Annotated in this window: 50 protein-coding genes and 1 pseudogene (1 of these 51 running past the window's edge); 16 read left to right on the forward strand and 35 right to left on the reverse strand. The window is 71.4% G+C overall.

The window, feature by feature from the left end:
• The first annotated feature begins 110 nt into the window (after positions 1-110).
• Positions 111-1,103 (forward strand): phospholipase D-like domain-containing protein, encoded by a 993-nt coding sequence (locus ACZ48Z_RS34700; RefSeq protein ID WP_468739876.1) that lies wholly within the window; start codon positions 111-113, stop codon positions 1,101-1,103.
• 24 nt (positions 1,104-1,127) lie between these two features.
• Here ACZ48Z_RS34700 and ACZ48Z_RS34705 read toward each other — a convergent pair whose 3' ends face one another.
• The 3 genes from ACZ48Z_RS34705 to ACZ48Z_RS34715 are packed head-to-tail and all read right to left on the reverse strand — an operon-like array spanning position 1,128 to position 3,773.
• Positions 1,128-1,952, reverse strand: a complete 825-nt coding sequence (locus ACZ48Z_RS34705) for a class I SAM-dependent methyltransferase (RefSeq protein ID WP_468739877.1) — start codon at positions 1,950-1,952, stop codon at positions 1,128-1,130.
• A gap of 43 nt (positions 1,953-1,995) precedes the next feature.
• Positions 1,996-2,658: a response regulator gene (locus ACZ48Z_RS34710; RefSeq protein ID WP_468739878.1), complete on the reverse strand. Its 663-nt coding sequence runs from the start codon at positions 2,656-2,658 to the stop codon at positions 1,996-1,998.
• Positions 2,655-3,773 carry a sensor histidine kinase gene (locus ACZ48Z_RS34715; protein ID WP_468739879.1) on the reverse strand — a complete coding sequence of 373 codons (1,119 nt, stop codon included), beginning with the start codon at positions 3,771-3,773 and terminating at the stop codon, positions 2,655-2,657. Before ACZ48Z_RS34715 ends, ACZ48Z_RS34710 begins: the two co-directional genes overlap by 4 nt.
• 167 nt (positions 3,774-3,940) lie before the next feature.
• Here ACZ48Z_RS34715 and ACZ48Z_RS34720 point away from each other — a divergent pair, with 167 nt between their 5' ends.
• Both ACZ48Z_RS34720 and ACZ48Z_RS34725 read left to right on the forward strand, forming a co-directional pair.
• Entirely contained in the window at positions 3,941-4,945 is a 1,005-nt protein-coding gene (locus ACZ48Z_RS34720; protein WP_468739880.1) for a carboxymuconolactone decarboxylase family protein, read from the forward strand.
• A 161-nt stretch (positions 4,946-5,106) separates the two neighbouring features.
• Entirely contained in the window at positions 5,107-5,772 is a 666-nt protein-coding gene (locus tag ACZ48Z_RS34725) for a hypothetical protein (RefSeq protein WP_468739881.1), read from the forward strand.
• 55 nt (positions 5,773-5,827) lie between these two features.
• Here ACZ48Z_RS34725 and ACZ48Z_RS34730 read toward each other — a convergent pair whose 3' ends face one another.
• From ACZ48Z_RS34730 to ACZ48Z_RS34770, 9 genes are all read right to left on the reverse strand, one after another.
• The gene (locus tag ACZ48Z_RS34730) at positions 5,828-7,378 is read right to left on the reverse strand and encodes an NCS1 family nucleobase:cation symporter-1 (protein ID WP_468739882.1); all 1,551 of its coding nucleotides are present in this window, start codon (positions 7,376-7,378) and stop codon (positions 5,828-5,830) included.
• 163 nt (positions 7,379-7,541) lie between these two features.
• Positions 7,542-8,561, reverse strand: coding sequence for a TIGR03842 family LLM class F420-dependent oxidoreductase (locus tag ACZ48Z_RS34735; protein WP_468739883.1), 1,020 nt, complete (start codon positions 8,559-8,561; stop codon positions 7,542-7,544).
• A gap of 11 nt (positions 8,562-8,572) precedes the next feature.
• Positions 8,573-9,967 (reverse strand): dihydropyrimidinase, encoded by a 1,395-nt coding sequence (hydA, locus tag ACZ48Z_RS34740; protein WP_468739884.1) that lies wholly within the window; start codon positions 9,965-9,967, stop codon positions 8,573-8,575.
• 31 nt (positions 9,968-9,998) lie between these two features.
• A complete protein-coding gene (locus ACZ48Z_RS34745; RefSeq protein WP_059195362.1) occupies positions 9,999-10,841 on the reverse strand; it encodes a nitrilase-related carbon-nitrogen hydrolase in 843 nt (280 codons plus the stop codon).
• 155 nt (positions 10,842-10,996) lie between these two features.
• Positions 10,997-12,544 carry a PucR family transcriptional regulator gene (locus ACZ48Z_RS34750; RefSeq protein WP_468739885.1) on the reverse strand — a complete coding sequence of 516 codons (1,548 nt, stop codon included), beginning with the start codon at positions 12,542-12,544 and terminating at the stop codon, positions 10,997-10,999.
• Between the two features lie 23 nt (positions 12,545-12,567).
• Complete coding sequence (locus ACZ48Z_RS34755; RefSeq protein ID WP_468739886.1) at positions 12,568-13,857, reverse strand: aspartate aminotransferase family protein; 1,290 nt, start codon at positions 13,855-13,857, stop codon at positions 12,568-12,570.
• The gene (locus ACZ48Z_RS34760) at positions 13,854-14,696 is read right to left on the reverse strand and encodes a nitrilase-related carbon-nitrogen hydrolase (protein ID WP_468739887.1); all 843 of its coding nucleotides are present in this window, start codon (positions 14,694-14,696) and stop codon (positions 13,854-13,856) included. The genes ACZ48Z_RS34755 and ACZ48Z_RS34760 overlap by 4 nt, the downstream gene beginning before the upstream one ends.
• 180 nt (positions 14,697-14,876) lie before the next feature.
• Positions 14,877-16,487, reverse strand: a complete 1,611-nt coding sequence (locus tag ACZ48Z_RS34765) for a hypothetical protein (protein WP_468739888.1) — start codon at positions 16,485-16,487, stop codon at positions 14,877-14,879.
• A gap of 134 nt (positions 16,488-16,621) precedes the next feature.
• Positions 16,622-16,873, reverse strand: a complete 252-nt coding sequence (locus ACZ48Z_RS34770) for a helix-turn-helix domain-containing protein (RefSeq protein ID WP_468739889.1) — start codon at positions 16,871-16,873, stop codon at positions 16,622-16,624.
• Between the two features lie 32 nt (positions 16,874-16,905).
• Here ACZ48Z_RS34770 and map point away from each other — a divergent pair, with 32 nt between their 5' ends.
• The gene (gene map / locus ACZ48Z_RS34775) at positions 16,906-17,673 is read left to right on the forward strand and encodes a type I methionyl aminopeptidase (protein ID WP_468739890.1); all 768 of its coding nucleotides are present in this window, start codon (positions 16,906-16,908) and stop codon (positions 17,671-17,673) included.
• Positions 17,674-17,951: 278 nt separating this feature from the next.
• Positions 17,952-19,124: pseudogene (locus ACZ48Z_RS34780) on the forward strand (AAA family ATPase); the annotation flags it as partial.
• 35 nt (positions 19,125-19,159) lie between these two features.
• On the opposite strand, the gene ggt reads toward ACZ48Z_RS34780, so the two are convergent.
• Positions 19,160-20,956 carry a gamma-glutamyltransferase gene (gene ggt, locus ACZ48Z_RS34785; RefSeq protein WP_468739891.1) on the reverse strand — a complete coding sequence of 599 codons (1,797 nt, stop codon included), beginning with the start codon at positions 20,954-20,956 and terminating at the stop codon, positions 19,160-19,162.
• 144 nt (positions 20,957-21,100) lie between these two features.
• On the opposite strand from ggt, the gene ACZ48Z_RS34790 reads away from it, so the two are divergent.
• Together ACZ48Z_RS34790 and ACZ48Z_RS34795 are read left to right on the forward strand one after the other, a co-directional pair.
• Entirely contained in the window at positions 21,101-21,862 is a 762-nt protein-coding gene (locus ACZ48Z_RS34790) for a hypothetical protein (RefSeq protein WP_468739892.1), read from the forward strand.
• A 116-nt stretch (positions 21,863-21,978) separates the two neighbouring features.
• Positions 21,979-23,544, forward strand: coding sequence for a CocE/NonD family hydrolase (locus ACZ48Z_RS34795; RefSeq protein WP_468739893.1), 1,566 nt, complete (start codon positions 21,979-21,981; stop codon positions 23,542-23,544).
• Between the two features lie 169 nt (positions 23,545-23,713).
• Here ACZ48Z_RS34795 and ACZ48Z_RS34800 read toward each other — a convergent pair whose 3' ends face one another.
• The 10 genes from ACZ48Z_RS34800 to ACZ48Z_RS34845 all read right to left on the reverse strand — a co-directional run bounded on the left by ACZ48Z_RS34800 (position 23,714) and on the right by ACZ48Z_RS34845 (position 36,717).
• Complete coding sequence (locus ACZ48Z_RS34800; RefSeq protein WP_468739894.1) at positions 23,714-24,460, reverse strand: amino acid ABC transporter ATP-binding protein; 747 nt, start codon at positions 24,458-24,460, stop codon at positions 23,714-23,716.
• Between the two features lie 124 nt (positions 24,461-24,584).
• Positions 24,585-24,992, reverse strand: coding sequence for a DUF6278 family protein (locus ACZ48Z_RS34805; protein ID WP_468739895.1), 408 nt, complete (start codon positions 24,990-24,992; stop codon positions 24,585-24,587).
• A gap of 697 nt (positions 24,993-25,689) precedes the next feature.
• On the reverse strand, positions 25,690-26,469 hold the full coding sequence (locus tag ACZ48Z_RS34810) for an exodeoxyribonuclease III (protein ID WP_468739896.1): 780 nt from the start codon (positions 26,467-26,469) through the stop codon (positions 25,690-25,692).
• A gap of 30 nt (positions 26,470-26,499) precedes the next feature.
• Positions 26,500-27,135, reverse strand: a complete 636-nt coding sequence (locus ACZ48Z_RS34815; protein WP_468739897.1) for an MBL fold metallo-hydrolase — start codon at positions 27,133-27,135, stop codon at positions 26,500-26,502.
• Positions 27,136-27,168: 33 nt separating this feature from the next.
• Positions 27,169-28,461, reverse strand: a complete 1,293-nt coding sequence (gene pcaDC, locus ACZ48Z_RS34820; RefSeq protein ID WP_468739929.1) for a bifunctional 3-oxoadipate enol-lactonase/4-carboxymuconolactone decarboxylase PcaDC — start codon at positions 28,459-28,461, stop codon at positions 27,169-27,171.
• A gap of 165 nt (positions 28,462-28,626) precedes the next feature.
• Positions 28,627-31,182: an SWIM zinc finger family protein gene (locus tag ACZ48Z_RS34825; protein WP_468739898.1), complete on the reverse strand. Its 2,556-nt coding sequence runs from the start codon at positions 31,180-31,182 to the stop codon at positions 28,627-28,629.
• Positions 31,179-34,025 carry a DEAD/DEAH box helicase gene (locus ACZ48Z_RS34830; RefSeq protein WP_468739899.1) on the reverse strand — a complete coding sequence of 949 codons (2,847 nt, stop codon included), beginning with the start codon at positions 34,023-34,025 and terminating at the stop codon, positions 31,179-31,181. Before ACZ48Z_RS34830 ends, ACZ48Z_RS34825 begins: the two co-directional genes overlap by 4 nt.
• 111 nt (positions 34,026-34,136) lie before the next feature.
• A complete protein-coding gene (locus tag ACZ48Z_RS34835) occupies positions 34,137-34,721 on the reverse strand; it encodes a sugar kinase (protein ID WP_468739900.1) in 585 nt (194 codons plus the stop codon).
• Entirely contained in the window at positions 34,718-35,863 is a 1,146-nt protein-coding gene (locus ACZ48Z_RS34840; protein ID WP_468739901.1) for an ROK family glucokinase, read from the reverse strand. The genes ACZ48Z_RS34835 and ACZ48Z_RS34840 overlap by 4 nt, the downstream gene beginning before the upstream one ends.
• 116 nt (positions 35,864-35,979) lie before the next feature.
• The gene (locus tag ACZ48Z_RS34845; protein ID WP_468739902.1) at positions 35,980-36,717 is read right to left on the reverse strand and encodes a GntR family transcriptional regulator; all 738 of its coding nucleotides are present in this window, start codon (positions 36,715-36,717) and stop codon (positions 35,980-35,982) included.
• A 130-nt stretch (positions 36,718-36,847) separates the two neighbouring features.
• Here ACZ48Z_RS34845 and ACZ48Z_RS34850 point away from each other — a divergent pair, with 130 nt between their 5' ends.
• Positions 36,848-37,870 carry a Gfo/Idh/MocA family protein gene (locus tag ACZ48Z_RS34850; RefSeq protein ID WP_468739903.1) on the forward strand — a complete coding sequence of 341 codons (1,023 nt, stop codon included), beginning with the start codon at positions 36,848-36,850 and terminating at the stop codon, positions 37,868-37,870.
• A gap of 68 nt (positions 37,871-37,938) precedes the next feature.
• Here ACZ48Z_RS34850 and ACZ48Z_RS34855 read toward each other — a convergent pair whose 3' ends face one another.
• The 3 genes from ACZ48Z_RS34855 to ACZ48Z_RS34865 all read right to left on the reverse strand — a co-directional run bounded on the left by ACZ48Z_RS34855 (position 37,939) and on the right by ACZ48Z_RS34865 (position 41,221).
• Entirely contained in the window at positions 37,939-39,126 is a 1,188-nt protein-coding gene (locus ACZ48Z_RS34855) for a cytochrome P450 family protein (protein WP_468739904.1), read from the reverse strand.
• Positions 39,127-39,168: 42 nt separating this feature from the next.
• Positions 39,169-39,858, reverse strand: a complete 690-nt coding sequence (locus ACZ48Z_RS34860) for a response regulator transcription factor (RefSeq protein WP_468739905.1) — start codon at positions 39,856-39,858, stop codon at positions 39,169-39,171.
• Between the two features lie 103 nt (positions 39,859-39,961).
• Entirely contained in the window at positions 39,962-41,221 is a 1,260-nt protein-coding gene (locus tag ACZ48Z_RS34865) for a sensor histidine kinase (RefSeq protein WP_468739906.1), read from the reverse strand.
• Between the two features lie 170 nt (positions 41,222-41,391).
• Here ACZ48Z_RS34865 and ACZ48Z_RS34870 point away from each other — a divergent pair, with 170 nt between their 5' ends.
• Positions 41,392-41,595 (forward strand): hypothetical protein, encoded by a 204-nt coding sequence (locus ACZ48Z_RS34870; RefSeq protein WP_468739907.1) that lies wholly within the window; start codon positions 41,392-41,394, stop codon positions 41,593-41,595.
• Here the strand turns inward: ACZ48Z_RS34870 and ACZ48Z_RS34875 are convergent.
• Both ACZ48Z_RS34875 and ACZ48Z_RS34880 read right to left on the reverse strand, forming a co-directional pair.
• On the reverse strand, positions 41,579-41,965 hold the full coding sequence (locus tag ACZ48Z_RS34875) for a ribonuclease domain-containing protein (protein ID WP_468739908.1): 387 nt from the start codon (positions 41,963-41,965) through the stop codon (positions 41,579-41,581). The genes ACZ48Z_RS34870 and ACZ48Z_RS34875 overlap by 17 nt on opposite strands.
• A 121-nt stretch (positions 41,966-42,086) precedes the next feature.
• Complete coding sequence (locus ACZ48Z_RS34880) at positions 42,087-42,548, reverse strand: hypothetical protein (RefSeq protein WP_468739909.1); 462 nt, start codon at positions 42,546-42,548, stop codon at positions 42,087-42,089.
• A 225-nt stretch (positions 42,549-42,773) separates the two neighbouring features.
• On the opposite strand from ACZ48Z_RS34880, the gene ACZ48Z_RS34885 reads away from it, so the two are divergent.
• Positions 42,774-43,529 carry a 3-oxoacyl-ACP reductase family protein gene (locus tag ACZ48Z_RS34885; protein ID WP_468739910.1) on the forward strand — a complete coding sequence of 252 codons (756 nt, stop codon included), beginning with the start codon at positions 42,774-42,776 and terminating at the stop codon, positions 43,527-43,529.
• 143 nt (positions 43,530-43,672) lie between these two features.
• Here the strand turns inward: ACZ48Z_RS34885 and alc are convergent, their stop codons facing one another.
• Together alc and allB are read right to left on the reverse strand one after the other, a co-directional pair.
• Complete coding sequence (gene alc / locus ACZ48Z_RS34890) at positions 43,673-44,788, reverse strand: allantoicase (RefSeq protein ID WP_468739911.1); 1,116 nt, start codon at positions 44,786-44,788, stop codon at positions 43,673-43,675.
• Positions 44,789-44,826: 38 nt separating this feature from the next.
• A complete protein-coding gene (gene allB, locus ACZ48Z_RS34895; RefSeq protein WP_468739912.1) occupies positions 44,827-46,167 on the reverse strand; it encodes an allantoinase AllB in 1,341 nt (446 codons plus the stop codon).
• A gap of 249 nt (positions 46,168-46,416) precedes the next feature.
• Here allB and ACZ48Z_RS34900 point away from each other — a divergent pair, with 249 nt between their 5' ends.
• On the forward strand, positions 46,417-47,211 hold the full coding sequence (locus ACZ48Z_RS34900) for an IclR family transcriptional regulator (RefSeq protein ID WP_468739913.1): 795 nt from the start codon (positions 46,417-46,419) through the stop codon (positions 47,209-47,211).
• Positions 47,208-47,357 (forward strand): DUF6304 family protein, encoded by a 150-nt coding sequence (locus ACZ48Z_RS34905; protein ID WP_468739914.1) that lies wholly within the window; start codon positions 47,208-47,210, stop codon positions 47,355-47,357. The genes ACZ48Z_RS34900 and ACZ48Z_RS34905 overlap by 4 nt, the downstream gene beginning before the upstream one ends.
• Before the next feature lie 146 nt (positions 47,358-47,503).
• On the opposite strand, the gene ACZ48Z_RS34910 is transcribed toward ACZ48Z_RS34905, so the two are convergent.
• Positions 47,504-47,788 carry a DUF5955 family protein gene (locus ACZ48Z_RS34910; RefSeq protein WP_468739915.1) on the reverse strand — a complete coding sequence of 95 codons (285 nt, stop codon included), beginning with the start codon at positions 47,786-47,788 and terminating at the stop codon, positions 47,504-47,506.
• 205 nt (positions 47,789-47,993) lie between these two features.
• Between ACZ48Z_RS34910 and ACZ48Z_RS34915 the strand changes: the two genes are divergently transcribed.
• Positions 47,994-48,593 (forward strand): nucleotidyltransferase family protein, encoded by a 600-nt coding sequence (locus ACZ48Z_RS34915; protein WP_468739916.1) that lies wholly within the window; start codon positions 47,994-47,996, stop codon positions 48,591-48,593.
• Positions 48,594-48,787: 194 nt separating this feature from the next.
• Positions 48,788-50,413, forward strand: coding sequence for a malate synthase A (gene aceB, locus ACZ48Z_RS34920; RefSeq protein ID WP_468739917.1), 1,626 nt, complete (start codon positions 48,788-48,790; stop codon positions 50,411-50,413).
• Here the strand turns inward: aceB and ACZ48Z_RS34925 are convergent.
• On the reverse strand, positions 50,403-50,693 hold the full coding sequence (locus ACZ48Z_RS34925; protein ID WP_389108199.1) for an Rdx family protein: 291 nt from the start codon (positions 50,691-50,693) through the stop codon (positions 50,403-50,405). The two genes, aceB and ACZ48Z_RS34925, sit on opposite strands and share 11 nt — an antisense overlap.
• Positions 50,690-51,595, reverse strand: coding sequence for a HipA family kinase (locus ACZ48Z_RS34930; protein WP_468739918.1), 906 nt, complete (start codon positions 51,593-51,595; stop codon positions 50,690-50,692). The genes ACZ48Z_RS34925 and ACZ48Z_RS34930 overlap by 4 nt, the downstream gene beginning before the upstream one ends.
• A gap of 147 nt (positions 51,596-51,742) precedes the next feature.
• Here ACZ48Z_RS34930 and ACZ48Z_RS34935 point away from each other — a divergent pair, with 147 nt between their 5' ends.
• On the forward strand, positions 51,743-52,504 hold the full coding sequence (locus ACZ48Z_RS34935) for an FHA domain-containing protein (RefSeq protein ID WP_468739930.1): 762 nt from the start codon (positions 51,743-51,745) through the stop codon (positions 52,502-52,504).
• Positions 52,501-53,907 (forward strand): serine/threonine-protein kinase, encoded by a 1,407-nt coding sequence (locus ACZ48Z_RS34940; RefSeq protein WP_468739919.1) that lies wholly within the window; start codon positions 52,501-52,503, stop codon positions 53,905-53,907. Before ACZ48Z_RS34935 ends, ACZ48Z_RS34940 begins: the two co-directional genes overlap by 4 nt.
• 49 nt (positions 53,908-53,956) lie before the next feature.
• Here ACZ48Z_RS34940 and ACZ48Z_RS34945 read toward each other — a convergent pair whose 3' ends face one another.
• Complete coding sequence (locus ACZ48Z_RS34945) at positions 53,957-54,847, reverse strand: M23 family metallopeptidase (protein ID WP_468739920.1); 891 nt, start codon at positions 54,845-54,847, stop codon at positions 53,957-53,959.
• Between the two features lie 101 nt (positions 54,848-54,948).
• Positions 54,949-56,061, reverse strand: the 3' portion of a protein-coding gene (locus tag ACZ48Z_RS34950; protein WP_468739921.1) for an SH3 domain-containing protein. The gene runs 177 nt beyond the window's last position; 1,113 of the gene's 1,290 nt are visible here — the last part of the coding sequence; its start codon lies off the right edge, out of view; the stop codon is at positions 54,949-54,951.

The following is a 56,061-nucleotide window of genomic DNA, read 5'->3' on the forward strand; positions in this document are numbered from 1 at the left end:
CATCGGTAACCCCGAGTTCACCGGCCTCCTCTTCCGGTCCGTTCTACGCGCGTGGTGCCATGCGGATGCCCGCCCCCCCCTGCGGGCACCAACTCGACCAGGAGTCACGCATGTTGTGGAAGGTCCTCACCCGTACCGGGGTCGCTCTCGCCGCCGGTGCCGGCGTACTCGCCGCCTCCGTCCCCGCCAGTGCCGCGAGCTACACCGCCTTCGCCTTCTCGCAGAGCGCCGGCCAGCCCACGATCTACGACTTCATCAACTCGGCCACCACGTCCCTCGACATGACCATGTACGAGCTTGAGGACACGACAGCCGTCAACGACCTCATAGCCCTGAAGAGCAAGGGCGTCACCGTCCGGGTCGTCCTGGACCGTCAGCACCAGAGCGCCAACGGCTCGGCGTACACGGCGTTGACGAACGCGGGTGTGGGTGTGGTGTGGTCGCCGTCGAGCTTCGTCTACACGCACCAGAAGACGATCACCGTGAACGGCACCAAGTCGCTTGTCCTCACCGGCAATCTCACCTCCCAGTACTACGCGACCGGTCGTGACTACGGGGTGTTCACCGACGACACCCGCGATGTCGCCGCGATCGAGAAGGTGTTCAACGCGGACTACGCCGGCACCTCGGTCACGCCCACCGACGGTGACCACCTGCTCTGGTCCCCCACGGACTCCCGCAGCCGTCTGCTGTCCGTGATCAACGCCGCCACCAAGACGCTCGACGTCGAGGAACTGGAGTTCAGCGACAGCACGGTGGTGGACGCCGTGGCGGCACGCGCGAAAGCGGGCGTGAAGGTACGGGTGGTCCTGGAGACGCCGGGCGACTACGCCGCCGAGGTCTCCGAGATCAAGGCGGCCGGCGGCACCGTCGTCGGGTACTCCGATCCCAACGGCTTCTACATCCACGGCAAGGCCATGGTCGCCGACTACGGCCTCGCCACCCAGGAGGTGGAGGCGGGCTCCATGAACATCAGCAGCAACTCGCTGTCCAACAACCGGGAGTTGGGCATCATCCTGACCGGCACCGGGGTCGCGCAGTCCGTGGCCACCACCGTCGAGACCACGTTCAGCAGCGACTACGCGGGCGGCACGGCCGCGTAGTCCCTGCCGGGCGGACGGCCGGTTTCAGCGCCCCGGCCGTCCGCCCACCGTGAGCAGGTGCCCGCTCGCCCCCAGCAGCGTCGGCTCCGACTCGATGTGCCGACATGCCGCCAGGACCGCTGCGCGGCGCTCCGGGTCGTCCAGCCAGTCCTCGACTCCACTCATGAACCAGGCGACCCCCTCGACGCCGTACTGGCCCTCGACGGTCAGCCGTGCGTCGGTGAACTCCGCCGTCACCGCTCGCGGTTGGGCGAAGTGGGCGACGGTGAAGAAGCCGTCGTCGTGGTGGGGGTGCCGGCCGTCGTCCGCGAGAACGGCGTCGGTGCGTTCACGGTGCTCCGTGGTGAAGTAGCACTCCTTGCGCAGCAGGTCGTGCAGTTGCGCGTATCGGTTGATGGTGGCCGCGACGACCGGGCCGCCCGGCCTGACCACCCGGCGCGCCTCGGCCAACGCCCGTACGCGGTCGGCCCGTTCGGGCAGGTGGTACAGGGGACCCAGCATCAGCACCACGTCGTACGCGCAGTCGTCGGCGGGCAGTGAGCGGGCGTCCCCGGACCGTGCGCGCACACCCGGCAGCCGGGCCGCCTGTTCCACGTGGAGCGGAACGGGATCGACGAGTTCGACCTCGTACCCGTCCTGCGCGAGCCACTGCGCGTGCACTCCGCTGCCGCCACCGACGTCCAGCACCCGGGCGGGCGCGGCGGGCAGCAACCGCCGCAGCACGTCCTGGGTGCGCCAGTACTCCAGCCGTCCGGCGAGTGCGCCGCCCGGTCTGAGGCGGGCGTCCTCCTCGCCCCGGGCGTAGTAGGCGAGGATCTCTTCGCGGACCTGCGGTGTCGTCTCGGTCATCGCCCCAGAGTGCTGATCGCCCACGGCGGCGGGCAACGGGATTTCAGCCGCCGCGTGCCGTCACCAGACCCGACTCGTAGGCGAACACGACCAGTTGGGCGCGGTCCCGGGCGCCCAGCTTGGTCATCGCGCGGCTGATGTGGGTCTTGGCCGTGAGGGGGCTGATCACCATGTGCCGGGCGATCTCCTCGTTGGTCAGGCCACGGGCGGCGAGCCCCGTCACCTCGCGTTCGCGGCGGGTGAGGCATTCCAGGCCGGGAGCGGTGGACCGGTCCGGCGGGCGGGCGACGAACTCGCCGATCAGGGTGCGGGTGACCGCAGGTGACAGCAGGGCCTCACCCCGGGCCACCACCTCGATGGCCTGGAGGAGGTCGGCCGGTTCGGTGTCCTTCAGCAGGAAGCCGCTCGCGCCCGCCCGCAGTGCCTCGAAGACGTACTCGTCCAGGCCGTAGTTGGTGAGGATCACCACGCGGACCCCCGCCAGGTCCGGTTCAGCGGCGATCCGCCGGGTTGCTTGGATGCCCGTCATCACCGGCATCTGTACGTCGATCAGCGCGATGTCGGGCACCTGCGCGCGCACCAGCTCCACGCCCTGCTCGCCGTCCGCCGCCTCGCCGACCACCTCGATGCCGTCCTCGGCTTCGAGCAGGGCCCGGAACCCGGCCCGCATCAACGCCTGGTCGTCCACGAGCGCCACCCTGATCACGCCGACTCCCCCACCCGTAGGGGCAGGTGCGCCCGCACCGAGAACCCGCCCTCCGCGCGCGGCCCGGCCGCCAGCGTCCCGCCCAGCGCCGTGACGCGTTCGCGCATGCCGGTGAGGCCGTGGCCGGGTTCGGGCGGGCGGCCCGGGTCCGCGGCCCCGTCGTCCTCGACGCGGATCGTCAAGTCGTGCTCGCCGTAGGCCAGTTCGACGCGTACCTTCGCCGGGCCCGCGTGCCGGGCCGCGTTGGTCAGGGACTCCTGGACGATCCGGTACGTGGCCCGGTCAAGGGTGGCGGGCAGTGGGCGCTCCTCGCCGGCCACGGTCAGTTCGACGGCGAGCCCCGCCGCCCGCGCCCGCTCCACGAGCAGCGCGGGTGTGCCGGTCGGCTCGTCGGTGCGCAGGATCTCCAGCGTGGCACGGAGTTCGCGCATCGCCTCGCCGCTCGCCTCCTGGATGGCGAGCAGGGCGGGCGGCACGTCCTCGCCGCGCTTGCGGGCCAGATGGACGGCCACGCCCGCCTGGAGCTTGACGATGGAGATGCTGTGGGTGAGCGAGTCGTGCAACTCCCTTGCTATGCGCAGGCGTTCCTCCCCTGCGCGGCGCAGGGCCGCCTCCTCCCGGGTCCGCTCGGCCTCCAGGGCCCGCTGTTCGGTCTGGCGGAGATACGCCTGCCAGTTCCGGTCGGCGAGGCCTCCCACCACCATGCAGAGGAACCAGCCCGCGAGCAGCCCGGCCTTCCCGACCGCCTCCTGGGTGGTGGACCCCGTGGCGATGTACGCCGTCAGGTACACCCCGCTCGCCACGGCAGCCCAGCCCCGGTGCCCCAGTTGCGCCGCGGTGAGCACGGCGGCGAGGACGGGCAGGGCGGCGAGCGCCCCGGGATGGGCGTGCAGCACGTACACGGCGCCGCCCGCCGTGGCGGCTGCCAGCACCACCAGCGGAGCGGCACGGTAGAACGCGAGAACGGCCGAACTCAGCGCCACCAGCGCGTAGTCGACGGTCGCGGTGTCCGCGTCGAAGGCCGCCGCGGTCACGGCGAGCGCGCCGACCACGACCGCGAGGGCCGCGTCGGCCAGCCGCCTGCGTGTGGCCGTGTCGGCCGGTAGCCCGCTCATGCCCACACGCTAGACCGCCGCGCCGACACCGGCGTCAGCCCTGTGGACAACTCCCGCACTACTCCCGGCGCAGTAGTGCCCGGCGCGGGCCGCCCTCACCGACGCAGCGCCGACTGACTCCGGCCGCACGACGACCCGGGGCACCCCCGGGGCGCACGCTGCTGCCCATGCCCACACCCTTCCGATACACCCGGCCCCTGCCGCCCAAGGCGGCCACCGGCCGTGCCGCCGAGGTCTACGCGCAGATGTCCCGCGACTTCGGCATCGCCGAGCCCGCCACCTTCGTGGTCCTGTCCTCCGCACCCGAACTCCTCGCCCCCGCCTGGGCGTTGATGCGCGAGTCGTTGATCGCGGGACCCGGCAGCCGCACCGGCAAGGAGCTCGCGGCACTCGGCGTCTCGCTCGCCAACCGGTGCCCGTTCTGTGTGGACGCGCACACCATGCTGCTGCACGCCACCGGCGACCACGCCCTCGCCGAACGTCTCGCCCGGGGGGAGCGGCCGCGGAACGAGGAGCACGCACGCGTGCTGGACTGGGGCAGGCACACACGCGTGCCGGGTGGCCTGGGCGCCGGGCCCTACCCGTTCCCGCGCGAGCACGCCCCCGGCTACCTGGGCACGGCGTTCGCCTTCCACTTCATCAACCGGATCGTGTCCGCCCTGCTCACCGAGAACCTGCTGCCCGGCAACGCCCAGCGGTTCCGGGCGGTCCGCAGTCTCGCGGGCCGCACACTCGCCCGGACCGTGCGCCGACAAGCCGGGCCCGGTGCGGCCCTCCCCCTGCTCGATCTGCCCGATGCCGGCGAGGCCCCCGCGTGGGCGGACGGCACACCCGTCGGACTCGCGTACGCGGCGCTCCTCCGGGCGGCCATGTTGGGCGCGGGCCTGCTGGACACCGACGAGCAGGATCTCGTGGAGGAGGCACTGCTGGACTGGGACGGTTCGCATCCGCCGCCGGCCCTGAGCGGGTTCCCGGACCGGGAGGAGCGTCCCGGTGCGCGTCTGGCGCTGCTGGCGGCCCTCGCGCCGTACCGGATCACCGACGCGGACGTGGCGGCCTGGCGGTGGCCGGGGCACACCGACCACCGTCTGGTACAGCTCGTGGCCTATGGGGCGTTCCTCGCCGTGGACCGGATCGAATCGGCCCTGTACCGCCCCATCACCCGGACATAAACGGACACATGACGCATCGAAGGCAATCGACAACAGGGGACAGTGACGACACAAGTACGGAGCGAGTTCACACTTTCGCCCCACAGGGAGTCGTGTGAAACTGGCGTCCCGTCCGCAGTGCGGACCCGTCCGCACCGTCCGTCCCCCACGAAAAGTGCGCCGTGCGAACTCTTTCCCTGCCGCTCGCCCTCACCGCACGCATCTCGCCCGTCGTCGTGCTCGCCGCGGCGGGCTGGGCGCTCACGTCGGGCCCGGCCGCGACACCCGCCGCCCAGAAGGAACCGACGCCGCAGTCCGCCTCCGAGTCCCCCTCGGGCACGTCCACGGCGGCCGTGTCGAAGCAGTACTCCGCCGCGCCCGCGCCCTGCGCCAGCATGAGCGCGGCCACCATCAAGACGCTCGTGCCGGGCGCCAAGGCGGCCGGCAAGGAGATCCCCTCGACGGACACGGCGCTGCGCCGGACCTGCTCCTGGAACGCGCTCAAGGGGTACGACTACCGCTGGCTCGACGTCTCCTTCGAGATCACGGAGTCCGCCGAGGCGGCCGCCAAGTCGTACAAGGAGAACATCTCCGAGAAGAGCGGCGGCGGGAGCGTGCCCGGTGTCGGTGACGCCGGGTACTCGGTGGTGAATCTGACCACGGAGGACAAGCAGCAGACCCGTGAGGGCGTGGTCATGATCCAGGCGTCCAACGCGCTGGTGACGGTGACGTACAACGGCAGCGACTTCGAGTCGAAGAAGGCGCCGAGCACGGACGAGATCAACAAGGGCGCCATCAAGGCCGCCAAGGAAGCGGTCGCGGCACTGGAGAGCGGCCGGAAGGCCTGAGCCGACAGGCCCGAGGCGATCCCGACCGCTCTCCACACGCGCGTCACCCCGACCGTCAGACCTTGATGCCCTCCTGCTTCCTGCCCGTGGACAGCATCAGCACGACGTACAGCACCAGCGAGGTGCCGAGTCCCACCGCCCAGCCGTAGTCGGCCAGCGGCTTGAGGAACGGGATCAGACCGTCGGTCGGGAACGGCCCGGTCTTCTTGCCGTCCGCGCCCACGCCCGAGTACGAGCCGCCGACCGCGAGCAGACCGCCGACCACGAAGGCGGCGATGGCCCGCCAGTTCCAGCCGTTGGTGTACCAGTAGCGGCCGCCGGGCGTGTAGAGGTCCACGAGGTGCAGGACCGTACGCCGGATGACCCAGTAGTCGGCGATGAGGATGCCCGCGACCGTGCCGAGCAGACCGCCGACCACGCCGAGCCAGGTGAAGATGTAGAACTCCGGCGTGGAGATCAGCTTCCACGGGAAGATCAGGATGCCGACGACACCCGTGATCAGCGCGCCCGTACGGAAGTTGATGAACTTCGGAGCCAGGTTGGACAGGTCGTACGCCGGTGAGACCACGTTCGCCGCGATGTTCACGGAGATCGTGGCGACCAGCACGATGATCAGCGCGAAGAGCAGACCGAAGGCGTTGTCCGCCTTGGCGGCAAGCGCGACGGGGTCCCAGATGGCCTCGCCGTAGACGACCTCGGAGCCGGAGGTGACCAGCACGGCGAGAACGGCGAACAGCGTCATGGTCGTGGGCAGCCCCAGGGCCTGCCCCCAGGTCTGTGCCTTCTGGCTGGCGCCGAAGCGGGTGAAGTCGGGGATGTTCAGCGACAGGGTCGCCCAGAAGCCGATCATGCCCATCAGGGACGGGAAGAAGACCGGCCAGAAGTCGGGGCCCCAGCCGAGCTTGGAGGGCTGGTCGAGCAGCGCGCCGAAGCCGTCCGCCTTGACGGCGATCCAGATCAGCAGGACGAGGGCGCCGGCGATCACGAACGGCGCGGCCCAGTTCTCGAAGTGCCGCAGGAAGTCCATGCCGCGGTAGATGATCGCGATCTGCAGTGCCCAGAACAGGATGAAGCAGAGCCACAGGGGCCACGGGTTGCCCGCGATCTGGCTCGCGTTCTCCCAGTGGCCGCCGGTGAGCTTGGAGCCCAGCGCGAAGATGCCGCTGCCGCCGATCCAGGTCTGGATGCCGAACCAGCCGCAGGCCACGGCCGCCCGGATCAGCGCCGGGACGTTGGCGCCGCGCAGCCCGAAGGAGGCACGGGCGAGCACCGGGAAGGGGATGCCGTACTTGGGTCCGGCGTGCCCGGTGGCCAGCATCGGCAGCAGCACGATGATGTTGGCCAGGGCGATGGTGAACACGGCCTGCTTCCAGTCCATGCCGAGTGCGACCAGGCCGGAGGCCAGGGTCCAGCTGGGGATGCAGTGCGCCATGGAGATCCACAGGGCCGCGAAGTTGTACGTCGTCCACTTGCGCTCGGAGACGGGTACGGGACGCAGGTCCTCGTTGGCGAAGGGGCTGTCGGCGGGGAAGGCCTCGGGGGCGAGCTCGACGCGGCCACCGGGGGACTGCTGTATCGGCGACCCCGTGGGGACTGTTTCGGTCATGGGCAGGCCAATCGATCAGAACGGGACGGGATAGGCCGTGCGGGGGCCTCGGGCGGGGCCGGGACGGGCGGGGAGGCCCTGCCCGGCCCCGCCACCCCTCCCCGGGACGGCGGGAAGGGGGGACAAGGAGTGGGGGGTCGGTCGAGCGGTACCGCGAGGGGGGTCAGGAGTTGACGGCGGGGATGATCTTGGAGCCGTACGCGTCGATGGTCGCTTCCTGGGCGTCGTGCATGTCGTAGACGGCGAACTGGTCGACGCCCAGCTCGCGCAGCGCGTTCAGCTTCTCGATGTGCTTCTCGGCCGTGCCGATGAGGCAGAACCGGTCGACGATCTCGTCGGGCACGAAGGCGGTGTCGGGGTTGTCGGCGCGCCCGTGGTGCGAGTAGTCGTACCCCTCGCGCGCCTTGATGTAGTCCGTGAGCTCGTCGGGTACGGCGGCGGAGTGCTCGCCGTACTTGGACACCAGGTCGGCCACGTGGTTGCCGACCATCCCGCCGAACCAGCGGCACTGCTCACGCGCGTGGGCGAGCGCCTCGGGCGAGTCGTCCTCGGTGACGTAGGCGGGGGCGGCGACGCAGATCGTGACCTCCGAGGGGTCCCGGCCGGCGGCGACGGCCGCGTCCTTGACCGCCTTCACCATGTACTCGGTGAGGTACAGGTCGGCCAGCTGGAGGATGAACCCGTCGGCCTCCTCGCCGGTCATCTTCAGCGCCTTCGGACCGTAGGCCGCCATCCATACGGGGAGTTCGGCGTCCTCCTTGATCCACGGGAACCTGATCACCGTGCCGCCGAGGTCGGCCTCCTGGCCCGAGCCGAGCGCCTTGATGACCTTCATGGCCTCGCTGATGCGCGCCAGGGTGTTGGGCGTACGGCCCGCGACCCGCATCGCGGAGTCGCCGCGGCCGATGCCGCAGACCGTGCGGTTGCCGAACATGTCGTTGAGGGTGGCGAAGGTGGACGCGGTCACCTCCCAGGTGCGGGTACCCGGGTTGGTGACCATCGGGCCGACCTTCAGCTTCGAGGTGTTGGACAGGATCTGGCTGTAGATGACGAACGGTTCCTGCCACAGCACGGCGGAGTCGAAGGTCCATCCGTAGGTGAAGCCGTTGCGTTCGGCCCGCTTCATCAGGCTGATGACCTTCGAAGCGGGCGGATCCGTCTGCAGGACGAGTCCGAAGTCCATGGGCGCCACTCCTAGTTGAGGTACTGACAGGTGGAGCGGGGGGTGTACGTGCCGTGCCCGGCGCGTCCGGTGTACTCCCGCTCGGTGATGACGAGTTCGCCGCGCGAGAGGACCGTCTCGACCCGGCCGGTGAGGCGCCTGCCCTCGTAGGCCGAGTAGTCGACGTTCATGTGGTGGGTCTCGGCGGAGATGATCTGCTCGGCGTGCGGGTCGTAGATCACGACGTCCGCGTCGGCGCCCGGGGCGATCGTCCCCTTCTTCGGGTACATGCCGAACATCCGGGCCGGGGTGGCGCAGGCGATCTCGATCCAGCGCCGGCGCGTGATGTGTCCGTCGACGACGCCCTGGTGGAGCAGGTCCATCCGGTTCTCGACGCCGGGCAGGCCGTTGGGGATCTTCGAGAAGTCGCCGCGGCCGAGTTCCTTCTGGCCCACGAAGCAGAAGGGGCAGTGGTCGGTGGAGACGACCTGGAGGTCGTTGGTCCGCAGGCCCTGCCACAGCTTGGCCTGGTGTTCCTTCGGCCTCAGGGGCGTTGAGCACACGTACTTCGAACCCTCGAAGTCCGGCTCCGCGAGGTTGTCCGTGGACAGGAACAGGTACTGCGGGCAGGTCTCGCCGAAGACGTTGAGCCCCTCGTCGCGCGCCCGTGCCAGCTCGGCCACTGCCTCCATGGCCGAGACGTGCACGACGTACAGCGGGGCGCCCGCGACCTGCGCGAGCTTGATGGCGCGGTGGGTGGCCTCGGCTTCGAGCAGTGCCTTGCGCACCTCGCCGTGATAGCGGGGGTCGGTCTCGCCGCGTGCCAGCGCCTGCTCCACCAGTACGTCGATCGCGATGCCGTTCTCGGCGTGCATCATGATCAGGCCGCCGTTCTCGGCGGAGCGCTGCATGGCGCGCAGGATCTGGCCGTCGTCGGAGTAGAAGACCCCGGGATAGGCCATGAACTGCTTGAAGGAGGTGACTCCCTCCTCGACCAGCAGGTCCATCTCCTTGAGCGTCTCCTGGTTCACATCGGACACGATCATGTGGAAGCCGTAGTCGATGGCGCAGTTGCCCTCGGCCTTGGCGTGCCAGGCGTCCAGGCCCTCGCGCAGGGTGTGTCCGACGCTCTGCACGGCGAAGTCGACGATGGTCGTCGTACCGCCCCAGGCGGCGGCCCTGGTGCCGGTCTCGAAGGTGTCGGAGGCGAAGGTGCCGCCGAACGGCAGCTCCATGTGGGTGTGGGCGTCGACGCCACCGGGGATGACGTACTTCCCGGTGGCGTCGATCGTGCGGTCCGCGGTCCAGTTCTGCGTGCCGGGCACGGCGAGGGCGGCGATGCGGCCGTCCTCGATCAGCACGTCGGCGTACAGCTCGTCGGACGCGGTGATGACGAGGCCACCGCTGATGACGGTACGGCTGCTCATGTTCCCTCTCCTGCCAAGGTGGTCGGTTCGGTCAGGGTGCGGTCAGCGGGGGGTACGCGTCCGGACGGCGGTCGCGGTAGAACTGCCAGCGGTCGCGGACTTCCCTCAGCTTGGCCAGGTCCAGGTCGCGGACGACGAGTTCGGTCTCCTTGTCGCTCGCCACCTCGCCGACGAACTGCGCCTCCGGGTCGACGAAGTACGTCGTGCCGTAGAAGTCGTTGTCGCCCAGCTCCTCGACACCGACCCGGTTGATCGCGCCGACGAAGTACTCGTTGGCGACGGCCGCCGCGGGCTGCTCCAGCTGCCACAGGTAGGCGGACAGACCGCGCGAGGTGGCCGACGGGTTGAAGACGATCTCGGCGCCCGCGAGGCCGAGCGCCCGCCAGCCCTCCGGGAAGTGGCGGTCGTAGCAGATGTAGACGCCGATCTTTCCGACCTTGGTGTCGAAGATCGGCCATCCCAGGTTGCCGGGGCGGAAGTAGAACTTCTCCCAGAACCCGGGCACCTGGGGGATGTGGTGCTTGCGGTACTTGCCGAGGTACGAGCCGTCCGCGTCGATCACGGCGGCGGTGTTGTAGAGGACGCCGGGCTGCTCCTCCTCGTACATCGGCAGGATCAGGACGATGCCCAACTCCTTGGCCAGCGCCTGGAATCGCTTGACGATCGGGCCGTCCGGGATCTGCTCGGCGTACTCGTAGAACGCCTTGTCCTGGACCTGGCAGAAGTACGGCCCGTAGAACAGCTCCTGGAAGCACAGGACCTGAGCACCCTGCGCGGCCGCGTCTCGGGCCGCCTGCTCGTGTACCTGGATCATCGACTCCTTGTCGCCCGTCCACGCGGTCTGGAAGAGGGCGGCGCGAATCACTCTGCTCATCGGGACCTCCGGTCACTCGGTGTGCGAGAAGACTAGGAAGTCCGAAAACAGGCTTTGAGTTGCAGCGTGTCACGTCTGCGGGCCTTCGGCGTGCCACGGTGTCACCCTTTCGTGAGCCCATGTTTCACCGCCGTTTTCCCAGGTCGTGGCATGTTTCAGCTCTGTTGCGCGTCGTGCGCGAGGAGCGCGATGTGCACCGAGGCGGCCTGCTCGAAATCGTCGAGGTCGACCCCGAGCCGGCCCTGTATCGCTTCCAGCCGCCGGTAGAGCGCGGGGCGGGAGACGTGGTGGAGCTGGGCGGTGCGGGACTTGTTCCGGCCGGTGGCGAGATAGGTGCGCAGGACGGCGAGCAGGTCCTCGCCGGCCACGCACAGCAGCCCGTCCAGCTCCCGCTCGGCGAAGGACTGCACGTGCGGGTCGTCCCGCAGCAGCCGGATCAGGCCGCGCAGATGTACGTCCTTCAGGCGGACCACCGGAGGAAGGTCGAGGACCGTCGCCGAGTCGGCGACGGCGTCGGCGACGTGCTGGGCCTCCCGCAGTCCTCCGGGGACGTCGTCCCAGGCGGTCCTGGGGTCCGCGGCGGCCACGACGGTGCGCGTCAGCCGGGTCGCGAAGTTCGCCACGAGCGCCGCCGCGTCCTGGTCCCGGGCCAGGCTCAGCAGCACGGCGGTGGCGTCGTCCGCGAGTTCGGCGACGATGCCGGGCAGCCCCAACAGCCTTAGCACCCGGTCGAGTTCGGCGGGATCACCGTCCCGCACGACGAGCGGCACGAAGGTGCGCCGGTTGACGGGCAGTCCGGCCGCCCGCGCGCGGGGCAGCAGCTGCCTCGCCGGTACGACCCCGCTGACCAGGTCGGTGAGCAGGCTCTGCGCGGACTGCTCCTCCCAGGTGTGGGCGGAGGTGCCGCCGAGCATGCGGTGCAGGACGAGGGCCTCGGCGGCGCGGTCGGCGAGGAGACGTCCGGTGGCGGTGTCGCCGCGGTAGCCGCACAGCATGATCTGGCCCCAGCGCTCCCCGCGCCCGCCCAGTTCGGCGCGGATCCAGCCGTCGCCCTCGGTGCCGCCGGCCTGGCGGGAGATGCGCTCCCAGTCGCGCAGTACGTCGTCCACCGCGGACCGCTCCCCCGCCGTGGCGAGGACGCGGTGGGCGAGGTTGGTGACGACGACGGGACAGCCGCTGTGGTGGGCGATCTCGTCCAGCAGCCGCTGGAGCGGGGCGCCCGCGGTGATGAGTCCGGTGAGGGCGGTGCGGACGGCCTCGGACATGCTGACGGCGGCGAACTTCCGCCGCACCAGCCGCGCTTGGACCTCCTCGGTCAGCTCGGCGAAGGGGAAGGGCCGGTGCAGGACGACCATGGGCAGCCCGCACCGTTCGGCGGCCCTGCGCATCACGTCCGGCGGTGCCGGGAAGGCGCGGCCGAGTCCGAGGACCACGGCCGCGGCCTCCGCGCGGTGCAGGGACTGGATGTACTCGGCCTGTTTGCTCTCGTCACCGGCGAGCAGCACCCCGGTGGTGAGGACCATCTCGCCGCCGCTGAGCATCACGCCGACATCGGCGGCCTCGGCCACGTGCACCCAGCGCACGGCCCGGTCGAGCTGGCTCGCACCGGCCACCACCTCGGGCTCCCCGGCGAGGACCCGTTCCAGCATGAGGACCTGGCGGACCGACAGGGTCGGCTCCAGGGGCTCCAAGGTGGTGCTCATGACGGTGTTCCCTCGCTGTGGACCTACTGGATGGTGCTCCTCAGAGCGCGTTCGAGGATCGCGGCGCCCTCTTCGGCCTCCGCGACGGTCAGCGACAGGGGCGGGGCGATCCTGAGGGCGCTGGTGTTGTGTCCGCCGCCCTTGCCGAGCAGCAGCCCCTCGGCGCGGGCCGCCTCCAGTACGGCGGACGCGGTCTGCGGGTCGGCCTCGTCGGTGCCGGGCTTGACCAGCTCGACGCCGATCATGAGCCCGCGCCCACGCACCTCCCGTACGCCCGGAAGCTGTGCCGCGACGGCCCGCAGCCGCTCGATGAGCAGTCCGCCGACGCGCCGGGCGTTGCCCTGCAGGTCGTGTTCCAGGAGGTACGCGAGGTTCGCGAGGCCGGCCGCCATGGTGATCTGGGTGCCGCCGAACGTCGAGATGCTGTTGGAGTCAAGGCAGTTCATGATCTCGGCGCGCGCGACGACCCCGCCGATCGACATGCCGTTGCCGATGCCCTTGGCGAAGGTGAGGATGTCCGGCGGGCCGTTCCGGTCGTGTGCCTGCCAGCCCCAGAAGTGGTCGCCGGTGCGGCCCCAGCCGGTCTGCACCTCGTCGGCGATCCACAGGATGCCGTGCTCGTCGAGCACCTCGCGGAAGGCGGCGTAGAGGCCGTCGGGCGGGGAGGTGAATCCGCCGACGCCCTGGACGGGTTCGGCGATGAGGGCGGCGGGCGGGCGGGTGTGGCCGAGGAGGTCCTTGAGGTCGTCGACGCAGGCCGCGATGAAGTCGTCGTCGTTCAGGGACGCGTACGGGCCGCGGGTCCGCACGCCTCCGTGGACGTACAGCGTCTGGAGCGGGGACAGCGAGGTGGGCGACCAGCCGCGGTTGCCGGTGATGCCGACGGCACTGAAGGAGCGGCCGTGGTAGCTGTTGCGCATCGCCAGGATCGTGTTGCCGCGGCGGTAGGTCGTGGCCAGCATCAGGGCGGTGTCGTTGGCCTCGGTGCCGGAGGTGGTGAAGAAGACCCGGGCGTCCGGGATGCCGGACAACTGGGCGATGCGCTCGGCGAGTTCGACCATCGGCCGGTTCAGGTACAGGGTCGACGAGTGGATGATCCTCCCGGCCTGTTCGCTCACCGCCTTGGTGACCTCGGGCAGCGCGTGCGCGGTCATCGTCGTCAGGATGCCGCCGAAGAAGTCGAGGTACTTGTTGCCCTGGGAGTCCCACACGTGGCGGCCCTCGCCGTGCGTGATCTCCAGCGGGTTCTCGTAGTAGAGGGCGAGCCAGTCCGGCAGCACGGCCCGGTGGCGGCCCAGCAGGTCCTCGGTCACGGCTTCACCAGCCCTTCGTAGGCGTCGGGGCGGCGGTCCCGGTAGAACGCCCACTGCTGCCGCACTTCCTCGACCAGATCGAAGTCCAGGTCGCGGACGAGCAGTTCCTCCTCCTTGTCGCTCGCCGTGTCCCCCACGAACTGGCCGCGCGGGTCGACGAAGTACGACGTCCCGTAGAAGTCGTTGTCGCCGTACTCCTCGACGCCGACCCGGTTGATGGCGGCGACGAAGTACTCGTTGGCGACCGCTGCCGCGGGCTGTTCCAGGCGCCACAGATGGGAGGAGAGCCCCCGGTGCGTGGCGGAGGGGTTGTAGACGAGCTGGGCGCCGTTGAGGCCGAGCTGGCGCCAGCCCTCGGGGAAGTGGCGGTCGTAGCAGATGTAGACGCCGACCTTGCCGACGGCCGTGTCGAAGACCGGCCAGCCGAGGTTGCCCGGCTTGAAGTAGTACTTCTCCCAGAAGCCCTTGACCTGCGGAATGTGGTGCTTGCGGTACTTGCCGAGGACACTGCCGTCGGCGTCGATCACGACCGCGGTGTTGTAGTAGAAGCCGGACTGCTCGACCTCGAACACCGGCACGACGATCACCATGCCGGTCTCGCGGGCGAGTTCCTGCATACGAAGTGTGGTGGGCCCGTCGGGCACCGGCTCGGCCCAGCGGTAGTGCTCGGGTTCCTGGACCTGGCAGAAGTAGGGGGCGTTGAACACTTCCTGGAACCCGATGATCTTCGCGCCCTGCCGGGCCGCCTCACGGGCGTGCTCCTCGTGTTTCGCCACCATGGACTCGGTGTCGCCGGTCCAGGTGGCCTGGACCAGAGCGGCACGTACGACGTTGGCCATGAGCTGCTCCTTCGGCGGGACGCCAGTGCCTCTACGCCCGTAGACACGGCCGTAGAGGCACGAACGTAAGCCTCCTGGAGAGGCTTGCCAAGACCATCGTCGTTAACCCGCGAAGTCGATCTCGTTTCACACTCCACTGGGCGAGTGACGTGGCGGGCCGGCGCGGCTGTGGAGGACCTGTCAGGCGGAGAAACCGGCGACGCGCAGGGCGTGGAGCAGGTCCCAGTACCGCTCGTCCGAGATGCCCTTCGCGGCCTGGAGGAGCAGCGGTACCAGGGTCTGCGGGCCCGGTGCGGCACTGCGGGCGGCCTCCTCGGGGGTGCGGACCCGGACGTACGCGTCGAGGAGGGCGGACACCTCACGCCGGCGCCCCTCGGACACGAGCCCGAGCACGGCCGCCCCGATCTCGGTGGCGGGCCGCGCGACGCCCTGCCGGAGCATCTGCTCCCCGTCCGTGCCACGCCCGGCCGCGACCAGTGCGTCCGCGGCGGCCACCAGTCGCTCGGCGGGCAGCGAGGCGGCCTCCCACATCAGGGTCGCCCAGTCGGCGCCGAGCCCGGCGTGCTGGAGCTCCGCGGCGAGCAGCGGGAAGCGTCCGGCGGGCCAGTGGGCGACCTCGACGAGCAGGGCGTGCGCCTCGCCGGTACGGCCCTCGGAGCGCAGCCGCACCAGCGTCGCGACGGTCTCTGCGGTCTCCCGCCGCTCGATCACCTCCAACGGCTCGGTCCGCTGCTCCGACCGCGCCTCCGGCACCCGCGCCGACCCGGCGAACCGGGCACCCCGCGGGGACCGCCCCTTCGCCACGGGCGCGGCGGGCAGCTCGGGCTCCGCCACCGGGGGTACGACGGCGGAGGCGGCGTCCTCCTCGGCCATGCCGGCGAAACGGGCACTGCCTCGGCGGCGCTTGCGCTGCTTGGGCGCGGGGGTGGCGGCCTCGGCGGGCCGGTCGGCGGCGGGACTCTGACGCTGCTGGGGCATGTCCGGGAACCCGGCGCCTCGGCTGCCGGCCCCGTGGACCCCGTTCTCCGGGCCGTCGTCCGCCCTCGCTGCGGCCTCGTAACCACTGCCGCCGACTCCGTCGGCCCCCACGCTTGCGTCACCGAGGCCGTCGGCCCCGGCATCTCCGCCCCCGTAGCCGCCCGCCCCTCGCCCACCGGCTGCGGCGCCCCCGTCGCGGTGTCCGTCGTCCCAGGCGCTCCGTGCCGCGTCTCCCCGCGCATCCCGGAACATCCCGCCGTCCGCCGCCTGGCCGCGGGTGCCGGCTCCGCCCCGGCCGCCCATCGAGCGGCGGTCCGACTCGGCCATCCGGGACTGGAGTTCGGCGCAGCGGCGGGTCGCGCGTTCGTGGTCGTCGCGGGCCCAGGCGAGGTCGAGGCGGATCGCGTCGGCCTCGTCCCGGGTGGTGGCGGCGGCGAGCAACCGGCCCAGTTCGGCCTGCCGTTCGGCCGCATAGCGCTGTTCGCGGAGCATGACGTCGAAGCGGTCACCGAGGGCGTCACGGCCGCCGGGCCGGGCGTCGTGGGCGCTCTGGGCGGCGGCGTGCAGCGGCCGGACGCGCTCTGCCTCGACGCGGGCCACCTCGGGGCCGTATCCGGCGGCCAGGTCCTGGAGGAGCGCCTCCACCACGTCCCAGGGCGGGACTTCGCGGCCGTCGAGGCAGGCTTGCATACCGTCCGGGTCGCGCTGCCAGAACACCGCGCACCAGCCGGCGCCCTGATCAAGGCGCGCCAGCAGACCCTCCAGGTATGCCACGAACTCCCGCACCTGGCCCGGGAGTTGATCCACTGCCATCGCTCAACTCCCGTTAGACCGGAGCACTCCGGTCCGTAAGGCAACACCAGCAGTGTTACGAACGGGCTACAGCCAGTTTGCAATGGGGCAGCAGGAGCCTCATGTCACCCTGACGGTCACTGAGCGAACTCCCGTCACACGCCCGCCATCGCACACAGTCCGGCCAGCTCGTCCATGGAGAGCCCGAGGGCCCGGGCGAGTGCGGCCACCGTGAAGAACGCCGGGGTCGGAGCCCGCCCGGTCTCGATCTTCCGGAGGGTCTCCGCGGAGATACCGGCGCTCGCCGCGACGTCGGCCATGCTGCGGCCGCCGCGGGCTTCGCGCAGCAGCCGGCCGAGCCGCTCGCCGCGTCGGTGTTCTTCTGGGGTGAGAGGGGTGCGCACCATGGCACCATTCTAATACCGGTATAGTAATTGGCATGGTGGAACTGAAGACGGACACATCGATCGACGCCATGTACGAGGCCGGACAGGTCGTCGGGCGCGCCCTGACAGCCGCAAGAAAGGCCGCTGACGTGGGCGTTTCCCTGCTGGAGCTGGACGAGGTGGCGCGCGGGGTACTGCGGGAGGCGGGGGCGGTCTCCCCCTTCCTCGGATACCGGCCGTCCTTCGCCCCGACCCCCTTCCCCGCCGTCATCTGCGCCTCGGTCAACGACGCGATCGTGCACGGCATCCCGACCGACTACCGGCTGCGCGACGGCGACCTGGTCTCGATCGACTGCGGAGCCGAACTGGGCGGCTGGGCGGGCGACTCGGCGATCAGCTTCACCGTGGGCACGCCGCGTGCCGCCGACGTACGGCTGATCGAGACCGCCGAGCGGGCGCTGGACGCCGGGATCGCGGCGGCCGTCGTCGGCAACCGCATCGGGGACATCGCGCACGCGATCGGCACGGTGTGCCGGGACGGCGGGTACGGCGTCCCGCAGGGCTTCGGCGGACACGGCATCGGCCGCCGTATGCACGAGGACCCGCCGGTGCCGAACGAAGGGCGCCCGGGGCGTGGGATGCGGCTGCGGCACGGCATGGCGCTCGCGATCGAACCGATGCTCATCGGCGGCGGCACGGACGGGTACCACGAGGCGCCGGACGGCTGGACGCTGAAGACGAACGACGGCTCACGGGCGGCGCACGCCGAGCACAGCGTGGCGATCACGGACGCCGGGCCGCGCATCCTGACGGCACGCTGAGCCGCCCTCGCACCTGATCGTCAGGGGCACGCGGAAGAGCTCGGGCCGGTCAAGGTGGACATGCGTTCCGCTGTCCGGTGGGGAACGGGAGTGCTCGGGGGCGGCCGGAGCGGCACGGACGCCGACCGCGCGGACCGGTGTCGCCCGGCGCTCACCGAAAGTGCCCGCCTCCCCCATCCGTGCGAAGGTGTAACCGGCTGACACCCGGGTTACCCGGCCCCGGCACGTCGATCACGAGGGCGTCCCCCGGCCCTCGCACGGACTCGGCCCGGGTGGACCCCCTGGAGCGCGAGGTCGAGCAGCTGACCGGGGACAAGGAGCAGGCGGTCGCGGACGAGCAGTACGAGCGGGCCACACAACTGCGGGACCGTATAGCCGAGTTGAAACGGCGGATCGATGAGGCCACCGGGGGCGGCGAGGCGGACGAGGGGCAGCATCTGGAGGTGACGGCGGAGTCCGTCGCCGAAGTGGTGTCCCGGCTCACCAGCATCCCGGTCAGCAGCCTCACCGAGGAGGAGAAGGACCGGCTGCTCGGCCTGGAGAACCACCTGCACGAACGGGTCGTCGGCCAGGAGGAGGCCGTGCGGGTCGTCTCGGACGCCGTGCTGCGCTCCCGTGCGGGCCTCGCGAGCCCGGACCGCCCGATCGGCAGCTTCCTGTTCCTCGGCCCGACCGGCGTCGGCAAGACCGAACTGGCCCGCGCCCTCGCCGAGTCCCTGTTCGGCAGCGAGGAGCGCATGGTCCGCCTCGACATGAGCGAGTACCAGGAACGGCACACGGTCAGCCGGCTGGTGGGCGCCCCGCCCGGATACGTCGGTCACGAGGAGGCGGGTCAGCTCACGGAGGCGGTGCGCCGCCACCCGTACTCGCTGCTGCTCCTGGACGAGGTGGAGAAGGCCCACCCGGACGTCTTCAACATCCTCCTCCAGGTCCTCGACGACGGACGGCTCACCGACTCCCAGGGCCGCACGGTCGACTTCACCAACACGGTGATCGTGATGACGAGCAACCTGGGCTCGGATGCGATCACCCGCAGGGGCGCTGGGATCGGCTTCGGGCCGCAGTCCGGCGAAGAGGCCCGCCGCGAACAGATCCTGCGTCCCCTGCGCGAACACTTCCGGCCGGAGTTCCTCAACCGCATCGACGAGATCGTCGTCTTCCGGCAGCTGACGGGAGAGCAACTACGGGACATCACCAAGCTGTTGCTGGAACGGACCCGCCGCCTGCTCCACGCCCAGGGCGTCACGGTCGACTTCACGGGCGGGGCAGTGGACTGGCTGGCCGAGCGCGGTTATCAATCGGAGTACGGCGCCCGCCCGTTGCGCCGCACGATCCAGCGGGAGGTCGACAACCAGCTGTCCCGCCTGCTTCTGGACGGCACGATCGAGGAGGGCGGCCGGGTGACGGTGGACGTGGAGGCGGGCACTCTCACGTTCCGGGAGGGCCTTTAGGGGCGCGGGGCGGCATCACCCCGCGCCCCGGACAACTACGGCGCGGGGTACACCACTTGCGCAGACCCCCCACCCCTGCGAGAAGTCTCAGCCGCCGCAAGCCACTTCCCACCCGGCAACCGCTGCACACCAGTCGCGGCCCCGATCTCCGGATTCAGCTTGAACGAGTGCCCAATAGCCTCCAGTTGAGACCGCACGCCGCTGCTGTACAACCCCGGCTCCAGCTCGGTCTGTGCAGCGTTGCGCTGGCTCGCCCGGGGCGCGGCGATCGCGTCCACGAGCGGCAGACCCCGGTCCACGAACTCGGTCAGCACCTGGAGCACGGTGGTGATGATGGTCGCCCCACCGGGCGAACCCAGCGCCACCACAGGCTTGTTGTTCCGGTCGAGGACGATCGTCGGCGAGATGGAGGACCGCGGCCGCTTGCCGGGTCCCGGCAGGTTCGGGTCATGGGCAGCCGGGTTCGCCGGGGCGAAGGAGAAGTCCGTCAGCTCGTTGTTGAGGATGAACCCGCGCCCGGGAACGGTGATCCCACTGCCGCCGGTCTGCTCGATGGTGAGCGTGTAGGAGACGACGTTCCCCCACTTGTCGGCCACCGTCAGATGCGTGGTGTTCTCACCCTCGTACGTCGTCGGAGCCGCCGTCCCCCGGTCCGAACAGGCCTTGGGGTCACGTGGATCGCCCGGCGCCACCGGGCTGGTGAGCACCGCGTCGTCCTTGATCAGGCACGCGCGTGAGTCCGCGAACTTCTGCGACAGCAGCCCCTTGGTCGGTACGTCCTCGAAGGCGGGGTCGCCGACCCAGCGCCCCCGGTCCGCGAAGGCGATCCGGCTGGCCTCGATGTAGTGGTGCAGGTACTGGACCTCACTGGCCTTCGAAAGGTCGGTGCGCTCAAGGATGTTGAGGGCTTCACCGACGGTCGTGCCACCGGAGGACGAAGGCGCGATCGAGTAGACGCCGAGTCCTCGGTAGGAGGTCTTGGTGGGCTTCTGGAGCTTGGCCCGGTAGGCGGCGAGGTCCTTCTCGGACAGCGCCCCGGGTCGCGCGTTCCAGCCTGAACCGGGGGCCACTGGCGGGTGGTTCACGGTGTCGACGATGTCGTCGCCGAGGTCGCCGTGGTAGATCGCGCCGACGCCCTTGCGGCCCAACTCCGCGTAGGTGCGGGCGAGATCGGGGTTCTTGAAGGTGGACCCGACGACCGGCAGCTGTCCGCCGGGAAGGAACAGCTTCGCGGTGTCCGGGAAGTACCGGAACCGTGTCTCGTTGGAGGCGGTCTGCGAGCGGAAGGTGTCGTCGACCGTGAACCCGTTCCGGGCGATGCGCTCGGCGGGCTTCAGGACGGTGCCGAGCGGTCTGCTGCCCCACTCGCCCAGCGCCGTGGCCCAGGTGGCAGGCGTGCCCGGGGTGCCGACGCTCAGACCGCTGCTGACGGCGTCGGCGAAGGCGAGCGGCTTGCCGTTCTCGACGAACAGGTCCGAGTCGGCGGTCAGCGGTGCCGTTTCGCGGCCGTCGATCGTGTGGACGGTACGGGACTTGGCGTCGTAGTAGACGAAGTAGCCACCCCCGCCGATGCCGGAGGAGTAGGGCTCGGTGACGCCGAGCGCGGCTGCGGTGGCGACGGCAGCGTCGACGGCGTTGCCGCCCTTTCTCAGGACCTCGATGCCGGCGGCGGAGGCGTCCGCGTCGACGCTGGAGACGGCGCCGCCGTAGCCGACGGCGACGGGTACTTTCTCGGGTGTCGAGGTGGCGTGCGGCGGCGCTGCCGCCCCCACCGAGACCACGGCGGCCGACACCGCAAGGACCGACAGTTTCCGCGCGACAGGGCGACGCATCCTTACCTCCAGTCCAAGAACATCCGCGCAGCGTAACCACATCGCCGGGGACACGACAGTGCCCTTCGGGTCAGGTGTCATGCGAATGCCACACTTCGAACACCGGTACGTACCAGCGGCGTCGGCCCGCTAGCATGCGCGCACATGACTGACGACGTGCGCAACATCGTCCTGGGCGTGGTCGCCGCCGGCATCAGTGCCACGCTCGGCTGGCTCGCCCGGACATATCTGTGGAAGCGGAAGCTCCGCCGCAAGCAGGCCTTCTTCGGACTGCCGGACAACTCCGAGTCGCTGCTGGTCGTGAACCGCGACGCGGGCGGCACCGATCTCACGGTGCACCGCTACGACGTGTTCGCCCTCCTCGAACTCTCCGCCCTCATCAAGGACTGCGGCGCGCACGCCGAAGTGGTGGCCCAGGACGTGGCCCGGCAGGGCTTCGGGGAGCGCACGGAGTTCTGCGTCGGCGGCCCTTCGTCGAACCGGCGCATGATGGCGCACATGAGCGCCATGCTGCCCGGGGTGCTGGTGAACATCGACCCGTCGGAACCGGGTCCGGTCCGGATGACGTACCAGATAGGCGGCGAGCGTTACCTCCTGGAGAAGGGGGTGTCCGAATACGTCCTGCTGGCCCGCCTGACCGCCGGACAGCCCGGACTGAGCCGGCCCGTCTTCCTGTTCTGCGGCCAGACCGCGATCACCAACCAGGCCGCGACCCGCTACCTGGCACGCAACCACGAGCGGTTGTCCCGCAAGTACGGCAGCGATTCGTTCGTCCTCCTGCTGAAGGTGGTCAACTCGCAGGCGTACGGCCCCGATGTCGCCGAACTCGTCGCGGACGTGACCAGCGCGGCCCGGACCCCGCTGCCGACCGCCGCGGCTGCACGGAACTCCCACCGCGCCTCCTGAATTGATTCACACCACAACAATCGTTACTCCCACGTAACTTACCGACGGGTTACTTCCGGTAAGGCGCCGAGGTTACCGTCTGGTCACTTTGCATTGACACGAGTAGGGAGTGACCCGTGGGACACCCTCGCAAGGCCCTGCGTACGACCACCGTGGGCGCCGTCTCCGCCACCCTGATCGCCGGTGGCGCCCTCGGACTCGCCCCCACCGCCCAGGCGGCGGACGCCGTCCGCTTCGTCGACATCACCGGTGACGGCGGCACGGTGCTCAAGGCGAACGTCGTCACGCCCGCCGGTTCCGACGGCACACAGCGCTACCCGCTGCTGGTCCTGCCGACGAGCTGGGGCCTGCCCCAGGTCCAGTACCTCGCCCAGGCCCAGAAACTCGCGAACTCCGGTTACATCGTGGTCAGTTACAACGTCCGCGGCTTCTGGCAGTCGGGCGGGGAGATCGACGTGGCGGGACCCGCCGACACCGCCGACGCGTCCAAGGTGATCGACTGGGCACTCGCCAACACCCCGGCGGACGCCGGGCACATCGGCATGGTGGGTGTCTCGTACGGCGCCGGCATCAGCCTGCTCGCCGCCGCGCACGACAAGCGCGTCAAGGCCGTCGCCGCCCTCAGCGGCTGGGCCGACCTGATCGACTCGATCTACTCCGGCCGCACCCAGCACGTCCAGGCCAACGCCCTCCTCGACGGCGCGAGCCTGGTCACCGGCCGCCAGAGCGCCGAACTCCGGCAGATCTTCGACAACTTCTACGCGTCGAACCTGTCGAAGGAACAGGACATGATCAATTGGGGGAAGAAACGTTCGGTCGTCACATATGTGGACCAGCTAAACAAGAACGGCGCGGCGGTCATGATGGCCAACGCGTGGGGGGACACGATCTTCGCGCCCAACCAGTACGCCGACTTCTACGAGAAGCTGACCGGCCCGAAGAGACTGGAATTCCGTCCCGGTGACCACGCCACGGCCGAACTGACCGGACTGTTCGGCCTGCCCAACGACGTGTGGACCGACACCGGGCGCTGGTTCGACCACTATCTCAAGGGCGAGGACAACGGGATCAACCGCGAGGAGCCCGTCCAGCTCAAGTCCCGTTCCACCGGCGGCTATGAGGGCTATCCCGACTGGAAGTCCGTCGGTGCCACCCAGGAGAAGATCGCACTCCCGGGCACGACCACGATCCACACCAACGTCGACTCCGGCGCGGACGGCGGGATCATCTTCCTGTCCAGCATCCTCGACCAGATCGCCCAGGCTCCCCCGGTCGCCTCGATCCCGCTGCTGCCCCGCCGCTGGGCCGCCGTATGGCAGTCGGAGAAGTACGCGAGCGCCCAACAGGTGCGCGGTACCGCGAAGTTGCACACGACGGTGACTCCCACCAAGGAGAGCGGCACCCTCGTCGCGTATCTGTACGACGTGGGGCCGCTCGGCCTCGGCAAGCTGGTCTCCAACGCGCCGTACACCTTCCACGGGCAGACACCCGGGAAGCCGATCGACGTCGACCTGGAGCTGTTCTCCACGGCCTACGACGTCCCGGCAGGGCACCGGCTGGCCCTGGTGGTGGACACGGTCGACCCGCTCTACATCGAGCACAACCCGTCCGGCGCCCAGCTGACCTTCTCCTCGCCGGCGACCGACCCGTCGTACGTGTCGATTCCGCTGCGCGAGCAGTGATCTCCGGCCGGCGCCGGGCGGGTATGGCTCTGTGACTGCTGCCCCTACGGTTCCAGGGCCGTGGGGGGACCCCCACCCGGCAGCAGCGTCCCTGGGGGCTCGGTCGCCGTCACCGTGGGGGTGAGCGGACCATCGTAGTCGCGGCAAGAAGGCATGGCCGTCGCTCCTCTCAGTGCTTGAGGATCTTGGAGAGGAAGTCCCTGGCCCGCTCGCTGTCCGGGCTGGTGAAGAAGTCGCCGGGGGCGCGGTCCTCGACGATCCGGCCGTCGGCCATGAACACCACGCGGTGGGCGGCCGAGCGGGCGAAGCCCATCTCGTGGGTGACCACGACCATGGTCATGCCCTCACGGGCCAGTTGGCGCATGACCTCCAGGACCTCGTTGATCATCTCCGGGTCGAGGGCCGAGGTCGGCTCGTCGAACAGCAGGGCCTTGGGCTCCATGGCGAGGGCACGGGCGATGGCCACGCGCTGCTGCTGACCGCCGGACAGCTGGGCGGGGTACTTGTCGGCCTGGTCGGCGAGACCCACCCGGTCGAGGAGCTCGCGCGAACGCCGGTCGGCCTCGTCCTTCCCGCGCTTGCGGACCTTGACCTGCGCCAGAGAGACGTTCTGCAGAACCGTCTTGTGGGCGAACAGGTTGAAGGACTGGAAGACCATGCCGACCTCGGCACGGAGCTTCGCGAGAGCCTTGCCCTCCTCGGGCAGCGGCTGCCCGTCGAGCGTGATGGAACCGGACTTGATGGTCTCCAGGCGGTTGATCGTCCTGCAGAGCGTGGACTTGCCCGACCCCGAGGGGCCGATGACCACGACCACCTCCCCCTTGCCGACAGTGAGGTCGATGTCCTGCAGGACATGCAGCTCCCCGTAGTACTTGTTGACGTCACGCAGTTCGATCAACGGATCGACGACGGCCATGCCCAGCCCTACTCACTCTCAGCTGTGTCGGTCGCCGCAACCTATCGAGGCAGGATTGCACTTAAGGAACGACACGCACTTTTCGGGCATTAGCCGTATTTAAGTCGAAGCGGCGGCCAGGGATTCACTCCTCGGCAACCTCCGCGTACAGCTGGGACAACTCGGGCACCCCGCTCGCGGCCCACTCGTGCCCTGAGGCCACGACGTCGAACTCGCGCCCGGACTCCAGCCGGATCACCGGCTGGCCGTCCGACCGCAGATCCCAGGACGCACCGGGAACGGTCCGCACGATGACGGTGCCGAGATAGAGCCCGGCGTCGTTGCCGAGCCAGAGCAGGATCTCCTCGTCGTCCCGCCAGCCCGGCACCAGCTGGTCGAGCGCCTCCAACGAGGCCGCCGTGTCGTCGAGTCGGACACCCGAACGGGCCGCATGGGAACGCAAGAGCTCACACTCGGCGAGGAGTTCGGCGATGCCTTCGGGGTCGCGGGTCCCGGGCTGCTCGCTCCAGCCGCCCAGAAAAGGGATCTTCATACGCCCAGCGTGTCACTCACCCGGCCGCATGCACCACAGGCGCGCGGACCCTCGTTCCCGGGCGACTTCGCGCCGGCTTCGCGGATGGCACGTCGACCTGCCACCGATGCCGCCTTGGCCTCGCGAGGGGTTTTTCGTCGCTCATGGGCAGGTGAATCCGTCTGTCCCCCGAGTGTCCGGGGTGGCCCGGTGGTTCTCTATCCGCTCGCGCACGTGTGCCGGGCACGCGGTCCTGCGGGATCGGCTGCGACTCCTCCCGCTGGAACGGGACTTCGACAACACCGCGGTCGGCGACGACCCGGGGCGGCGGGCAGGAGGTGCGCGAGAGCGGACACGGGGACGCGCTCGGCTCGCCGTACCTGCTGACGGACGGGTGACCGGCGCCGCGGCCAACTGCACCGAAGGCGGCGGCACTGCCGTAGGTGAACATGCCTGTCGGTCAACTCGCCGAGAGGGCAGGGCTGTACGGCGTGACAGTGCCGATGGCCGGGGACCGCGGGGTGGCTTCGGTACGGCTGCCGGGGGCGCCCAGCGCTGCAGGTGTTCGAGCCCGTGGTCCGCCACCCGGCCCGCCCCCCACGTGTGCCGGCCGGGTACGGCGGCGGGGACCACCCGCATCCGGGAGACGCGGGTCGGCCGCGCTCGCGGAGTCGGTGGACCAGGTATCCGGCGCCGCTGTGAGCCCGGAGTGCGGCGGCTAGACCTCCAGGTCGACCACGACCGGCGCATGGTCGGAGGCGCCCTTGCCCTTGCGCTCCTCCCGGTCGACGTACGCGTCGCTGACGGCCTTCGCGAACGGCTCGTTGCCGTACACCAGGTCGATGCGCATGCCGCGGTTCTTGGGGAAGCAGAGCTGGCGGTAGTCCCAGTACGTGAACGGGTGGTCGTACTTGAGGGGCCGCGGGACCACGTCCGACAGGCCCGCCTCACGCAGGGCGGACAGGGCGGCACGCTCGGCCGGGGTGACGTGGGTGAGGCCCTCGAAGGCGGCCACGTCGTAGACGTCGTCGTCCGTCGGCGCCACGTTGTAGTCGCCCAGGACCGCGAAGGGGCGACTGCCCGCCGCGTCGCCCGCGACGGCGGCCCTGAGCGCCTCGAACCACTGGAGCTTGTACGCGTAGTGCGGGTGGTCGACCTCGCGGCCGTTGGGCACGTACACCGACCAGACGCGGACCGGGCCGCAGGTCGCGGAGATCGCGCGGGGCTCCGGGGCGCCGTCGTAACCGGGGTCGCCGGGCAGGCCCTTGACGACGTCCTCCAGACCCACCCGGGAGATCACCGCCACGCCGTTCCACCGGCCGGTCGCGTTCACCGCCGCCTCGTAGCCCGCGTCGCGCAGCTGGTCGAACGGGAACTGCTCCTCGGCGAGCTTGGCCTCCTGGAGGCACAGCACATCGGTGCCGGTGCTCTCCAGCCAGGCCAGCAGCCTCGGGAGACGAGCGGTGATCGAGTTGACGTTCCAGGTCGCGATGCGCATGCCTGACAACCTACCGGGCGGCACTGACACTCACAGTGCCGTGCTCTCCCCCGGTGCCAGACGCAGGTGCTCGGCGCCGCCGAGGGCGCCGATCTGGTTGTCGTAGATCGGGCGGGCGAGGTCGGTGAGGAGGGCGTCGTGGATGTCGTAGGCGCGCTGCGGCCTGACCTCGCGCACGTAGTCGATGACCTCGGAGATCTTGCTCCAGGGGGCCATGACGGGGAGCATCAGCGTCTCGACGGCATGGTCGGGGACGGTGAGGGCGTCGCCGGGGTGGAAGACCTTGCCGCCGTCGACGAGGTAGCCGACGTTGGTGATGCGCGGGATGTCCGGGTGGATCACCGCGTGCAGTTCGCCGTGGACCTGCACCTCGAAGCCGGCGGCGGTGAAGGTGTCGCCGTGGCCGACGGTGTGCACGCGGCCCGGGAAGGCGGCCGAGATCTTCTCGGCGACCGACCTCAGCGTCCAGATCTCGGCGGCCGGGTTGGCGTCCAGGGCCGTCCGCAGCCGCTCCTCGTTGAAGTGGTCGAGGTGCTCGTGCGTGACGAGGATCGCGTCGGCGCCGAGGGCGGCGTCCTCCTCGCTGAAGGTCCCGGGGTCGAGGACGAGCGTCTGTCCGTCCTTCTCCAGGCGGACGCAGGCATGCGACTTCTTCGTGAGCTTCATGGGTCCATCCTGCCTCTGTGACGGGCGGCGGGTTCAGTCGGTGGGGGTGGTCTCCTCGCGGATGACCTGCTGGGCCACCTTGAACGCGCTGTTGGCCGCCGGGACACCGCAGTACACGGCCGCCTGGAGGAGCACTTCCTTGATCTCGGAAGGGGTGAGGCCGTTGCGCAGGGCGGCCCGGGTGTGGAACGCGAGCTCGTCCAGGTGTCCGCCCGCGACCAGGGCGGTGAGGGTGACACAGCTGCGCGAGCGGCGGTCGAGACCGGGCCGGTCCCAGACCTCGCCCCAGGCGTAGCGGGTGAGGAGCTCCTGGAAGTCGCCGGAGAACTCGTCGGCCTGCGCCAGCGCCCGGTCCACGTGCGCGTCGCCGAGCACCTCGCGGCGGACCTTGATGCCGGCGTCGTACGGGTCGGGCCGCCCCGGGCCCTGTGGCGGTTCCACGACGGCCGGGGCGATCTCGGCGATCGGCACCGGCTGCGGCGGCGCGGTCGTCAGGACCGGCATGAGCGGGACCGCGGGGATCGCGGTCTGGCCGGTGGCCGAGTCGAAGGCGGGCTGCCAGGCGGTGGAGAAGTGTCTGACCAGGAGGTCGGTGACGGCGGCGGGCTGCTCGACCGGCACCAGGTGGGAGGCGCCGGGCACGACGGCGAGCCGGGCGTCCGGGATGCCCGCGACCAGGGTGCGGGCCTCGGCCGGGCCGGTGACCTGGTCGTCGGAGCCGGCGAGGACCAGGGTCGGCACGCCGACGCTCGCCAGGTCGGCCCGTACGTCGAACGCGGCGAGCGCCTCGCAGGCCGCGATGTAGCAGCCGGGGTCGGTGGTGCGCACCATCTGCACGGCCCATTCGGTGATCGCGGGCTGGGCGGCGGCGAACCCCGAGGTGAACCAACGGTCGGGCGATGTACGGGCGATGGGATCGAGCCCGTTCGTCCGTACGATCACCCCGCGCTGCCGGAACTCGTCCGCCGTACCGAAGCGGGGCGAGGCGGCGATCAGCGCGAGGGAGGCGAGCCGCTCCGGGTGGCGCAGAGCCAGCTCCAGGCCGACCGCACCGCCCAGCGCGCAGCCCGCGTAACCGAAGCGCTGCACGCCGAACTGGTCCAGCGTGGCGAGCAGCCGGTCGGTGAGGTCGCCGACGGAGCCCACCGGGTAGGCGTGCGCGCCGCCGTGCCCCGGCAGGTCGAACCGGAAGACGCGCCAGTGCTTGACCAGGTCGGGGACCTGGCGATCCCACATGTGCCAGGTCGTGCCGAGCGAGGGACCGAGGATGAGGACCGGGGCGTCGTCCGGGCCGTCGAAGCGGTACTGGAGGGCGGGGGTCTTCATCTCAGTCACGTCCAGCACGCTCTCACATCTCACCCATTCCCACGCCCTTGGGTCGCAGCCCCACGCAAGCCGTCCCACACTGTGGCGACTTGGCGAAGATCCTCCACGGCACGCTTCACATGCCGTCTGTCGCGGGGGACGGGGTCCTGACGGGCACAGGCGGTGTCAGAGGTCGTTCGGTGTGCCCAGGCCCGTGAGGGCGCCCACGGGGTCCAGGTCCGGGGTGCCCCGGGGCCACCAGTCGTCGTGGCCCGGTTCGGACTCGTAGGCGTACCACAGGCCGTCGCGGCCCAGGCGGAGCTGGACATGGCCGCGGGGGTGGGTGAGGTGGTTGTGCCGGGGACGGAAGGCGGGGAGGTCGGCGGCGAGGAGCAGGGGCCGGGCACGGTCGAAGCGGCCGGCCGGCGGGTCCCAGGGCTCCTCCAGGACGGCGAGGCCTTCGAGGCCGCCCTGACGCCAGGCGGCGACCGCGCGGGCCAGGTCGGCCGGGGTGTGACCGGTGGCGGCGGCCAGGGAGGCGTACAGGGCCCGGGTGCCCGCGGTGAGTCCGGAACCGGGGCGGGCGGCGGCGAGCCGTACCGCGTCCTGCCACAGGGTCAGTTCGCCGACGGGGTCCCGGCCGGTGCCGAGCAGGGCGTGGGCGCGGGCGGCCGCGTCGGTGGCCAGCTGGTCCAGGGCGAAGGGGTCGGGGCCGCCCGGGGACGCGGGGTACGCCGGTGGCTGCTCCGGGTGTGCGGGAACCGGCAAGGGAGCCGGGAGCGGTGGGAGCCTGCGGGACGCGAGGGCTTCACTGGCCCGTACGCCCGGCAGCGGGGCCGGCTCCTTCTCCTGCGCCGCGCGTGCCGCGCGGGCCGCGCTGAGGCGGGACAGGGCGTCGAGCAGTTCGCGTTCGCCCCGGCCGCGCAGCAGGAGCAGGACGAACGGGTCGGCGTCGAGCAGGCGCGCGGTCTGGTAGCAGAGGGCTGCGGCGTGCTTGCAGGGATGGCCGCGGTCGGGGCAACTGCACTGCGGTTCGAGGTCACCCGGGCCGGGGAGCAACGGCACTCCGCACTCCGCCAGCGACTGGGGCATCTCCTTGTCGAGCAGTGCGGCGATGTGTCCGGTCCGGTCCGCGGCGAGGTCCAGGAACCGGTCCCAGTCGACGTCGCCGAGTGTCCGCAACCGCACCTGCACGCGGTACGGCCGCGGGCGGCTGCCCTGCACGTAGGCGAGGACGAGTCCCGGCGTCACGGTGATCGCGTCCACATGTCCCCGCTCGGCGTAGCCCCGGCCCCGTGCCAGCCGTTGGGCGTCCAGCGCGCCCTCCTCCAACGCGGTGACCCAGGCGTTGCCCCACCAGGTGGCGGCGAAGCGGGCGTCCTCCGAGGAGCGAGGGGGGAAGGCGGGGAAGGTGCGGCGCAGTTCGTTGTCCCGGTTGGGGGCCGCCATGGAGTGGGGGCGGTGGGAGGTGGACGGGGCGAGTGACGGGGGCGCGAGGGCCGGGGAGAGCCAGTTCTGGTCGACGTCGGCGTCGGTGTCGGCGTCCGCGGGCGTCTCTTCGGGCGGGGGCGGTGTGGTGGGCCGGGTGCCGAGGCGGTTGGCGGTGTCGGTTCGGCCGGTGGGGCCGGGGTCCAGGGGGCTGTCGCCGGAAGCGGGTGCCCCCGGGGTGGAACTCCCTTGGTGCGTAACGTCGTTGCCCTCGGGGTCCTCCCATGGCGGGGCCGCGTCGTCAGGCATCCGGAAGGCGTCGGCCAGCAGCTCCCGCACATCACGCGCGCGGCCTCCGACGGCTGGACGCGTGGTTCGGCTTCGGTCTCCGGTCGCGGACGCGGGTCCGGTCCGGGTCGGGGTGGTACGACGCGACCGGTGGGCGAGTGCGGCCTCGGCTTCGGCGGCAGCCTCGTCGGCCCTCCTCCTGCGTGCAGCGCGCAGCGCTTCGCGGGCGGCATCCCCAGGGCGCGCGTCGGGACGTCCGGGCTCATCCTCGTGGTGAGCCGCAGCGGGCACCTGTGCCTCGGCGGCCTGATCCGCGTCCTTGCTCGTCGAGCCGACGGAGGCAACGGATTCGGCGCCGTCCGCCGTCCCGTCGGCCCGGCCTGTGGCATCGGCCCCCTCTGCGACGGAGCCACTCCGGGCGGCGACGGCTCCCCGCAGGGCCGCGCGAGCCGCGTCACCGGGGCGCGACTCGGCCGGGGCGGGAGCGGCGGTCGTGGTCGTGGTCGTGGTCGTGGCAGTCACGGTGTCCTCGGGGACCGCCGCTTGCTCCATGTCCTGCCCGCCGGGCATCCCGGGCGGATCGGCTTGTCCGTCGGCCGCCGCACCCGGCGCAGCGGCGTCTCCGCTCACCCGGTGAGCCGTCGCCTCAGCAGCCGTGCCCCCCGTCTTCCCGCCCACCGCGAGGCTCCCAGGCTCCTCCACGCCAGGACTGCCGACGCCCTCGGCCGCGAGGCTTCCCGCTGCCTCTGTCCCACCCTCTTTCCCAAGCCTGCCGACCCCCTCGATCTCAGGGCCCGCCGCTTCCCCAACTCCGAAACCACCGGCCTCGGCAGCAACTCCCGCCACCGAGCGGCCCCCCGCGCCCCACACCCCGGATGCGCCCGCCTCCGGTGCGTCCCCGTTCTCCGCCTCGCGCTCCGCCCCCGTGGCCGGTGCCTCGTCCGTGTCCCCCGTCGCCCCCTGTCCGGCCCGCTCCCGGGCCGCCCGCAGGGCCCGGCGGGCCTCGTCGGCGGGGCCCGGGCTCATGACGGCCTCCGGAGGGAGACCAGGTCGGACAGCTCGTGGTCCGTGAGTTCCGTGAGGGCGGACTCGCCGGAGCCGAGGATGGCGTCGGCGAGGGCGCGCTTGGCTTCGAGCATCTCGGCGATGCGGTCCTCCACGGTGCCCTCGGTGATCAGGCGGTGGACCTGGACGGGCTGGGTCTGTCCGATGCGGTAGGCCCGGTCGGTGGCCTGCTCCTCGACGGCCGGGTTCCACCAGCGGTCGAAGTGGACGACATGGCCCGCACGGGTGAGGTTGAGGCCGGTGCCCGCGGCCTTCAGGGACAGCACCAGGACCGGGATCGCACCGCTCTGGAAGCGGTCCACCATGCGTTCCCGCTCCGGCACCGGCGTACCGCCGTACAACAGATCCACCGGCACCGCACGGGCCGCGAGGTGGGCGGTGATCAGGCGGGCCATTCCCACGTACTGCGTGAAGACGATGGCTGATCCGTCCTCCGCGAGGAGGGTGTCCAACAGCTCGTCCAGCAGGGCCAGTTTGCCGGAACGGGCGACCAGCCGCTCACCGGCCGCCGCGGGGACCTCCTCCTTCAGGTACAGGGCGGGGTGGTCGCAGATCTGCTTGAGCGCGCCGAGCAACTTCAGCACCAGGCCCCTGCGCGCGATGCCCTCGGCCGTCTCGATCGCCAGCATCGACTCGCGCACCACCGCCTCGTACAACGAGGCCTGTTCGCGCGTGAGCGGGACCGGATGGTCCGTCTCCGTCTTGGGCGGCAGCTCGGGGACGATGCCGGGGTCGGACTTCTTCCGGCGCAGGAGGAAGGGGCGGACGAGCCTCGCCAGCCTGGTGACCGCCTCCTCGTCCTCGCCGTTCTCCACGGCGCGCGCGTGCCGGGCGCGGAAGGACTTCAGGGGGCCGAGGAGACCGGGGGTCGTCCAGTCGAGCAGCGCCCACAGCTCCGAGAGGTTGTTCTCCACCGGGGTACCGGTGAGGGCGACGCGTGCGGGCGTCGGGATGGTGCGCAGGGCCTTGGCGGTCGCCGAGTACGGGTTCTTGACGTGCTGGGCCTCGTCCGCGACGACCATGCCCCAGGACTGCTCGGCGAGCCGCGCGGCCGCCGCCCGCATGGTGCCGTACGTGGTGAGGACGAAACCGCCGTCGAGGTCTTCCAGGCTGCGCTCCGGGCCGTGGAAGCGGCGCACGGGGACGCCGGGCGCGAACCGGTTGATCTCCCGCTGCCAGTTGCCCAGCAGGGAGGCGGGGCAGACCACCAGGGTCGGTTCGCGGCGCTCGCGGCGCAGGTGCAGGGCGATGACGGTGATGGTCTTGCCGAGCCCCATGTCGTCGGCGAGGCAGCCGCCGAGGCCGAGGGAGGTCATGAGGTCCAGCCAGGCCAGGCCGCGGAGTTGGTAGTCGCGGAGCGTGGCGTGCAGGCCCGGGGGCGGTTCGGCGGGGCGTACGCCGGCCGTCAGGCGGTCGCGCAGGGCGGCGAGCGCACCGACGGGCACCGCCTCCACCGTCTCTCCGTCGACCTCCGCGCTGCCGGTGAGGGCGACGGAGAGCGCGTCGACCGGGTCGAGCAGGCCCAGTTCGCGCTTGCGGGCCTTGCGGACGAGGGCGGGGTCGACGAGCACCCACTGGTCCTTGAGGCGTACGACGGGCCGGTGGGCCTCGGCCAGCGCGTCCATCTCGGCCTCGCTGAGCGGGTCGCCGCCGAGCGCCAACTGCCAGCGGAACTGCAGCAGTTCCTCGCTCTCGAAGAAACCGGTGCCGTCGGTCGCCGAGCCCGGGGCGGACCGGACCACCGCCGCCGCCGTCAGGTCCTGCGCGAGGTCCCGCGGCCAGTGCACCGCCACTCCGGCCGCCGCGAGGCGGGGCGCCGCGACGCCGAGGAGGTCGCCCAACTCCTCGTCGGACAGGGCCAGTACGTCGGGCACGTCCTGTTCGGATAGCCGGTCAAGCGGCGGCCAGACCCGGGCGGCGCGCCGCACCGCGAGAGCGGCGTCCACGCGTGCGCGTGGTCCGAAGACGGCGTCGGCGTCCCCCGCCCACAGGGCCGCCGCGTCGGTCACCAGGGTCGGGTCGGCGAGGCTGTGCACCTGGACGATCGCGGCGCCCGCGCTGCGCACGCCGTCGGCTTCGGCGTTGAACAGGTTGTACGCCGACAGGTCCAGCCGCAGCGAGATCCGCACGCCCGCGTCCATGCCGGCGGCGACCTCAGCGGCCCAGTCGTGGGCGTGCGGCAGCCGCTGTGGGGCGCGGGCCGCGAAGGGCTTGCCGGAGGCGAACGGGGCGGCCGGGGTGCGGGGCAGGGTGTCCGCGACGGCGTCCAGGAAGGACCGCATCAGCGCTTCCGGTTCGGGCAGCCGGAGCGGGCCCGGGCCGGGCAGCGGGACCGCATGGCCCTCGTGGGGCAGGGCGGCGGCGATCGCGCGCAGGTGGGCGATGTCCTGCGGGTCCAGCGGCCCTGCCCGCCAGGCGTCGTGGCCGGTGGCGGTCAGCCCGGGCAGCAGCCGGCCACGGGCCGTGAGCCGCAGTGCGTGCAGGGCTGCCGCGCCCCAGCAGGCGGTGGCGGGGTGGGCGGCCGGGTCGCGCCGGGCCCGGACCAGGAGCGGCAGGGCCTCGCCGAGCGGGAGCGAGAACGCCGGGGTGGTCCGCCGCCGGACTCCGGCGCCGTGCGGTCGTACGACGGTGAGCTCGGCGTGTTCGGTGCCCTCGGCGGGCAGGGGCGCGCCGTCGGGGTCCCAGAACGCGATCCGGCCCTCACGCGGAAGGGGCGCGGGCAGGAAGACCGCGGCGAGCCGGACGGAGACGGTCTCCCCGCGCCGCTCGCCTGTGTGCTCGGCCACCATGGCCCCGTCGTTCATACGTCCTGTCACCTCCAGCCCGTGTGTCGGATCAGTCGTCCTCGACTCTACGGGCGGGGTCTGACAATCGGCTCCGGCGACGGGCCGGGGCCCACTCGGCGGAGCGCCCGGTCACGGAACGGTGCGCGAGACGACGTAGACCTTCGGGGCGTTCGGCACGGTCAGGTTGACCATGATGTCCTGGGTGGGTGCCGGGTCCTTCTGCGCGTGGGTCAGGCCCCACCAGGAGCGGGGGCCGTCGAACCGCCAGCCGCTGATCTTCTGGTCGCGCTCGCTGATGGAGACGTCGTTCTTCTTCAGCTGGGCGCGGCTGACGCCCATGGCGGTGAGGAAGGCGGCCAGGCCGGCGTCGGTCGTCCGGAACTGGACGTAGAGGCGGCTGGTCTTCCAGTTGTTGGTCTCGTAGGAGGCGACCAGGTCCGCGGGGTGCGGGACGGGCACCTGGTAGAGGCGGCGCTGGACCTTGGACGGCCAGTCGGGGGTGAGGCCCGTCGCCGAGTACTTCGCCTCCTTGTCCTTGCCGCTGTTGCGGCTCTGGTTGGCGGAGATCACCAGATAGCCGGCCGGGACGCCGATGAGGAGACCGATGATGAGCAGGGTGATCGCCCTGCGGCGGATCATGTGGCGGCGGTCCTCGGGGGGCCGCTCCGGCTCGCCCGGGGACCTGGTGGCCTGGCGGGGCAGGGATGCCGTCATGCGGTGTCCCGGGACGTTCGGCGGGCCTCCACGTACCGCTCGTAGCGCTCGTGCCGCTCAACCCGGCGCCGGTTGGCGCGCCGGAACCGGCGGGCGACCAGACGGGCGAGGTCGGCGGCGCCGACCATGCCGGCCTCGGGACCCAGCTGGGCACGGGCGATACGGGCCTCGGGGCGGTAGCCGCGGCCGGTGAGCTGGCGCTTGAACGCGTCCCGCGCGGGGCCGATCAGCAGGTCGTCGGCCGCGCTGACGCCACCGCCGATGACGAAGCAGGACGGGTCGAGGGCTGCGGCGAGGTTGGCGATGCCGACGCCGAGCCACTGCCCGATGTCCTGGAGCAGCTCGATGCACATCGCGTCGCCCTCGCGGGCCAGCTCGGTGATCATCGGGCCGGTGATGTCGTCGATGTTGCCCTTGACGTGCTCGATGATCCCGTACGCCACCGGGGAGTCGGCGGCGGCCAGCTCCCTGGCCTCCCTGACCAGCGCGTTGCCGGAGCTGTACTGCTCCCAGCAGCCGCGGTTGCCGCACGGGCAGCGGTGGCCGCCGGGGACGACCTGCATGTGGCCGAACTCGCCGGCGACGCCGTACTTGCCGCGCTTGACCTGGCCGTCCTCCAGGATCGCGCCGCCGATGCCGGTGCCGAGCGTGATCATGACGAGGTGGTCCTCGCCGCGGCCCGCGCCGAAGCGCCACTCGGCCCAGGCGGCGGTGTTGGCGTCGTTGTCGACCAGGACCGGCACGGCGAGGCGGCCGGCGATGCGGTCCCGCAGCGGCTCGTTGCGCCAGGACAGGTGCGGGGCGAACAGGATCCGGTTGCGGTCGGCGTCGACCCAGCCGGCCGCGCCGATGCCCACCGCGTGCACGTCGTGGCGGTCGGACAGGTCCAGGACCAGTTCGACGATGGTGTCCTCGACGACCTTGGGGCTCTTGGACTTGTCCGGGGTCTCCGTGCGGACCTTCTCCAGGATGTTGCCGTCGGCGTCGACGACACCCGCCATGACCTTGGTGCCACCGATGTCGATGCCCACCGTCGGCACGCGCGGTGCGGTCAGGTGTGAGCGGCGTTCCCTCGTGCCGACGGTGCGGAGCGCAGGCGCGCGGGAGCCTATGGGGGCGCTGAAGTTGCCGTAGGTGCTCATCGGCCCTGATTCTGCCGCACGCTCACGCTGGGTGCCGAGCGGGGGAGCAAAGGGGGGTGCGCGATTCGCTGCCGAGTGCGGGTACGTGGGGGCTGAGCGCGCAGGTCCCCGCGCCCCTAAGGCCGGACCAGTAGCTGGAATTCGAATGAGTAGCGAGTCGGGCGATATGTATGTGTGCCGTATTCGACTGCTCTGCCTGTGTCGTCGAAGGTCACGCGTTGCATGGTGAGCAGGGGGGCGCCCGCCTCCTCGGTGAGGCGTTCGGCCTCGGTCTCCGTGGCCGCGCGGGCGCCGATGGACTGGCGGGCGCTGTGGAGCGTGATGCCCGCCGCTCGCATCATGCGGTACAGGCCCGTCGCCTCCAGCTGGGCGGTGTCCAGGTCGAGGAGGGCCGGGGGCAGGTAGTTGCACAGGTACGCCATCGGCTCGCCGTGCGCCAGCCGCAGCCGCTCCACCCGGTGCACGTCGCTGCCCTCGGCGACGCCGAGCGCCGCGGCGATCTCGGCGGTGGCCGTGACGACGGTGTTGACGAGGACCTTGGTCGCGGGGCGCTGGCCGGCCGCCTCCAGGTCGTCGTAGAGGCTGCTGAGCTCCAGCGGGCGCTTGACCTGGCTGTGCACGACCTGGGTGCCGACCCCACGGCGGCGCACGAGCAGACCCTTGTCGACGAGCGACTGGATGGCCTGGCGGACGGTGGGCCGGGACAGCCCGAGCCGGCCGGCGAGCTCGATCTCGTTGCCCAGCAGGCTGCCGGGAGTGAGCGTTCCGTGCTCGATCGCGGCTTCCAGTTGCTGGGACAACTGGAAGTACAACGGCACCGGACTGCTCCGGTCGACACTGAGCTCGAGTGTCACAGTCGGGTCTACTTCTGGTTTCGGCACGGGAGCGAGCGTAGCTCCGTGCGTTGTTGACGGGAAGTCGTGTAGTTCGGTTGTCCGGACATACTGATTGACAGCGCGGGGGCTGCGCCCACATTTTGTTCACATGCGCATCGGGGTCATAGGGACGGGCCGCATCGGCACCATTCATGCGAACACGCTCAGCCGCCATCGGGAGGTCGGTTCCTTAATAGTCACGGACGCGAACGGCGCACGGGCCCAGGAGCTCGCGCAGCGCCTCGGGGAGACCGCCGCCCCGGGTGTCGACGAGATCTTCAAGTGGGGCGTCGACGCCGTGGTGATCACCACGGCGACCTCGGCCCACGCCGAGCTCATCGGCCGGGCGGCGCGCTCGGGGCTGCCGGTGTTCTGCGAGAAGCCCATCGCGCTCGACCTGCCCGGCACCCTGCAGGCCATCGCCGAGGTGGAGACCGCCGGGACGGTTCTCCAGATGGGTTTCCAGCGCCGCTTCGACACCGGCTACGCGGGCGCCCGGGAGGCGGTGCGCTCGGGCCGGCTCGGACGGCTGCACACCGTGCGCGCGCTGACCTCCGACCAGGCGCCGCCGCCGGTCGAGTGGCTGCCGCTGTCCGGCGGGCTGTACCGGGACACCCTGATCCACGACTTCGACATCCTGCGCTGGGTGACCGGGCACGAGGTCGTCGACGTGTACGCCGCCGGGTCCGACGCCGGTCCGCCGATGTTCCGGGCCGCCGGCGACGTCGACACCGCGGCGGCCCTGCTCACGCTCGACGACGGGACCCTCGCGACGGCCACGGCGACACGGCTGAACGGGGCCGGGTACGACGTGCGCATGGAGCTCGCCGGCGAGCTGGACCAAATCGTGGTGGGCCTGGACGACCGGACGCCCATCGCGTCCACCGAGCCCACCGGGCCACCCGCGGCGGACAAACCGTGGAAGGGGTTCCTGGAGCGCTTCGGACCGGCGTACGAGGCCGAGCTGGCCGCGTTCATCGAGGTGGTCCGGGGTGAGCGAGCGAACCCCTGCGACGGGCGTGAGGCGTTGCAGGCGCTGCGGATCGCCGAGGCCTGCGAGGTGTCCCGGCGGGAGCACCGGGCCGTGCGGCTGGCGGAGATCCCGGGCGCCGCGAGCGCGTCCGCGTTCTGAACGCGCCGAGCCGTGGCACGGGGTCGCCGGGCCCTACCCGCTGAGCCGTGGCACGTGGTCGCCGGGCCCTACCACCGCACCGGCAGACTCCTCACTCCCCTGATCAGCATCCCCGGGAGCCACTCCCCCGGCGGGCCGTCGAGTGCGAGGCCGGGGGTGCGCTCCAGGAGGGTCCGTATCGCCGTGCGGGCCTCCAGGCGGGCCAGTGGGGCGCCCAGGCAGTAGTGGATGCCGTGGCCGAAGGCGAGGTGGCCGCGGGGCTCGCGGCGGATGTCGAAGCGGTCCGGGGCGGGGTAGCGGGAGTCGTCGCGGTCGGCCGCGCTCAGGCAGATCATCACCGGGTCGCCCCTGTCCACGGCCCGTCCCGCGATCTCCAGGGGCTCGACGGCGTACCGGAACGTCGCGTTCTCCACCGGGCCCTCGTAGCGCAGCGCTTCCTCGACCGTGCCGTCGATCAGGCTCATGTCGGCGCGCAGGGAGGCGAGTTGGCCGGGGTGGGTGAGCAGGGCGTGCACGGCGTTGGTGATGAGGTTGACCGTGGTCTCGTGGCCTGCGATCAGCAGGAGGAAGGCCATGCCGCGCAGTTCCGTCACGGAGAGCCGGTCGCCGTCCTCGGCGGTGGTGCGGATGAGGTCGCCGAGCAGGTCGTCGCTCGGTCCCGCGCAGCGCTTGTCCTCGATGAGTGCGGTCAGGTACTCGCCGAGGCGCAGGACGGCGTCGTAGGAGCTCTCGGGGTCGGTGGGTGCCACGACCTCCGTGGACAGCTTGCGGAACTCCGTGCGGTCCATCTCGGGCACGCCGAGGAGCTCGCAGATCACGGTGATCGGCAACGGGTAGGCGAGGGAATGCACCAGGTCGGCGCGGCCGTGCGGCAGCATCGTGTCGAGGAGGTCGTCGGTGATCTCCTGGATCCTGGGCCGCAGTTGCTCCACCCGGCGCATGGTGAAGGCACGGGAGACGAGGCCGCGCAGCCGGGTGTGCTCGGGCGGGTCGCTGCCGAGCAGATGACGGCCGATCAGCGCCTCGTCGTCGAACACCATGCCGATCCGGCGGCCGTCCTTGGACAGCCTCGGGTCGGCGAGTGCGGCCCGCGCCTCCTCGTGTCCGACGACGAGCCAGGTCGAGTAGTCGGCACGGGAGCCGGGCGGTCGCACCCGGTGGACGGGGCCGAGGGCGCGCAGCTCGGCGTACACGGGGTGCGGGTCGGCGCGGAACGCCTCGCCGTACCCGCCGAGATCGATCACTTCGTCAGCCATGAAAGCTTCCCCCTTCACACCGTCAACGCGCGCGGGCGCTGCCTAGTGCCCGTCCCCGCCGGAATCCCGGCCGTCCTCCAGGAGCCCCGCGTCGTACGCCAACAGGGCGATCTGCACCCGGTTGTTGAGGTCGAGCTTGGCCAGGACGCGGGACACGTGGGTCTTGACCGTGGCGACGCTCATGTAGAGGGCGGCGGCGATCTCGGCGTTCGACAGGCCCTGGCCGACCGCGATCGCGACCTCGCGTTCGCGGTCGTTGAGTGCGGCGACGCGCTCACGCGCGCGTGCCCGTCGGGTGTCGGCGGCACTGCCGGCCGCGTGTTCCATCAGCTGGCGGGTGACGGTCGGCGACAGGACGGGGTCGCCGGCGGCGACGCGGCGGACGGCAGCGAGGATGTCGGCGGGCGGGGTGTCCTTGAGGACGAATCCCGCGGCGCCCGCGCGCAGGGCGCGCAGGACCTGCTCGTCCGCGTGGAACGTGGTCAGGACGACGACCTGCGGCGCGTCGGGCCGGCCGCGCAGCCGCTCGGTGGCCGCGAGGCCGTCCACCGAAGGCATCCGGATGTCCATGAGGACGACGTCCGGACGGGTCCGGTCGACGACGGCCTCGACCTCGGCGCCGTCCGCCGCCTCACCGACGATCTCGATGTCGTCGGCGCCGCCCATCATCAGGGACAGGCCGGCCCGCACGAGGGGGTCGTCGTCGACGAGGAGCAGTCTGATCGCAGTCATGGGTCTTACGTAACCACGGCGGGGCGGGGAGCAATCACCTTTGCGGGCCGGTGAGTTGCGCCGACCGTCGACCCCACGGCAGCCGCACCCCGCTCCCCGGCCCTCAACTCCACGGCAGCCACGCCCGTACCCGGAACGCCCCGTCCGCCTCCACGCCGTGCTCCAGCCGGCCCCCGGCCAGCGTCGCGCGCTCGGTGAGGCCGATCAGGCCCTGCCCCGAGCCGGGGACGTGCGGCACCTCGCCCTCGGGTGCGGGGTTGCGCACCGTCATGACGAGGCCCTCGCCCGGGCCGCCGGTGACGGTGACCGTGACCTCCGTGCCGGGGGCGTGCTTGCGGGCGTTGGTCAGGCCCTCCTGGGCGATGCGGTAGGCGGTGCGGCCGACGGAGGCGGGCACGGCCGAAGGGTCGGTGACGCGACTGTCGAGGGTGACCTTCATGCCCGCCTCGCGGGACTCGGCGACCAGGGTGTCGAGCGCGGCGAGGGTCGGCTGGGGGCGGCCCGTGTCGTCGTGGTCACCCGCCCGCAGTACGCCGATGATCTCCCGCAGGTCCTGGAGCGCTTCGTGCGCGCTCTCCCGGATGACGCCGGCCGCCCGCGCTACCTCCTCCCGGGGCGCGTCGGGCCGGAACTCCAGGGCGCCCGCGTGCACGCTGAGCAGCGTCAGCCGGTGCGCGAGCACGTCGTGCATCTCCCGCGCGATGGCCTCGCGGGCCAGCCGCTGCGCCTGCTCGGCCCGCAGTCCCGCCTCCGTCTCGGCACGCCGGGCGCGGTCGCGCAGGCTGAACATGAGCTGCCGTTTGGCCCGCACCAGCAGGCCCCAGCCGACGGTCGCGGTGATCAGCACCACGGCGAGGACGACCGTGACGACATACGGCAGATCGGCGTCGGGACGCAGCCGCAAGGAGAGCGGCACCAGGGCGATGTTGAGGCCGACGAGCCAGGCCACGTGGCGGAAGGGGCGGTGTACGGCGAGCGTGAACAGGGCGATCATGCAGGCGCCGCCGGCGGTGTCCGAGAGCAGCCCGAGCGGGACCGTGGCCACGGCGAGGCCGAGCGGCCAGCGGCGGCGCAGCCAGACGGCGGCGCAGGCGGCCGCGCCCAGCAGCTGGTCGAGGGTGGCGGCGGAGTGCGTCACATGCGGGTTGTCGCTCACCGCGTCCGCGCCGATCATGCCGATGGCGACGGCGAGCAGGAAGCAGGAGAAGTCGACGATCCAGTCGCGCGCGGTGCGTCGGGGCCGCCTGCCGGGCCGGGCGGTCGCGGGGTCGAACTCGTGGATCACCGCGGACGGCAGCAGCCAGCGTCGGCCGGGAAAGGCCGGGGGTTCGGGAACCGCTTCGTCACCGCTCACGGTCGACAAATCTACGCAGTGAGGGCCCGTCGCACCCGTCCACGAGCGGGATCCTCGACCAAAGTCGCGACAGCGCAGACTTTCGGCGTGGGCGGCGGCGTGGGTCCGATGCTTTCGCGGAAGGGGGCTCGCCCCGCGGCCGATGTTCTGTGGGGGGTCCGCGGGGCGAGGGTCTCTCCATGAAGCAACTGCTCGAACTACTGGGTTTCCTCGCCCTGGTGCAGGGCGGGGCGGGACTGCTGCACGAGTTCACCGACTGGCACATCGGGCTCGTCCAGCGGATCGGTTTCCTCGACGGCTACGAGGTCTACGCGAGCGTCGCCCTCATCGTGCTGGCGTTCGCGCTGTTCACCGCCGCGGACACCCTCAGCAGCCGAAGTTGACCAGGTTGAACGTCACGTAGTGGTCCGCGGTGTAGTAGTCCTCCTGGGTCCGTTGACCGGTGACGATCCGGCGCGCTCCACGCGTGGAGGAACCGGGGGTGATGACCGTGTACTCGTGGTAGTAGCTGCTCGACTGACTCGGCAGGACGCCTTCCCGGTTCTGGAAGACGACGCCGTCCTGCGAGTAGGGGTAGGGACCGCCCTCCTCGATCAGGTCCAGAGTGTCGTGGGCCTGGGAGGGCAGCTTGGTGTAGCAGACGCTGCCGACCGCGGCGGCCGCCGGGGTGGCGGTGACGGTGCCGCCGGCGAGGAGAGCGGACAGGACGGCGGCCGCGGCGCCGGTACGAGTGATCCGTGGGGGGAATCTCATGCCCTCATGATGACGCGCGTAGACAGTGGCATGTCAATGACAACTCCGGAGATTTTCCCGTCAAGTCCGATGAGTTTTCAGGGAGTTAACCTGCCGCACCACGTCTTCACGAAGCTCGGGATCAGGACCGGCTGCGGGCGAGGTCCAGCTGGTCGAGGAATGACTCCATCGCGGTCTCGGCGTCGATGCAGTCGGTGAGGTCGACTCCTCCCTTGTCGGTCTTGACGTTGCGCAGGCAGTGCGAGGCGGTCGTCTGGACCAGGTCGAGGGTGTCCTTCCACTCGGCCTGGGTGAGCTTGTCCGGCAGTTCGCCGTACGCCCTCGCCGCCTTCACGTCGTCGAGCACCTGACTGCAGCGCGAGGCGATGCCCGCGTCCGCGCCGGTCGAACCGCCGCTGTCCTGGATCAGGGTGCGCACGTCCTTGGCGATGGTGAGTATGTGCTTCTGACCGCCGTCCTTGGACCAGCTCGCCAGCGTCTTCTCGTCCTCGGAGCAGCCGGCCAGGGCGGCGAGCAGCAGGGTCGCGCCGGCTGCGACGAGAACGCCTCGCACGGCGGGACGCGAGCGGATCGACAGGTTCATGGGATTCCCTCTCCATTGCTTGTTCATGTGCGCTCCCCCTCCGCGACGGCCTCGTGCGACCGGCCGATTCGCCACGATCGCAAACCGCGGCTCCGGGTTCATCGGGGAAATCACTGACTTCTCCACGCGTCGGAAGGGAAGCCGGCAGCAGGCGAACGTCCGGCCCGGCAACGGCTGAGGGCGGTGTCCGAGGACCGCCAGCGGTCCGGTGTCCGGGCCGGTGGGATGGACGTCATGACAACGACTTATGGAACTCTGGACGGCAAGGTCGCACTCGTCACCGGCGGCAGCCGGGGTATCGGCGCGGCCACCGCGCTGCGACTGGCGCGGGAGGGGGCGGATGTGGCCCTGACGTATGTGAGCGGCAAGGAGGGGGCCGCGGACGTCGTACGCCGTGTCGAGGCACTGGGGCGCCGGGCTGTGGCTCTGCGTGCCGACTCCGCGGACGCGCAGGAGGCGGCGGGGGCGGTGCGGCGTACGGCGGAGGCGCTCGGCGGACTGGACGTGCTGGTGAACAACGCGGGCGTGGGCGTGCTCGGCCCGTTGGACGGTCTGTCCCTCGCAGACATTGACCGGGTGCTGGCCGTCAACGTGCGCGGGGTGTTCCTGACCTCGCAGGAAGCGGCAGCGCACATGCGTCCGGGCGGCCGGATCATCACGATCGGCAGCTGCATGACCCAGCGCGTGCCGGGCCCCGGCGGGACCCTGTACGCGACGACCAAGTCGGCCCTGATCGGCCTGACCAAGGCCCTCGCGCGCGAGCTCGGTCCGCGGGGGATCACGGCGAACATCGTCCACCCCGGCCCCACCGACACCGACATGAACCCGGCAGCGGGGCCGTTCGCGGCGGGGCAGGCCGCGATGACCGCGCTGGGGCGGTTCGGTACGGCGGAGGAGGTGGCGTCGATGGTGACGTATCTGGCCGGGGCGGACTATGTCACCGGCGCGGAGTTCGCCGTGGACGGCGGCCACGCGGCGTAGGACAGGCGCGGCCGGAACCCGGCGGGCGGCATCCGCTGTCCCGCCGGGTTCCGGAACTCGGCGCCGGGGCAGACGGGTTCACGCGCCGTGAGCCCGTGAGCCCGTGAGCCCGAGAGCCCGAGAGCCCGTCAGGGGCCCCTGGCTCAGCCGCCCAGTTCCTGGTGCCGCGCCGACAGGGCCGCCGCACCCGCCTCCGTCAGCGACCCGAACAACCGCAGCCGTGAGATCCCGCCGTCCGGGAAGATGTCCACGCGTGCGTGCGTCCCCCTCGCCGGCTCCGGCAGGACGAAGCGGTGGTTGGTGTCGGGCTGGAGGCGGGTGCGCGGGAGGATTTCGAGCCAGTCGCCGTCGTCGCCGTCGCGGACCGACACCGAGGCCCAGCCCGCACTGTTCCCCTTCAGATACGCCGTGTCGATCTCGATCGCCCGGATGTGGGACTGGGCGGCGAGGCGGTAGCGGATCCAGTCGTTGCCCCGGTCCCGGCGTCGCCGTGTCTCCCAGCCGTCGTCCATCTTGCGGGAACGCCCGGGCTGGATGGTGTTGGACGCCGGTGAGTAGAAGAGGTTCGACGCGTCCTCTGCCTGGCCGCCGTTCTCCAGGGCGACCACGTCGAAGGTGCCGAGCACCGCCAGCCATGCGGGGTCCGGCACGACCTCGCCGTACACGCGCAGGCGGGCGATGCCGCCGTCGGGATGCTGGTTGACCCGCACATGTGTGAAGCGCTGTTCGAGCGATACGGCGAAGCCGTTCGCCGCGTGGCCGCCCACCGGCGTGCGCGGGACCAGCGTCGTCCACTTCACGTCGTCGCCCAGCAGCTCCTGCGGTGACGGTGCGCCGGGGACGGACGTGCCCTCCACCGACACCGCCTGCGGGTAGTTGCCGCGGAAGTGCGCCGTGTCGACGACGATCCCCCGGATCACGCCGGGCGCGCCGAGCCGCACCAGCGCCCAGTCGTGGTCCTCCTCCGTCGGCCAGGGGTGCCCGGCCGAGGCCCCTCGGCGGCGCCGCGTCTCCCAGCCGTCCATGATCTTGCCCTTGTGCCCGAAGTGCTCGGGATCGAACTCGGCCCGCTCCGGCATCAGCAGGTTCTCGCGCTCGGCGAAGAACTCGTCGTTGGCGGCGATGACCCCGGCGCCGAGCTGCCGGGCGGCGAGGTCGGCGTACTGGGTGAAGGGGAAGTCCGCGGTGCGGTAGTCCGCGTACGGGTCACCGCCGCCGTACGGGTTCGCGTCGCCGGTGAAGCTCACAATCGCCGTCACGTACTTGTACCTTTCAGAGGTGGGCCGGTGCGGGTGAATCAGGGCGTGCGGGTGAGCAGTTGGCCCTGCGGGGGCGTGAACTCGCCGTTCACCACAATGGGTCGGCCCCGCAGCCAGGTCGACTTCACGACGCCGTACAGGGTCTTGCCCGCGTATGCGGTGACACGGTTGCGGTGCTGGAGGGCCGCGGGGTCCACGGTGAACGTCTCGTCGGGGGCGAGAACCGCGAAGTCGGCGTCACGGCCGGCCTCGATGGCGCCCTTGCGTGCGTCAAGGCCCACCAGTTCGGCCGTACGGGCCGACATCCAGCGGACCACGTCCTCCAGCGGGTGACCGCGCCGGCGGGCTTCCGTCCAGACCGCCGCCAGGCTCAGCTGCAGGCCCGAGATGCCGCCCCACGCCGTCGCGAAGTCGTCCGTCTTGAGGTCGGCGGTGGACGGCGAGTGGTCGGTGACCACGCAGTCGATGGTGCCGTCGGCGAGGGCCTGCCACAGCAGGTCCTGGTTGGCGGACTCGCGGATGGGCGGGCAGCACTTGAACTCGCTTGCGCCGTCCGGGACTTCCTCGGCGGTCAGGGTGAGGTAGTGCGGGCAGGTCTCGACGGTGACGCGGACGCCCTCCGCCCTGGCCCGGGCGATCTGCGGGAGCGCGTCGCTCGACGAGAGATGCAGGACGTGCACGCGGGCGTCCAACCGCTTCGCCTCGGCGATGAGTCGGGCGATCGCGGTGTCCTCGGCGCCCCGGGGGCGGGAGGCCAGGAAGTCGGCGTACTTGGGGCCGCCCTGCTGCGGTGCGGCCTCCAGGTGGTGCGGGTCCTCGGCGTGCACGATGAGCAGGCCGCCGAAGGAGGCGATCTCGGCCAGGGACCGGGCGAGCCCGTCCTGGTCGAGATGCGGGAACTCCTCGACCCCGGACGGCGACAGGAACGCCTTGAAGCCGAAGGCGCCCGACTCGTGCAGCGGACGCAGGTCCTTGACGTTGTCGGGCAGGGCGCCGCCCCAGAAGCCGACGTCGATGTGGGCCTTGTCGGCGGCGACTTCCCGCTTCGTGCGGAGGTTGTCGACCGTCGTCGTGGGCGGGAGGGAGTTGAGCGGCATGTCGACGAGGGTGGTGATGCCGCCGGCCGCCGCCGCGCGCGTGGCGGTCCAGAAGCCCTCCCACTCGGTGCGGCCGGGGTCGTTGACGTGCACGTGGGTGTCGACCAGGCCGGGCAGCAGGACGTCGTCACCGAGGTCCTCCAGACGGGCCCCTTCGGGTACGGGAGCCTCGTACGGCAGTACGGCCGTGATCCTGCCGCCCGCGACCGCGACCGACGCGGCCCGCGTCCCCTCGGGTGTGATGACGCGCGTCGAACGCAGCACCAGTTCTGTGCCGGACACCCGGACCCCTCTCTGCCGCCGTTAACTTCCGCGTAACGGAATTCAACTTTCTGTTGAAGGAGTCTTCACTCCCGTTCGAGCGCCGTCAAGGGCACACTTCCTCACAGTGCACCCGATGCCGGACCTCTGGACGTTTCCACAAAGCGGAATTAGAATTCCAGCAAGCAGAACGTAGCTACGCACCAGCGGGGAGTCAACCGACTGCCGGGTAGGCTTCTGCCCTTCCGCCAGCCCCGAAAGGAACGCGCCGTGCCGACGTCCAGCGCCAGCACCACCGACTCCGCCAAGTCCGCCGGTGGCGGGGTCCAGTCCCTCGAGCGCGCCTTCGACCTGCTGGAGCGGATGGCGGACGCGGGCGGAGAGGTCGGACTGAGCGAACTGTCGGCGAGCAGCGGACTGCCACTGCCCACCATCCACCGCCTCATGCGGACGCTCGTGACCTGCGGATACGTCCGCCAACAGCCCAACCGCCGCTACGCGCTGGGCCCGCGCCTGATCCGCCTCGGCGAGTCGTCCGCCCGGTTGCTCGGCACCTGGGCCCGCCCCTACCTCGCCCGGCTGGTCGAGGAGACCGGCGAGACGGCCAACATGGCGCTGCTCGACGGCGACGAGATCGTCTACGTCGCCCAGGTGCCGTCGAAGCACTCGATGCGGATGTTCACCGAGGTCGGCCGGCGCGTCCTGCCGCACTCCACCGGCGTCGGCAAGGCCCTGCTCGCCCACACCCCCGACGACGAGGTGCGCGCGCTCCTCGCCCGCACCGGCATGCCCGCCGCGACGGAGAAGACGATCACCACGCCGGACGGTTTCCTCGCGGCCCTGGAGACGGTGCGCGGCCAGGGGTACGCCGTCGACGACAACGAGCAGGAGATCGGCGTCCGCTGCCTCGCGGTCTCGGTGCCCAACTCCCCCACCGCGGCCGCCATTTCGATCTCCGGCCCGGCGGGGCGGGTCACCGAGGCGGCCACCGAGAAGATCGTCCCGGTGCTGCAGCAGGTGGCCGGCGAACTCTCCGAGGCACTGGCCAGCCAGAACCCGGCATGACGGCCCTTCAGCGCCTGCCGGGGCGGTACACCGACCGGCACGGCGCCGAGGAGATCATCTTCGAGTCGGACGGCCGGGAGCTGATCCGTACGACGATCAGGGGCGTTACCTTCGAGGGCGATTCCATCGACGACCTCGGTGCCTGAGCGGTGAGCCGCCGGAGCAGGCGTTCTGGTTCTTCGACGGCGGGCTGTGCTCCTGACTCCTGGAGTGGGAGGTGCCGATGCCGGTCGAGCACCGCCCCTCGAAGGCCGGATATCGCGGATCCTTTCCGGCCCCCCGGCTGTAGTGCCTAGCGCCGCGGTTCCCCGAACAGTTCCACCGCGTCGCGTACCGCCGCCAGTCCTCGTGACAGGGCGCTGACCGAGCCGATCGCTCCGGCGATCAGCAGCAACGACCGCCGTAGCCGCGGGACTTCGGGCTGCCCGTAGACCGTCATGGCGGCGAGCGCGGCGAGTTCGTCCTCGGCGATGCCCCGGTCGGGGAACTCGGCCGGGTGCGCGGCGAGTTCGCGGCGCAGCCGGGACACCGCGGTCCGCAGTTCCGCCACTCTCGGATCGTTGTCACTGCCGGTCACTGGCCTCTGCCCCAAGCTCCGCAACACAGCTCGCCCCCTCGCACGCCGTAGTGCGCCCCACCGTCGTGAAGCCCCTGCGGTGTTGGTCGGACGCCGAGGGACGCGGGTCAGTAAACGCCACGGAGTGCGCCGGGCGCCACCGTGCGGACCGAAATTCAGCCTGCTGAAACCGGGCGCACCCCGGCGCGTCAGGTATGCAGGACGCATGACTGAGAACGAACAGCAGGTCGCCGGGCTGCTTCTCGCGGCGGGCGGCGGGCGGCGGCTCGGCGGGCGCCCCAAGGCGCTGCTCGAACACCGGGGCCGGCCGCTCGTCGAACACGCGGCCGGCGTCCTGCGCGCGGCCGGCTGCACCCGCGTGCACGTGGTCCTGGGGGCCGCCGCAGCGGTCGTACGGGAGCGGGCGGAACTCGGCGGTTGCGTGCTCGTGGAGAACCCGGCGTGGGCCGACGGCATGGGGTCGTCCCTGCGGGCCGGGCTCGACTCGCTGGCCGGTACGGGGGCGCGGGCGGCGCTCGTGTCGCTCGTCGACCAGCCCGGGATCGGGGTGGAGGCGGTGCGCCGGGTGCTCGCCGCCCACGAGGACGACTCCTCGCTCGTGTCGGCCGCCTACGACGGCGTACGCGGTCACCCCGTCCTCTTCGGCGCCGCGCACTGGGCCCGGATCGCCGCGACTGCGACCGGGGACCGGGGGGCACGCGCCTATCTGAGGGAACACCGGGACGCCCTCACGCTCGTGGAGTGCGCGGACGTGGCCGAGCCCTACGACATCGACACACCGGCCGATCTGGCGCACCTTGAGTGAGCGCGTTGGCACTGAGCGCCACGTTGGCTCGACCCGGAGAATCTCGACATCAACAAACGATTGAACTTCCACGATGAGGAAACTAGTATCCACTGTTCAGAAGCGTCCTGTCCCTGCTGAACCCGGTGAAGGGCGCCGCTCGCGTACCCGGTTCGACTGGCACCCGGTGCCACCGCTGAAGGAAGTGACAGCTCATGTCCGCACCAGCGCCGTCCCCGCTGGCCATCGTCGACGCCGAGCCCCTGCCGCGGCAGGAGGAGGTCCTCACCGAGGCGGCCCTCGCCTTCGTGGCCGAGCTGCACCGCCGGTTCACGCCCCGGCGCGACGAGCTCCTCGCCCTCCGCGGTGAGCGCCGCGCCGAGATCGCCCGCACCTCCACGCTCGACTTCCTCCCGGAGACCGCCGCGATCCGCGCGGACGACTCCTGGAAGGTGGCCCCCTCCCCCGCGGCCCTCGACGACCGCCGGGTCGAGATCACCGGCCCCACGGACCGCAAGATGACCATCAACGCCCTCAACTCCGGCGCCAGGGTGTGGCTCGCGGACTTCGAGGACGCGTCGGCGCCGACGTGGGAGAACGTCGTCCTCGGTCAGGTCAACCTCGCGGACGCGTACACGCGCAACATCGACTTCACCGACGAGAAGTCCGGCAAGTCGTACGCCCTCAAGGCCGACGAAGACCTCGCCACCGTCGTCATGCGGCCGCGCGGCTGGCACCTGAACGAGCGGCACCTCGTCGATGCCGACGGCACCCAGGTCCCGGGCTCCCTCGTCGACTTCGGGCTCTACTTCTTCCACAACGCCCAGCGCCTGATCGACCTCGGCAAGGGCCCGTACTTCTACCTCCCGAAGACCGAGTCGCACCTCGAAGCGCGCCTGTGGAACGACGTGTTCGTCTTCGCGCAGGAGTACACCGGCATCCCGCAGGGCACCGTCCGCGCCACCGTCCTCATCGAGACGATCACGGCCGCGTACGAGATGGAGGAGATCCTCTACGAACTCCGCGACCACGCCTCGGGGTTGAACGCGGGCCGCTGGGACTACCTGTTCTCCATCGTCAAGAACTTCCGTGACGGCGGCGCCAAGTTCGTCCTGCCCGACCGCAACCTGGTCACGATGACCGCCCCGTTCATGCGGGCGTACACCGAACTCCTCGTCCGCACCTGCCACAAGCGCGGCGCGCACGCGATCGGCGGCATGGCCGCCTTCATCCCCTCGCGCCGGGACGCCGAGGTGAACAAGGTGGCCTTCGAGAAGGTGCGTGCCGACAAGGACCGTGAGGCGGCCGACGGTTTCGACGGCTCCTGGGTCGCCCACCCCGACCTGGTCCCGATCGCCATGGAGTCCTTCGACAAGGTCCTCGGCGACAAGCCGAACCAGAAGGACCGGCTGCGCGAGGACGTCCACGTCGAGGCCGCCGACCTCATCGCGGTCGACTCGCTGGACGCCAGGCCGACGTACAACGGGCTCGTCAACGCCGTCCAGGTCGGCATCCGTTACATCGAGGCGTGGCTGCGCGGGCTCGGCGCGGTCGCCATCTTCAACCTCATGGAGGACGCGGCCACCGCCGAGATCTCCCGCTCGCAGATCTGGCAGTGGATCAACGCGGGCGTCGAGTTCGAGAACGGCGAACGCGCGACTCCGGAGCTGGCCCGCAAGGTCGCCGCCGAGGAACTCTCCGGCATCCGCCAGGAGATCGGCGAGGAGGCCTTCGCGGCCGGCCACTGGCAGCAGGCCCACGACCTGCTGCTCCAGGTCTCCCTCGACGCCGACTACGCGGACTTCCTGACGCTGCCCGCGTACGAGCAGCTCAAGGGCTGACGTCGTCGGAGGTCCTGTCCGAGTGGCCCAGGGACTTTCCCGGGGCCACTCGGTCGCGTACGGCCTGCTTGACCGCCGTCGGCTCCGGGAAGCCCTGCTCACGCCGGTCCCAGACGACCTCGTCGTCGACGCGGACGACGAAGACGCCGCCCGTGCCCGGCTTCAGGGCCAGTTCCGTCAGTTCGGTCTCGAAGGTCGTGAGCAGTTCCTGGGCCAGCCAGGCAGCGCGGGGCAGCCAGCGGCACTGGGTGCAGTACTCGATCTCGACACGGCCACTCATCCGAGGTGCACCGACCAATCCTGTTCCGCGGCCGGTTTGCCGTGCAGGTCGGGGACCCGCTTCAGCCACGTGGGCCGGCCTTTCTCCGTCCTCGCCGCACGAAGGGCCTCCTCGGCGGCGAGTTCCTCCCGGGTGGGGAAGTCGGTGGGGAGCCAGGCCTCGGAGGCCCGCACACGCGCGTGGAGGTACGTCACGTAGGCCTCGCGTGCCTCGTCCGGGGTCGCGAAGTCGGTGAGCCAGGCGTCGGGGACGGCCGCGGTGACCTCGCGCAGGACGTCGAGGGTGACCCGGGGCGCGAGGTCCGCGTCGGCGGCGCGCACGTCCGGGCCGTAGTGGCCGAGGGCGTGGTGGCGGAAGTCGTAGGACTTCGTGGGGTCGGACCCGTCCCAGCGGTGGTGGAAGACGAGCGCGGCGCCGTGGTCGATCAGCCACAGGCGCGGGGGTGCGATGCCGAGGGTCGGCCAGATCATCAGGTTCGAACTGTGGACCGTACGGTCGACGTTGACGGTGAGCGCGTCGAGCCAGACGATCCGGCCGGCCTCCAGCGCGTCGACCGGGAACGTCCTGGCGATCTCCGGGGTGAGGTCACGGGCGCCCGGCAGATGGTCCATGCCCAGGTTGAGACCGGCACTGGCGCTGTGCAGGTCGCGCACCTCCTGGTGCGGCTCGCTGTCGGCGATCGCCGGGTCGAAGTGCACGAGGACCAGCTCGGGGAAGCGCAGCCCCAGCGCCCGCGCCAGCTCGCCGACGATCACCTCGGCGACCAGCGCCTTGCGGCCCTGCGCGGAGCCGGTGAACTTCACGACGTAGGTGCCGAGGTCGTCGGCCTCGAAGACTCCGGGGACGGAGCCGCCGGAGCGCAGGGGCTCGACGTAGCGGGTCGCGGTAACCTCCCTCAGCATTTCCTCAGGCTATACGTAGTTCCGCGTACGCCCGCGACGGACCGCGTGCGGGTGCAACCGGAGCAGCATGGGGAGGGTGTTACTGGAGGGAGTCCGTGCGTTTGACCGGCGCACGGCGCAAGGGACACACGTGAGAGTCGGGGGATGATGAGCGGCATAGTGATCCATTTGCCACAGGAACCGGTGCGGACGGTGCGGCTCGGCCCGGGTGAAGTGGCGCGCTTCGGCCGTGGCAGCGACACGGCACCCGTGGAGCTGCGGCTCGACGACCCGTCGGTCTCCCGGCTGGCGGGGGAGATCCGGGTGACCGACGAGCACTGGCTGCTGAGCAACTTCAGCACGACGCAGAGCTATCTGGTGGAGAACCCGGAAGGTGCCGGAGAGTATCTGCGGGTGCCGCCGCGCCGCGTCGCGGCACCCATCCCCTTCGAGTTCGCGCGGGTCGTGCTGCCCACGCGCGGATCCGGGGTGACCTTCCACGTCTTCGCGCCCGACCACGTCTACCTCGACCCGAGCGGACCGGAGGGCGACCACCGGGGCACCCGGACCCTGACCGCCTACTCGCTCGACCAGACCTCCGCGTACTTCCTGGTGCTGGTCGCGCTCTGTGAGCCGCGCCTGCGCGACGAGTCGGCGCTCGCGGTACCGACCACACCCGAGATCGTCGAGCGGCTGCGCCCGCAGTGCGAGCGGCTCACGGCCCGCGCCGTCAGCGCCCACATCGACTATCTCGCCGACGAGAAACTCCGCATCGTCCCGCCCGCCGAGCGGGAACCGGGCCGCAGCGCCCGTCGCAACGGCAAACGCGAAACCCTCGTCGGTGTCGCACTGCGCTTCGGCCTGGTCGACGAGCGTCACCTCGGCCTCCTTCCCGCGCGCACGCCGTCCGGGACGGGGGCAGGCCGGTGAGCGGGGCGGCACGGAGAGTTCCCCCCGGTCTGCGGGTCGGGGACTGGGAGGTCGGCGAGCCGATCGCGGAGGGCGGCTGGGGGTGGGTCTACGAGGGCCGCGGCGTGGGCGCGGCGGACGGTGACCGGGTCGTCGCGCTGAAGTTCATGCCGACGGCCGGGCTCGCGCCGCGCCAGGCACGCGGGCTGGTGGAAAGCGCCCGGCGGGAGAGCGAGTTCGGGCGCCGGACCCGGCACCCCCGGCTCGTGAAGCTGCTCGACTCCGTCGTCCTGGACGAGCCGGACCATCCCGAGCTCGACGGAGCGGTCGTGCTGGTGATGGAGCGCGCCGAGCGCAGTCTGCGGCAGCTTCTGGAGGCCGAGGGGGCCCTGCCGGAGGGCGCGGGACCGCGGATTCTGACGCAGATCTGCGAAGGACTGGCGTATCTGCACGCGCAGGGCTGGTTGCACGGCGACCTCAAGCCCGACAACGTCCTGCTCATGGCGGACGGTTCGGTCCGGCTGTCGGACTTCGGGCTGGCCGCCGAGCTCGACGGCACCCTCGGCACGCACGCGTGGATGCCGCCCGCGGGCACGCCCGACTATCTGCCGCCCGAGCGCTGGCGGGCCCCGCTGGGCGAGCGCGGTGTGAAGGTGCGTCCGAGCACCGACATCTGGGCCCTGGGCATCGTGATCCACCAGGTGTTCACCGGGGGCGCCTCACCCTTCCCCGGCGCGACGGGGGCGGCCCGCGGGGCGGCCGTTCAGGAGTTCGCGGCCGGGCTGGCGCCGTTGCGGCTGGATCCCGCCGTGCCTCCGGCGTGGCGCGCGATCGTCGCCGACTGCCTGGCGCCCACCCATGAGATCCGCGCCACGCACACCTCGGCGGCGTTGCTGGCCCGCGTCCGGGCGGCGGACAGCGGCGCGTCCGAGGCGGTTTCCGACAGCGGCCCCTCGCGCCGTGGGCGGCGGCTGCTGCTCGGCGCCGTGACGGTCACGGCTCTGGGGGCGGCGACGGCCGTCAGCTGGCCGTACGTCGCCGGGGACGGCCCAGAGCACGGGACGCGCAACGGGACCGAGGTGCACGCCGAGAACATCTCCGGCACCGCCCCGGCCACCGGCCGTGTCGCGGTGTACAACGTGGAGAAGCTCTGCCGCGACCGGGGCGATGAACGCGACCCGATGTGCAGCCTCGGTCTGGCGGTCGACCCTCAGGCCGCGTACACAATCGACAACGTCGTGCCCACCCGGGTGTGGCACGGGGACGTGCTGCCCGCGGAATGCCGGATGAGCAAGGGGTTTCCGGTGACCGACGAGGTCGGCACCCGCACCACCGCGTGGTACAGGGTCCGGCTGCCCGACGGCAAGGCGTGGCTTCCGGCCGTGCGGACGAAGGACCGGCCCACCGTGCCCGAATGCGGGTGATCCTCCCCGGCCCGGCCGGCGCCGCGTGGCACCGGCCGGGCCGGGCGGGTCAGGTGCAGGTACCGATGTCCCGGCCGTCGTTGTCCTTGGCCTCGTCGTTGCCCCACTTCTGGAGGTAGTAGGCGGAGACGTACGCCCGCGCCGACCCGCCCGCCGCGACCTCGTCGAGGTCGGTGAGCAGCCACCAGTGGTTGTACGACGTGTCGTTGCCCACCTTGTGCCCCCACTTCTTGCACAGGACGTAGTTGGTGCCCTTGCGCAGGGTGCCCTGGGGCGCGCAGCGCGGTGTGCTGTCGCCGACGCAGTCGACGTACTTGTATCCGGTGGCGTCGGCGTAGGTGTCCACCCAGAACCGGTTCGGTGAACCGCCCCCGCCGTCGCACGCGTTGGTGCTCTTGACCTGCGGGAAAGGACCGTTCGGGCTGAGCCGGTACTCGGTGCCCTGGATCACCGGGTGGACCATCTCGTCGGTCTCGCCGTCGTTGTCGCCGTTGGTGTCGTAGAGCTGCTCGTAGTGCAGGTGTGCCTCCTCCGTGCCGACCAGGCCGAGCCGTCCCAGGGGCGTGCCGGAGGCGACGCGCTCGCCGAGGCGCACGTCGACGCGGTCCATGTGCAGATAGACCGTGAACCAGCCGCCGCCGTGGTTGATCTCGAGCCCGCCGGGCTCGAAGAACTCGGTGACCGTGCCGGCGGCGGAGGCGGCGACCGTGGCGCCGAGAGTGGCACCGCCGACCCGGTACATGTCGAGCTTCTTGTCGTCGGGCGCGTGGCCCAGATACGTCTGCAACTGCCAGGTCTGTCCGCACGCGAACGGCAGTCTGAAGTCCGGGCGGGCGGCGGGCGCCGCCGTCGCGGCCGGAGCGCTCGCGCACACCCCCGCCGTCATCAGCAACGCGATCAGCGCCGCCGCCCACCCCGGTTTCCCTCGCCACAGCCTCACGAGTCCCTGCCCTTCCTGTCGATGTCCTGTGGCGACAGTGCCGCAGAGCGGCCGGGAAGGGACTCCGGCACGTTACGGGGTGGGCCGCGGCGTTCAGCGGGTCAGGTGCCGCACTTCCGGCTCACACCGCCGGTCTCGTCGCCCTTGAGGTAGATCGCGCTGACGTAGCCCACCCCGCCCGCGCGCAGCGCGAGTTGCACCCACTTGTCGCTCGTGTAGCCCTCGGCGGAGATGCGCTCGCCGGTCGTCCAGCAGTTCGCCGGGTAGGTCTCGCCCGGGTAGACCTTGCTGACCGGATCGCAGCCGGTGATGCCGGCGCAGGCACGGACGTTGGCCTCCGCCCACGCCGTGACGTTCGTCGTCCCGCCGCCTCCGCCGCCGTCGGTGGGCTGGAAGGTGACGTCCACCCAGTCGTTGTCCGTCATGCCGAGGCCGTCCCAGAACGTGCCGTCGGCCACGTCGATCCCGGCCGGGTTGGCGACCCGGCGGCCGAACTCGTCACGGCCTCCGTTGTAGCCGTTCTGGTAGGCCGCCTGTGCCTCCGGGGTGCCCTGCGGCAGGTCGTTCCACATCTGCCGCTGGCCCGACGGGTTCCAGTAGTCGTCCTGGGTGTTCCAGGGGCCGACGTCCCACACCGGGGCGGTCTCACAGCGTCCCGTGCGCGCATAGCACAGCCGCACCTGGTACTCGCGGCCCCCGTTGTTCGCGAGCATGCGCCGCGAGGGCAGGGCCACGAAGTGGTCGCGTGGCTGGATGACATGGCCGTTGGCCGTGGTCTGCCCGGTCAGGCCCTCCCGGGTGGCGAAGAGCCGGTACGTCACGGACGCCGCGGCGCTCGCCCCGGCTCCGGCGCGTGCGGCGGACCGCGCCGGGTCGGCGTGCACCCGGACGTCCGAGACGACCGGGGACCCGGCCTGACCGCCCAGGAGTGTCAGCCGCACCTGGAGCACGGACACGGCCTGGGACAGCCGCAGCCGGCCCGCGGGGTCGGGGGCGGTCCACTGCGTCCAGTTGCCGGGGTGGTCGCTGCCGCGGACCTCGGTGAGCACCTGGCTTCCCGACGGCACCCGCGCCTCGCGGCGGACGGTGAAGGAGTCGGTCTGCCGCCCGAGGCTCTGGGCCGGCGCGGTGTACACGGCGTACGCCCGCCCGGGGGCGGAGGAGGTGCGGGCGCGGCGGTCGCCGATGGTGAGGCGGCCGTCCGCGCGGTGGCG

The sequence above is a fragment of the Streptomyces sp. NPDC031225 genome (genome assembly GCF_055570355.1).

Coding starts and splice junctions, on each gene's coding strand:
- ACZ48Z_RS34850 (WP_468739903.1), top strand. CDS start 36,848: ATGCGCATCGGGGTCATAGGGACGGGCCGCATCGGCACCATTCATGCG.
- ACZ48Z_RS34770 (WP_468739889.1), bottom strand. CDS start 16,873: ATGGTGCGCACCCCTCTCACCCCAGAAGAACACCGACGCGGCGAGCGG.
- ACZ48Z_RS34730 (WP_468739882.1), bottom strand. CDS start 7,378: ATGACCGAAACAGTCCCCACGGGGTCGCCGATACAGCAGTCCCCCGGT.
- ACZ48Z_RS34915 (WP_468739916.1), top strand. CDS start 47,994: ATGACTGAGAACGAACAGCAGGTCGCCGGGCTGCTTCTCGCGGCGGGC.
- ACZ48Z_RS34840 (WP_468739901.1), bottom strand. CDS start 35,863: ATGAGCACCTACGGCAACTTCAGCGCCCCCATAGGCTCCCGCGCGCCT.
- ACZ48Z_RS34750 (WP_468739885.1), bottom strand. CDS start 12,544: ATGAGCACCACCTTGGAGCCCCTGGAGCCGACCCTGTCGGTCCGCCAG.
- map (WP_468739890.1), top strand. CDS start 16,906: ATGGTGGAACTGAAGACGGACACATCGATCGACGCCATGTACGAGGCC.
- ACZ48Z_RS34765 (WP_468739888.1), bottom strand. CDS start 16,487: ATGGCAGTGGATCAACTCCCGGGCCAGGTGCGGGAGTTCGTGGCATAC.
- ACZ48Z_RS34735 (WP_468739883.1), bottom strand. CDS start 8,561: ATGGACTTCGGACTCGTCCTGCAGACGGATCCGCCCGCTTCGAAGGTC.
- ACZ48Z_RS34925 (WP_389108199.1), bottom strand. CDS start 50,693: ATGAGTGGCCGTGTCGAGATCGAGTACTGCACCCAGTGCCGCTGGCTG.
- ACZ48Z_RS34815 (WP_468739897.1), bottom strand. CDS start 27,135: ATGAAGCTCACGAAGAAGTCGCATGCCTGCGTCCGCCTGGAGAAGGAC.
- ACZ48Z_RS34880 (WP_468739909.1), bottom strand. CDS start 42,548: ATGAACCTGTCGATCCGCTCGCGTCCCGCCGTGCGAGGCGTTCTCGTC.
- ACZ48Z_RS34715 (WP_468739879.1), bottom strand. CDS start 3,773: ATGAGCGGGCTACCGGCCGACACGGCCACACGCAGGCGGCTGGCCGAC.
- ACZ48Z_RS34810 (WP_468739896.1), bottom strand. CDS start 26,469: ATGCGCATCGCGACCTGGAACGTCAACTCGATCACCGCTCGTCTCCCG.
- aceB (WP_468739917.1), top strand. CDS start 48,788: ATGTCCGCACCAGCGCCGTCCCCGCTGGCCATCGTCGACGCCGAGCCC.
- ACZ48Z_RS34700 (WP_468739876.1), top strand. CDS start 111: ATGTTGTGGAAGGTCCTCACCCGTACCGGGGTCGCTCTCGCCGCCGGT.
- ACZ48Z_RS34835 (WP_468739900.1), bottom strand. CDS start 34,721: ATGACGGCATCCCTGCCCCGCCAGGCCACCAGGTCCCCGGGCGAGCCG.
- ggt (WP_468739891.1), bottom strand. CDS start 20,956: ATGCGTCGCCCTGTCGCGCGGAAACTGTCGGTCCTTGCGGTGTCGGCC.
- ACZ48Z_RS34860 (WP_468739905.1), bottom strand. CDS start 39,858: ATGACTGCGATCAGACTGCTCCTCGTCGACGACGACCCCCTCGTGCGG.
- ACZ48Z_RS34930 (WP_468739918.1), bottom strand. CDS start 51,595: ATGCTGAGGGAGGTTACCGCGACCCGCTACGTCGAGCCCCTGCGCTCC.
- ACZ48Z_RS34875 (WP_468739908.1), bottom strand. CDS start 41,965: ATGAGATTCCCCCCACGGATCACTCGTACCGGCGCCGCGGCCGCCGTC.
- ACZ48Z_RS34905 (WP_468739914.1), top strand. CDS start 47,208: ATGACGGCCCTTCAGCGCCTGCCGGGGCGGTACACCGACCGGCACGGC.
- ACZ48Z_RS34885 (WP_468739910.1), top strand. CDS start 42,774: ATGGACGTCATGACAACGACTTATGGAACTCTGGACGGCAAGGTCGCA.
- pcaDC (WP_468739929.1), bottom strand. CDS start 28,461: ATGAAGACCCCCGCCCTCCAGTACCGCTTCGACGGCCCGGACGACGCC.
- ACZ48Z_RS34705 (WP_468739877.1), bottom strand. CDS start 1,952: ATGACCGAGACGACACCGCAGGTCCGCGAAGAGATCCTCGCCTACTAC.
- ACZ48Z_RS34855 (WP_468739904.1), bottom strand. CDS start 39,126: ATGGCTGACGAAGTGATCGATCTCGGCGGGTACGGCGAGGCGTTCCGC.
- ACZ48Z_RS34790 (WP_468739892.1), top strand. CDS start 21,101: ATGACTGACGACGTGCGCAACATCGTCCTGGGCGTGGTCGCCGCCGGC.
- ACZ48Z_RS34805 (WP_468739895.1), bottom strand. CDS start 24,992: ATGAAGATCCCTTTTCTGGGCGGCTGGAGCGAGCAGCCCGGGACCCGC.
- ACZ48Z_RS34935 (WP_468739930.1), top strand. CDS start 51,743: ATGAGCGGCATAGTGATCCATTTGCCACAGGAACCGGTGCGGACGGTG.
- ACZ48Z_RS34745 (WP_059195362.1), bottom strand. CDS start 10,841: ATGAGCAGAGTGATTCGCGCCGCCCTCTTCCAGACCGCGTGGACGGGC.
- ACZ48Z_RS34870 (WP_468739907.1), top strand. CDS start 41,392: ATGAAGCAACTGCTCGAACTACTGGGTTTCCTCGCCCTGGTGCAGGGC.
- ACZ48Z_RS34830 (WP_468739899.1), bottom strand. CDS start 34,025: ATGAACGACGGGGCCATGGTGGCCGAGCACACAGGCGAGCGGCGCGGG.
- ACZ48Z_RS34720 (WP_468739880.1), top strand. CDS start 3,941: ATGCCCACACCCTTCCGATACACCCGGCCCCTGCCGCCCAAGGCGGCC.
- ACZ48Z_RS34760 (WP_468739887.1), bottom strand. CDS start 14,696: ATGGCCAACGTCGTACGTGCCGCTCTGGTCCAGGCCACCTGGACCGGC.
- ACZ48Z_RS34800 (WP_468739894.1), bottom strand. CDS start 24,460: ATGGCCGTCGTCGATCCGTTGATCGAACTGCGTGACGTCAACAAGTAC.
- ACZ48Z_RS34825 (WP_468739898.1), bottom strand. CDS start 31,182: ATGAGCCCGGGCCCCGCCGACGAGGCCCGCCGGGCCCTGCGGGCGGCC.
- hydA (WP_468739884.1), bottom strand. CDS start 9,967: ATGAGCAGCCGTACCGTCATCAGCGGTGGCCTCGTCATCACCGCGTCC.